This is a genomic window from Calothrix sp. NIES-2098 (genome assembly GCF_963875125.1).
Taxonomy (GTDB): domain Bacteria; phylum Cyanobacteriota; class Cyanobacteriia; order Cyanobacteriales; family Nostocaceae; genus Aulosira.
In genome coordinates this window covers 288358-346028 of sequence record NZ_CAWNKJ010000001.1, presented here as the reverse complement: position 1 = coordinate 346028, position 57671 = coordinate 288358, and the positions used below count along the sequence as shown (strand labels likewise).

Here is a 57671-nt window from a genome sequence, read left to right as displayed (position 1 = left end):
ATTTCTTTTGGCTGTTGTTTGATTCTGTGCAAACTATCTGCCATCTGTAGATTTTTGGCTAAATTACTATCTTTAGTTAACGCCAGTACGCCTTTAGCTACTGCTTCACCGAATTCTTCTGTTATTTGCTCGTAAGTTTTACTTGTATCTTCGATAGTGTCATGCAAAATAGCACATTGTATTGCCAGATTTCCGTCGGCTTCTTTCTCTGCATTTAAGGCAGCAATTACTTCCATACTTACAAAACTTAAGTGCATAATGTAAGGTATTTCTGAACCGGGCATCTTCTGACCTTGATGTGCTTTTGCAGCAAATTCATAGGCTTTAATGTACTTGTCTTGTGACCAATTTTGTTTCATATACGGTAAATTTTAAATTTAATCATCTGGAAATTGCCAAGATGAAATACTTTCTACATTTCTGCTATTGCATTTACTACAAATAGCATCAAATGTTGAATCCATCCACTCATAACCACACGCACGACAATGACAGAAAATATTATTGCGGTTGGCATCTTTGATTCCTTGATACCATTGTTGCATTTGGTTAATATTTTCAAAGGGAAAATGCTTAGACATTTCTCATAACCACAGATTTCCAAAAATAGAGGTGGCTGATATAACCATCGATCGTGAATTATACTTGAGTTCGCTAAAATCTGCGATCGCCCAAAATTTCATAACTATAATGGCAACTTTCAACCCATAGCCAGAGTGTCATTTTCTATTCAGAGCCTAATATTAATATAGGAAATCAAATTGTAGTATGAGTGCTTTTCAAGTTATGGGCTTAAATGCTCAATTAAATGCAGTAAAAGCTCTCTATACCACTAGGAAGTTTGAGAAAATGCAGATTTTTAACCATTTCCATCAATTTAGCAAGAAACAATTTATTAAATTACTTGGACAGACAGTAGGTTTAGGAGTGGGTGCTAGTATTCTATTTTTCAGCCCAAATGCTAATGCTGCCGAGCAAGTTGTTTTGAAGTATGGTAATTTTCAAGGGCCAATCTCTGTACAAGAATTAAACCAGTTTGTGGAAAGTGGCAAGACTACTCCCACGCTGAGGGCTTATTTACAAGCGGCTAAACAAAATCCTGCATTAGCTCGTAAGGCGCTATCAGCCGGGATCAAAGCCGATCGCACCTTTTTAAATAACTTGCTGTCTAGCTGGGCTGGGCCTATTTTAGTTAATCAAATTGGTGAGGTAGTTCATCCTCCTGAGGGAGAACTCAATCAGCAAGCACTGCGAAGTGCTTTGAGTACATCTATTAGCCAAAATGGTGAAGTTACACTGCTGGGAGCGATTCGTAACTATCCCCATCCTACTGTTGAAATTGAAGGCGATCGCTTGGTTCCTGTTTATGAAAGGTTAAGTAACCTGGCGAAAGTCTTTAGCTAAAACAAAAGTATAGTAAATGGCATTCCCAGACGTAGCATAGGCGAAATCTGGGGATAGTTTTTGCATAATTTGCATTTGCAAAACCTAAATTCTATTGCTCACCTTCATAGCAATAGATATCAAGATGAAATTTCTTATCAGACTTATTGGATTGGCTTCCATGCTATTTGGCATCAAGGTTTTGGCAAGTAGTGTAATTTTATCTGGATACTTTATCCCTACCTTGCCTGTGATGGTTTTGACAATATCAGGAATATTGTGCTTGAAGTATGGCGGACAGAATCGTCAATATGCTTGGTTGTTAATTGCTGGTAGTTTAGCTTATGCGATCATGAGTAGTGTAATTTTTATTGCTCCAATTTCGCTTATCTCATTTGCTGTGGCATTGATAGCGGTAAGGATTGGTTACGCTATGCTGACCACTGGTAGACTGAAGTTACAACTACTACCTTAAGCAAGTCTAATGCCTAACAATCGTTGACAGTCAGACTCTGCGTTGATGGGTGGGAAAAGGGTTACTGAGCATGGAACTTGTTGTTTGTCCCAATCCACGGTAAATTGAGCAATATTACATCTTGTGTCTAAAGTTACTTGCCAAATTGCATCAAATGCGTTATCTGTATAATCTCTATCAGTATGTAGCAAAAGGTTGACTGTTGTCAGTAGATACAGATTTGAAAGGATGAGGCTAAATCTCAAAAGCTTTCTCTGCTCTGCAAGCACAACGCAAAATCACCCTACCTTGAGTAACCATATTAGGTCTGCTTGGCTACCAGTATTTCTTGTTAGAAGGTAGTTATGTCATAGGACAAACCGCGATCGATGCTACATCAAATTCAGGGGCTAACTCAATCTAAACTACCAACGAAGTTAAGGATAAACAATTGAAACAACAGCAAGTTATCATGGGAAGCATCACCGCCACAGTATCTGCGATCGCACTGGGATATTTGGGCGTTCAATACTTGAATCAGACTGCAATGTTTACAGTTGCTGGTGCAATGCTGGGACTGGGTGCAACTACACAACTTACGCAACTCAAGTCCAAATCTCACGTACCATCGTCAGAGCAATCGCTACCGCCTTCGGTTCCTGTAATTGCTGTGAGTGAAGAGCCACCACAGCCAGTAAAATCAATTTCTCAGCCAGTTGAACAAAAGATTGAGCGTCAGACTGAGGTTATTGAATCAGATTCTAGCAAGGAATTAAGAGCAGAATCGGATTTTAGCAAGGAATTAAGAGCAGAAATCGATCCGATAATCGAACGCTTTATGACAGTAGGTTTGGAGGATTTTTGAATTCCGTCGTAAGGGCGGGATTTACCCGCCCTTGATGAAAATTCATGAGTCAAAATGTTGAATTAATCATGCCAGCAAAGTAGTTTAATGTAGCTGGATGAGTAGTAATTAATTCTTGCATTTTTAGCTCTTTTTCAGATAAGCGATCGCTTAAATTTATCTTTGCTTCTAAATTTTCTTGCCAAGTTAAATTTTCAATACCAAGTAGTTTAGCTAGCGCATTGGTTGTGGCTGGAGAATTAAACACAAATTCTCGGATTTTTAACTCATTTTCGCTGAGTGTTGGTACAGCCTCGACTTGTTTGACCTGTTCTTTAATTTCAGCTTGCGGTTTTGACCAGGCGGGAACCCAGCTATTAAAGCCAGCTAAATTTTTCGGGAAATTACTTGAGCCTTCTTTGATTAATGCTTGCAAGATTTGAGCATGGGGTCGCAGTTTGAGAATCAGACTGGGTAGCCAAGGTAATAAAATTTTATCGGGAACTGTGGCGAATAATTTACTCAACAGTTCGACGACAAATTTACTAATTCTGGGTGCAAATGTTAAAGATAAAATAAACCCATTTAAGTATTCGGGGAAAGATTTAATTAACATTTCGTTGTTAATTACATCATTGAAGAATTCCCGAATTTCTTCTAATTTTCTTAATGTTAGTAACCATTCGGTTGTCCACAATAAACCTATTTTGGCGGGGTCGTCTAACCCTTGGCTGGATTGTTTGACACCGATTAATAATTGACTGCGGTTACAACCGAGAGATAGCGCCAAACTTTCTAGGGTGAAGATAAAATTTAGCATCCCGGCGATTTGTTCGGGTGTAGTTCCCCTATCTGCAAAGGCTTGGGGTAGTAAGGTAGCGTAATGTCCGTAGCCTGTAGTAACAAAACGCTCTATCCATTGTGGTAAGCCTGTGGGTGTGGCGCGGTAGTAATGGACTAACCTGCGGACTCGTTCAAATACTTGGGGTGCATCGCTGACACCAGTTTCTTGTTTGAGGAGAGAAATCGCGTGTTCTCCGAGTTCTTGCGTTAAGCGGAGGCTGCGTGCGTATAAAATACTATCTTCTGTGGCTTTGAGAACATCGCTGGTTTTGGCTTGGGGAGAGAAAGCTGTTTGTTTGAGACGCTGTTCTAAAACTTGCTCGATGCTGACACCTTCATAACCAAGCATAATGAGATGGCGCTGGTATTTACCGATGCGAATTTCCCAAGATTCTTGAATCGGTTTGGAACCAAGACTGCGATCGCCCATAATGGGTTTGACAATCGTATCACCCAACAAATAATGCAATCGCCACAGCACATCCGAACATGGTAAAAGTTCCGGTTGCTGCTTGAAATCCATTAAGGCGCGTTGGTTGGTTTGTGCAAGTAGGTTGACTCCTAAAGGTTGAAGTCTGTCATACACATCTTGCGCTAGGGGAGGTAAAGAAGCGTAACCAACCGTACCAATGCGATCGCCTCCGAGTAAAATTTGGCAAAGTTGGTAAATATTGCGTTTTTTGGGAGTGCGGTCTTTTTCGAGACAAGTTATGGCTGCATCTTGGAAATCGTAAGGTGTGGGGTGCATTCGGTTCCGCATCCCCGCTAGCAACATTGAGGTTTGATAAATGGCGATAGAGTCAGCGGTACTCGCTAAATAGGCATTTTTACGTGCTAATCCGACAATATCAGCGCACCATTGCAATAATTGTTCGGTATCGGCTTTAGCTAATTCTGGGGGACGAGTTAAGAAGGCTGCGAGAGTGGAATTGGTGGCTGTAACAGGACTTGGTTTAGTTTTAGTTGCTTTCTCTTCTTTATTGAGCGAAAATCCTTTTAAGCCTGTAACCTTGAGATTTTTTTTCCAAGTCGCTTCTGCTAGCGATACCGTACCCGCCGGGTGATGAAATTGGTATTCAATAGCCGCAAAACTGGAAGGAATTAAACCATATAACCATTTAGTTTGGGTGCGTTCCGGGATTTCCCAGAGATTATTATTAGTAACGCTGTATTCTTCTACATCACTAGCAGAGTGCGCTGCACCACATATATAGATAGCTTCCTCAGGTGCAATATTATGTGCCGCCATGTGTTTTTTCATGGAAGTCCACATATAGCGTTCGCGCTGGCGGTCGATTTCGATATCTTTGTTGCGAGTTCCTAAGCGGCGCATTAAGCTACCGATGAGGAACATGACTTGGCGGTAAGTATCGTAGTCTGCGCCGATAATTGCTGTTTCTACATACTCATCCCACCATTCCGAAAAGTGGCGAGTATTGGAGTTGCGGAGTAAAAAGCTTAAAAATTGGTCAAAAGTGGGGACGAGGTTACCTACTTCTACACCTACCGCCGAACCATGCATTTTCGCTTCATCGCTGGCGGGTTCTTCAGATTCTTCAGCCAGTTTTTTATCAGGAGGTTCCCATTGAAAGACAAAATCAACAGCGCGATCGACAAAGACTAATTGAGTGTCGGGGTGTTGGAGTGCAAATGCGATCGCTTGATATTCTGCGGAAGCTTCAGTTATAGGTGCAACCACACTCAAAGGCATGATTTTGGGCGAAAAATGCTCAGATTCGGCAGCGAAGGCTTGTAAAGCGACGGGTAATTTACAATCACGTAAATTTTCCACGGTGTTTTGTAAGTCTTCGCATAGTTCTAAGTAGATGACTTTCGGCGGTTTTTCCCGTAACCGTCGCACCATTTGTAAAGCGGAGGATGGGGAATGGTGACATACGGGGAAAATTTCTAGGGGTTCGCTGCTGGCTTTTTCTACATCTTTGATTAAAGCGGTTAGCATTTCGCTTAATGGTTGTGCATCAGTAGCGAATTTTTCCGCCGCGTTGAGGAGTTGTTCTTGGAGTGCGTTGAATGCAGTGGGTAGGCTCATAGTTTAGGAAGTTTCCAAATATTTGGAGTTCTTCTTTGCGTCTTTGCGCCTTTGCGTGAGAATAAAAGATAGAAACGAACCGCAAAGGCGCGAAGGACACGAAGGAGGAAGAGTTTGAGAGGTTTTTGCGTAATGCTTAAAATAACCCCATCGCTTGTTTCCCACCTTCGAGAAAGTCTTCCCATTCACCTTTGTATTCTTGACTGCGCTTCTCTACAACGGCGTGCCAAAATTGATTCATCACAGAAATATCTTCTGGTTGACGACGTACTAAAGTACCGACTAATGATTTAGCTAATGCACCCGCTTCTAAATTAGTCGCACCAAAATATCGGCTGTGTAAAATTGCATCTTCTAACACACCGATTTGTTCGGCTGTAGAAAGCGCCGATTCTAAACGCTGGTCGTCGGAACTAGCGGCGGCGCTGGTTTCGCGTAAGTCGGCAAAGGTCTGCAATAATACATCTAATAATGTTGGCGGAACATCCACTTCAAAGCCGTGACGATTCATTAATTCCTTGGTGCGGAAGAGGATAATTTCTTTTTCTTGTTTCTTATTCGTCACCACAGGCATATGTACGAAATTAAACCGCCGTTTCAACGCTGAAGAAAGTTCATTGACACCCCTGTCGCGGCTGTTGGCTGTGGCGATGACATTAAACCCGGGTTGTGCGAAAGCTACGTTATCTATCTTTAGTTCGGGAATGGAAATATACTTTTCACTCAGTATGGATATCAGTGCATCTTGCACATCGGAAGTACAGCGTGTCAATTCCTCAAATCTGCCCATTGCACCGCTATGCATGGCTGTCATAATGGGTGAGGGTATCAAAGAATCGCGGGATTGACCAGATGCGATTACCATCGCCACATTCCAAGAATATTTAATTTGGTCTTCTGTTGTTCCCGCAGTTCCCTGAACTACATAGGTGGAATTCCCAGAAATTGCTGCTGCAAGTAATTCTGCTAACCAGCTTTTACCTGTACCGGGGTCGCCAATTAAGAGTAAACCCCGGTCAGAAGCTAAAGTGACAATAGCACGTTCTGCGATCGCACTATCTCCGTACCATTTCTGTTCAATTTGGTGGTCTAATTTTTGCGATGGGGTACTTCCTAATACAAAGGTGCGTACCATTTGCGGCGACAGTCGCCAAGAAAAGGGTTTTGTACCTTTATCAATTGAGGCTAAATATTCTAATTCTTCTGCATATTTTAATTCGGCTGGTTGGCGCAGCATGACAGTATTATCTTTAGTCTCGCTACTTGTAGTATTACTTTTAGCCTTTGCCATTTTTATCTCCTAATAATTAATGTAAAATCTCTCTTAAACTCTCTTCCCTTCGCGTTCTTCGCGTCTTCGTGGTTTATTTTTTTACGAACCGCGAAGGCGCGAAGGTCACAAAGAAGAAGAATGAGAAAGAATTGTGTGTTAAAAAATAAATATTTTTCAAGTTACTATCACCTTTTTTAACTCCTGAATTAACTTCTTCGGACTCCCTGTTAAAATCGGCATCCCCAACTCCTTCAACTTATCCCTAAACCATTGATTCACACTGAAATAGCCAGAACTTGTCACCGCACCCACGGGAATAAAATGCAACCCCGACTCTTTCAACGATTTAATATAATCAAATAAAACTTGGTCGCTACCACCTTCATAAAAATCAGAAATTAACACCATCGCTGTATTATTTGGCTCTAAAATCTTTTGTGCCGCTTCCACTAACGCCGCATAAATATGCGTCCCTCCACCTAATTGAGTTCGTAATAAAACCTCAAAGGGGTCATGTACCCAAGCTGTTAAATCAATGACTCGCGTATCAAACGCTAATAAATGCACATCTACATTGGGAAGTCCGGCGAAAATTGACGCGAGAATTGTACATTGCACCATCGCATCCACCATTGAACCTGATTGGTCAACTACTACAATCATGCGAGTTGGTGTTTTTTTCTTGGCTGTATGGTGGTAATACAATCTATCAACAAATAACCTCTGTTCTTCTGGATTCCAATTAGTTAAATTCTTCCAAATTGTCCGCTTTAAATCTAAGTTGCGAAATATCCTTTTTGGTGGAACTGAATAATCAATTTTGCCGGCGACAGCTTGCGCGACTTGTAATCGCAAAACTTGCGCGAGTTCGTCTACATATTCTTGAATTAACCGTTTGGCATTTTTCAGCGCATTTCCTGATAAATTCGCCTTTTCTCGTAATAGCTGTTCCACCAAAGCCATTGATGGTGTAAGTTGACTGGCTAACCTGTCGTCTTTGAGGACTTCGTGTAAAGCCATACGGTGAATTAATTCGCCTTCTAAAGCTTTCAGGGTAGCGCGCAGTTGTTCTTCGGTAATGGTGAAACCGCCACCAGTACCTAAACCCGCACCCATACCGCCACTTTGACTGCTACCTTGTCCTTGATTTTGCTGTCCAGGATTTTTCCCAATTCCCGGCCCATGTCCGCGTAAACTTCCTGGTTGACATCCCAAAGCTTTTTCTAAAAATCCCACATCTTTTAGCCATTGCGCGTATTGTTGCGCGGTGACAACTCCGGTTTGGGTGTTGGGGCCGAAAGCATTCAGGAGTAATTTAGAGAAAACTAAGCCTCGGCGTAGGGTGGCGGTTTCTGCTTCCGGTGTTGTGTCGTCTTCGGGAATTATGGGATGATTAAAATCTGCCTCTAATTCTGGGTAGCGGTGCAGTAAATTTTCAATACTAATATTAGGGTCGAGGATTAATGGGGGTAAATTTAACTCGCTGACAACTTCCGTCGCCATTTGTTCAAAATTTGCACCCTGTTCGCTGAAGCCAAACATACTCGTTAGTAAGCGCCAGTATACAACTTGACGGCGTTGAGCAATTTGTTCTGTATCCATGATTTTTCCTCAACCCTTACGCAGTAGTCTGCTAGAACGTTCTTGCAAGATTCCGACAACGCTATTTTTAATGGAATCTTTCTTCGCAATGACTGACGCTGCGGTTTGTCCGGTAGATGTGATTTTGTTTTTTACTGCTACTGCTAAAGGTTGGACTGACCATTTACCCGCATCGAAGCGCAATAAACCGAAGATTTGCTGAGATTTGGCGATTATGTCTAAATTTAGTTCTGATAAATTACTGATACGTTCGCTAGCAATGCTGAGTTCACCCGCATCACCCCAACTTAAAAGAAGATTCTCGTCATTTTTGACGACTTGATAATTACTGAGATATATCGGTTCCGCGATTTGGATGGGATGGCGATCGCACGCTGCGACTGTAGAATAAATCAAGTTATTACCTGTATTCTCAGCAAAAAATTCCGCCGCCCGCTTCATCAAGTTATAATTTTGACCAAGTTCGCCTTGACCTTGCCACAATAAATCTCCGGTAGGTAGCAAAGGTACATCTTGAATCTGCAATACCCGGTTTTGTGCAAACGCATCTAATAACACCGCCGCATTGGGAAATAACAGCCAAATTTGCTCATTATTAATTGCATCTACCTTGTAAGCTGACTGGCTAACTCGCACTAGTTGAGTTTGATTGTTTGCATTTAGCAACCCATAGGCGATGAAACTAACTAAATTGGCGTGTTGGCGTAAATCTAAACCTAAAATTTCTAAATTTCCCGATATTGAAGACGATTGCGGTAAAATAGCTGGGCATACAGTGCCTAACATCGCCTGAGTCCACAAATCAACCCAACGATATTTAGGTATTGCTGCACTATCAGCGACGGGAAGATTGCGCATCAATTCATTAAAATAGCCAGTCAGTAAAGCAGCTTGTCTAACTAATAAAGGTTCCGCTTGAATTTGTTCCAGAGTCCCTAAAAACGGAACCAAAGTGGCGATATCTAAACGTGCATAACCGATTAAAGCAATTTCCATTAACCAGTGACGCACACTTGCTAACAGCACTTTGACGTTATTTGGCGCTTCGCTGGCTTCATAGTCTAACTCTATATCAGCTATTTCTTTCCGTCCTAACAAACTCCTCGCCTGAGATAGTAAAGTATCAAATATTGCACCTTGTATAGCTGCTCGTGTACTTGCCAACACAGCAAAATGCTTATCTACAAACTCATTTGTAGTAATTGCCGCAGTCGCATCAGCTAAAGATTGTTGTAGAGGCGTGCCAGTAAATACACGCCCCAAAGCCTGTAAAGTTTGTAAATGTTGCTCATCTAAATTCGCAAAGCCAGTAATAAAACACTCATCTAAACTTGCAATCAACTCGAATATTTCTTGATTGCTTTCACTTAATTGATGCAATGCGCCGGGGAAAGCCATGTTTACAATTCAAAATTCAAAATTAAAGCTAACGATGATTAAACAAACCAACTCATTTCAGGGAGAGGAGAGTTGGAGGTTTGTAATTCTAGGTAGCGGAGATAGTTTAAAAAGCGGCTGAAGACTTCGCTGGCTGGTTCTTTTTTGACTGTACCGCGACGGTTGAGAATATCCTGGGGGGAGGTAATTTGATTGAGGTCGCCAGGAACCTTAAGATAATTAATTACTTGGTCAATACCGTAAGCTGAGATCGCTTCTTTCATCAAAGCTTGTAAATGTTTGCAGGGATAGCCTCCCAAACCACCGCAAGGACGATTGTTATTTGTACTGCAATAAAAATCTAACGTTCCTGCTTCAAAAAAAGAAACGTAAACCCGTTCAATATCAGAACCGCTAGAAACTACTCCCTGGACGCGATGATTAAATAACTCAACAAACGGAACCTGCTTCACATCCCGCTTGGTTGGAGCATTTTTCTGGCTGGAAGCTATAAACGATGAATTAGGCATAACACGATCTATGTCAATTTAACGATAATTGGAAATCTTTAAATAATCATTAAGAAACTGAGCAAAATCTAGGATTTAAAATCGAGAATCCAACATGGTATTAACCTATCACCATGCTCATCTGTAAATTTTACATATAGCAACCATATAATTACGTAAATTTCTGTCTCTTTGCAAAAGTTAGTATTTGCTCATTATCATAGTTAGGCACTCGCGATCGCCTTGTCGCTTGTGTATTTGCGAAATCTTGTTAAGAAAATTTGCTAATAGCGACAACTTGTTGAGTGTATCTAAGCAAATATAAATTGTAAATATTGAGCTTAATCTCAAATTTTTCTTAGTTTATTCAGAGGATAATAAATTAAAAAAAGCGCTAAAGACCAACTAATAATAGTAAAATTTAAGACCATTAATTAAATTTATTAGGATCTAAATCGGGAGGAAATATGAAAACTTCTTTGCCTGATAAATTTATTGTTTTTTGGTAAAGTTCAACTGCTTTTAATAGATAACAGTATTTAATTGGCACCCATTGTTGATTATTGTGGAAGTAGATAACAACTCGTTCTGACGAGTATTTTTCTAGTGGTAAAGGATTTTTCCAAGGAGAATTCATTATTTTGTTAATAAACTTTTTATTATTAAATTCATAGTAATTAAAAAGCGATCAAATTATTAACAATAATAATTAAAACCCTCTTCTGGAGGATTTTATCTATATCAAGAGACGTAAATTCATAGCGATATTAAATAGCTAGGAAGCCTATTCTGCTAGGGAAACGCTAACACCGCTTAAGCGCAGGGCTACTGTTCTGCTTTGTAGTACAGCAAGCAGGGAAACTCATCCAACGCAATAGTTTCCCAAACTTTTTGGTTTTGCCATTCCCTGGTGGAGAAGTAGTGCTAGACTTATTGCGTTAACTCATTACTAATTCATTAAAATTAGCGATCGCTCAATATTAACTTCAGTTTTTCAAGGCTTTCTTAATTACCAATTACTAATGCCATTTGATATCCAACTTTTACCACGTATTAATGCCAAATCTCTGAGAGAAAATGGCAAACAATATTATATGGATGAGCTTGGAAATCGCCTCCCTAGCGTCACCACTATACTAAACGCCACTAAACCCCAAGCCGATCGCGATCGCCTAATAAACTGGAAGGCGCGTGTTGGTACAGAAGAAGCATCTCGCATTACTACTGCTGCTAGTCGTCGGGGAACGAAGACACACAAGCAAATTGAACGCTATCTTCTAGGTGAAAATCCTGTTTGTTCCGAAGCCAGTCGTCCTTATTGGGAAAGTATCAAGCCAGTCTTACAAGAAATTAATACCATTAGACTCGTTGAAGGCTCTGTTTTTCACTATGATTTAAAGTATTCTGGCAAGGTTGATTGTATTGCTAGCTATCAAGGTATACCCTGTGTTTGTGAGTGGAAAACATCTGACAAACCTAAAGGTGCAATTGAGCGTTTGTACGAACATCCCCTGCAACTTGCAGCATACATAGGCGCAGCAAATAAATATTATGGAGATTTTGGTATTCAGATAAATCATGCGTTGTTGGTTGTGGCGATTCCTGAGATGTCGGCAGAGGTTTTTTGGTTAGAAACGGATACGATTAAATATTATTGGGAGCAATGGGAAACAAGAGTTGCTGAGTATTGGCGGCGTAAAAAATATTGGGATTTGTAAGCTGATTATTGCTAACATTACTCCATTACTGCTAACACAGATTTCGGCAATAATTTATCCTTAAACCAAATAATTCGCGCCGGGACATCATTTAATTTCACCCCAGCTTTTTCTAAATTCAATCGTTCAGAAATCGCCAAAATTAAATCGTCGCGTCCAGCACGTCGCACCTGAGAAAATTTCTTTTGTAAATATTCTGGACGCCAATAACCAACAATTTCTAAGAGAAAACTTCTACCATCAGGATGCACTAAGCGAAAATCGGGAATCATCACACTCCCATGAATCGGAATTAAATCAACTTCTCGCTCTAATGCCCATTCACTTTTGAGCGCATCCCATTTATCAGCGAAGGATGCTTCTAACATACTATCGTAGGGTTTACCTGGAGAATAGTGCGAGACTAAACCACATTCGGAATTGAGGGTAAAACGTCCCGTTCTCCAGGTATTGGTGTAGGCGTCGCGAGTTTGCAGAGTCGAAGAAAGACTCCAGCGAGTCACGTGGAGTAAAGCGGGGATAAGTTTAGCGATCGCCAACCCATAACGCGTACTAGGATTAAATAAACTCGTCGGCCCGTCAATGGTAATTGTAAAACCGTGGTCGGCATCACCCTCAATATAAGCCATCAATTGAAATAACTTCAAATAGCGAAATAACAGCTTATATTCTCCCGGAACATTGCGATGCGCATTTAATATTAATTGGCTAGCTTTATAAAATACTCCCTGCACTTGCGATAAATTATATCGATGCAATAAATCTTGCGCTGTGGGTGCATCAAAAACCGTTAAAATTTTGTTTTCAGCTAAATCAGCATACAGTCCATCAATAACCTGTTGCGGTAAAATTTCTCGCTCAAGTTCATGAGTTAATTCATCAGCTATTTTACTCAAAGTAAGTTGTGTTGCTTCTTTACTAGGAGCAGATTTAGCAGATAGCGCAAATACCCTTTCTCTTAACATTGGCGGTTCTAGAGGACTCACCACCTCAAAAGTACAAAAACTGCTTTTAAGAATATAAGCTAAACCCCGTTTGACACGATAATCTGTGGTATCTCCTTCAAAATCTGCCAGTTGGCGTTCAAGCATCCCCTGAGTTTTACCAACAGCTGCTTGAAAATAATTGATTAACTCATTAGCTAAATTTAAATGTTTATCGTCAATCTTTAATCTTTTAGGGATGATTTCTTCGCCATTGTGGCGGTGCATTAGTAGTTCTGTAGGTAACATGGGATTTGGATCGCGCAAAGGCGCAGAGGCGCAGAAAGTTTGAATTGCTAACTATGTTAAATCAGATGAATCTTCACTGCGCTTAGTTGAATAATTGATTTCTAACTGTTCCGCAGCCTTAGCACTTTTTTCCTTCCCAGTTCCATACACAACTTGCAAATGTCCTTTCTTTTCCTTCTTCCCTTGGCGTCCTTCGCGTCTTGGCGGTTCGTTACTCTTTTCCATCCCCCTACGCCGCGCCGAAGTTCTTTCCTCACTCGTATCTTCAGCCACCACTTCGTATAATATCGCCTGCTTCCCTTCCACATTCCCCTTCCGCAACACCCTTCCCAAACGTTGAATATATTCTCTAGTTGAACCAGTCCCAGATAAAATAATTGCAATTGAAGCTGCTGGCACATCAACACCTTCATTTAACACATGAGAAGCAATTAAGGTATTATATTCACCCTCCCGAAACTTAGTTAATATCTCATGCCGTTCTTTTACAGGTGTTTGATGAGTAATAGCCGGAATTAACAACTCCTGAGAAATGCGGTAAACAGTCGCATTATCAGCCGTAAAAATAATAATTCTTTCAGGATAATGCTTCGCCAATAAATTAGCTAAAATGCGCAACTTCCCATCCGTACCCAAGGCAATTTCTTTAGCTTCGCGGTGTGCTAACATTGCCCTACGACCAGATTGCGATCGCGCACTCATCTGCACAAACATTTGCCAACCTTGAATACTTCCCAACGAAATCCGCGATTCTCGTAAAAAATCGTTGCGGAGTTGAATTAACTCGTTGTATTTTTCCCGTTCGTGTTGGGATAATTTCACCTTAATCTGGACAATTTCATGTTCTGCTAACGCCTTCCCCGCTAAATCTTCAGCGCGTTTGCGATATACTTCTCTGCCAATGAGAATATTTAAATCAGCGTGTTTGCCATCGGTGCGTTCTGGGGTAGCTGAGAGTCCTAAACGATAAGGTGCGATCGCATATTCTGCAATTACCCGATTAAAATCAGTTGGTAAATGGTGACATTCATCGAAAATCAACAAACCATATTGATTTCCCAAGGCTTCCGCATGAATAGCTGCACTATCATAAGTGGCAATTAAAATTGGTGTCTTATCTTTGGAACCCCCTCCCAACAAACCCACCTCCGCATCGGGAAACGCCGCTACCAGATGTGCATACCACTGATGCATCAAATCTAAAGTTGGAACAACAATTAGCGTTGTGCGCGGTGTGGCTTGCATCGCCATTTGTGCCAAATAAGTTTTTCCCGCCGCTGTCGGAAGCACTACTACTCCTTGTCTTCCTGCGAGTTTCCACGCTGCTAAAGCCTCACTTTGGTGGGGATAGGGTTCCATTTCCAAAGTTGCAACCAAATCTAAAGGATAAAATTCCTTCGCCTCATCAATAAAGTTAACTTCTTCCGCTTGCAGTGCTTCCACTAAAGAACGATATTGAATTGCAGGCATCCGAAATTTTTCCACTCTATCGTCCCAAGTGGCATAGTCCATCCAGGCTTTACCGCGTGGTGGTGGATGCAGTATCAGTGTACCGCGATCGAAAGTTAATGTAGGGGTGCGAGCCATGTAGAGCTTTCTCCCAACGTTTTCACATTTAATTACTAATAGCGCAAAATGTACGCATATACTCTTTTGATTGTGGGTGAATAGCTGGGCAAATTGATATTCCTATCAGGAATTTTAGGTATGAACCGTAGTCAAAATATATCTTCAGCAATTTATACCAATTCAATACCAGCACAATTCTTCTTAGCTGATTATTAAATTAGCCGGCGAAAACATAGGGTTTGAAAGTTGTGAATTAGTCTATCCTGCTGCCCAACAATTACTAAAACAATTAAAACTTAAGGTATGTATATTATTGTTTCAAAATTATAAATTAGCCTAAATTTAGTGGCTGAGATAGCTAACTTATCTATGTTGTCAAAATTACTTTTTCAATCTAGACACAGAGCAGTCAAACAGAGGTTTTGGTAACTTTGCCCAATCGCAGTAACTACATCGCTGGAAGGATTACCACAATGGATAACACCAAGGTAGAAAATATCAAGAAAATTTCATAAATCATCGAGATATATAACAATATTAATTAAATCTGTGATATTAGTTTTTACTACTTTAGATAGATTTGCAAAAACTGATTATTTACTTAGCTATTTATTCAAGGCAAAATAGGTGTTAAGCAATCACTTTTTTAGCTAATTGTGGCAACATTCCCTTCAGTTAGCTGCATCATCAGGAGACGCCACTTTGAAAGGAACCATCCGCCGACTTATGCCTTATGCTGTAGCGGTATTGGCAGTTGGTAGCGCATTACTACTGACAATACTGTTACAGCCATTGCTCAGTCAAACAATTTTCTTGCTATTTTTTGCTGCTGTAGCGGTGAGTGCTTGGTATGGCGGGATGAAACCAGGTTTATTGGCTACTGTTTTAGCTACTATTGCTGTCGCATATTTTTTTATTCCTTCTACATCTTCGCCTTTAATTTACCCTGTAGATAGCATCTTGCGCTTATGCTTGTTTGTGCTAGTAACAACGCTCATCAGCTGGCTAAACTCGCAGTTACGTAATGCCAAGTACTGTCTAGAGAAAAGTATGCAGAAGCTACAAGCCAGCGAGTCTAGATTTAGAAGGTTGGCAGAGTCTAACATTATTGGGGTAGTAGTAGCCGATATGAATGGGGCGATTATTGAGGCTAACGATGCATTCTTAACAATGGTAGGCTACACGCGGGAGGAACTTGTATCTGGGCGAGTGCGATGGCGCGATATGACACCGCTAGAATATCAAGAAATTAGCGATCGCGCCGTTGCAGAATTAAGAAATCATGGAGTAAATCAGCCTTTTGAGAAAGAATATATCCGCAAAGATGGTAGCCGCGTTCCCATCTTGATTGGTTCTGCCTTATTAACCAACGAATTAGAAGAAGTCATCAGTTTTGTACTAGATTTAACTACTATCAAACAAACAGAAAATGAGTTGCGTGAAAGCCAAAGTAGATTTTCTGCTTTAGCTGATGCCACAGTTGAAGGTGTTGTAATTCACGACAATGGCAAAATTTTAGAAGCCAACCCAGCTTTTGCCAAAATGTTTGGCTATGAAATTGATGAAGTGATGGGTATGCCGCTCACAAAATTTTTAATACCAGAATTACAAAATATTCTTTTAGAAAAGATACATTCTGGATATGAAACAGCTTATGAATTAACTGGATTCAAGAAAGATAAAACTACTATTAGTTTAGAGATATTCGGCAAAGACTCTATTTATCAAGGTCGTAATGTGAGAGTTTCTGCCTGGCGGAACATTACAGAACGCAAGCAAGCAGAAGCAGCGATTAGAAGAAGTGAAAAACGATTTCGCAGGCTGGTAGAATCTAATATTTTTGGTGTTGCTTTTAGTAACTTCAACGGTGGTATCCACTATGCCAATGAATATTTTTTAAATATGGTTGGCTACACTTTAACAGATATGGTTGCTGGCGAAATGCGCTGGGATGTTATGACACCAGCAGAATACCTCTATTTAGATGAGAATGCCGCTGAAGAACTCAGACAAAATGGCGTAGCAACTCCCTTTGAAAAAGAATACATCCGTAAAGATGGTAGTCGCGTTCCAATTTTAATTGGTGGAGCATTATTACAGAATGATGAAGGAGAGCAAGAAGAAATTATCGCGTTTTATTTAGATTTAACTGCTCGCAAACAAGTAGAAGAAACATTACGGCAAAAAGAAGAGCAATTACGATTAATTACAAATGCTGTACCCGTATTTATTTCCTATGTCGATGCCCAGCAACGTTACCGCTTTAATAATCGCAAATATGAAGAATGGTATGGCATCAAAGCCTCAGAAGTTTATGGCAAGCAAGTTAAAGATATTGTGGGCGAGTCAGTTTATCAGGCAATTCGTCCTTATATAGAAACAGTATTATCAGGAGAAATAGTAACTTATGAAACCCCAATGTCTGCCCCAGATGGTGCACAACATTATATGCATGTTTCCTATGTACCCCAATTCGATCGCCAGGGAAAGGTAGAAGGTTTTGTTGCTTTAATCAACGATATTACAGAAAACAAACAAGCCCAAGAAGCGTTGAAACAGAGCGAAGAACGCTTTCGCAAACTCACAGAAAAAGTCCGTGTAATTCCTTGGGAAGTGAATGTTAGTACGGGAAATTTTACTTATGTAGGGCCGCAAGCAGAAGAGATTCTGGGCTATCCATCAACAGACTGGTACAGCAATAATTTTTGGGAAGAACATATCCACCCAGAGGATCGCGAATGGGCAGTTAAGTATTGTATCGAATCTTCGCTGTCACTAGATAATTATGAATTTGAATACAGAATGTTAGCAGCAGATGGCAGAGTAATCTGGATATATGACATTGTAAATGTTGTGCGGAGTGAGGGTAAGCCACAACTACTGCATGGGTTCATGCTTGATATTACAGATCGCAAACTCTCAGAGCAAGAACGCGAAAGACTATTAGCCGAAGCCGAAGCCGCCAACCGCATGAAAGATGAGTTTTTGGGCACTCTTTCCCACGAACTGCGAACCCCTCTCAACGCCATGCTGGGTTGGACACAACTCCTGAGAAACCGCAAGTTTGATGAAGCTACTACAGCGCGCGGCTTAGAAACCATTAACCGTAACACCAAAGCTTTAGCACAACTGATTGAAGATGTATTAGATGTATCGCGGATCGTTCAAGGTAAACTTTCCTTGAATCTCCAGCAAGCAGAACTCATACCAGTTGTCGAAGCAGCAATTGAGACTGTACAGCCAGCCGCCGATGCGAAAGAAATTCAGATTGAGTGCAGATTTGACCCAACAGTAGGAATAGTGATGGGTGATGTCAATCGCTTGCAACAAATCGTTTGGAATTTACTCTCCAATGCTGTCAAGTTCACACCTAAAAGCGGCAGAGTCACCGTGCAACTGCAACGCGTAAATTCTCAAATTCAAATTCAAGTCAGCGATACAGGTGCGGGAATTAGCCCTGACTTCCTACCCCATGTATTTGAGCGCTTTCGCCAAGCCGATAGTTCTAGCACGCGATCGCATGGCGGACTGGGTTTAGGGTTAGCGATCGTCCGTCATCTGGTAGAATTACACGGTGGCACAGTCTCAGCTGAAAGTCCTGGAATTGGGCAAGGGGCAACCTTTATAGTTAACTTGCCGATGCGAGCTGTTTATCTAGAGAATACAACATCAGCACTAAGCGAACCCCCCACTGATAGCGAAATTTCTCCAATTAACCCATCATCACTTGCAGGCGTGCGCATATTAGTTGTTGATGATGAGCAAGACGCCCGCCAATTACTCACCACAGTTTTGTCACAGTATGGTGCCCAAGTTATGACAGCTGCATCTGCTGCTGACGCTTTAGCTGCTGTCCCCCAATTCCACCCCGATGTACTAGTGAGCGATATCGGTATGCCAGAAGCCGATGGCTATACACTCATTCGTCAACTCAGATCCCTGCCTTCAGCGCAAGGAGGACAAATTCCCGCCGTAGCACTCACAGCTTACGCTAGAGCTGAAGACCGCACAAGAGCTTTGTTATCAGGCTTTCAACTTCACGTCCCCAAACCAGTCAATCCCGCAGAATTAGTTACCGTAGTTGCCAATCTCGCTGGCAGGAATTGAATTGAGTAATTGTCATTTTTCATTTTTTCCCACACTCCCTCATCCTCTCTCTTCTACCCAGACTAGAATTAGAATGAAAATGACGTACATTCACCAGTAGCTAAAGTGTCAGACTCTCTGCCATTGCGCGATCGCTACCTTGCTTTAATCGATGAAATTGTGGACACCACCCTCAAGGGCAAGATTAGCTCTGTAGAGCAGGTGTATCAAATGTTGCTCAAAGGTGTGAATCCCGGTACAGGAGAAGTATTTGAGCTGGTTTTGAGCGATCGCTTCGGTGCTATCCAAAGTCAAGTAGATAGTGAAAAGGATGAACTCAAGAAAGCCAAGGCTACCCGCAGTTTAAGGGCAATTAAGACAATTCAGAGTCAATGGCAAAGGTGGCAAGAACACAACAAAGCTACAGAAGCGATCGTTGCTGGTGTGAAAGAAATTACCACAGCCTCATCTGACGAACGCCTGGCAACATTTCTCCGGTTTACCGACCCCAATCAAAAGTATCCTCTAAATTCCCAACAGCTACAGCAATTGTCAAAATCTTTACAGCAATTTGCTCAACCAGATTCTGATTTACAGCAAATCTCAGCAGGAATTAACCGAGGTTTGGCTACTTGGCAGCGATTGCAAGAACACTTAGTTAGTTGGATGTATGAGCAAAATCAAGCACTGGGGTTCGGCGGCGTACCTGGTGAAAGCGGCCCTTGGGCGACTTGGGCAAAGCAAATTAATAGTCAATTACCTCACGCACTACTGCGTACCTTGGCAATGGAGCAATCTGCCATTGAATTTGCAGCCCAGCAGCGCAATATGACCCTGAGTGATTGGGTGGAAATGGCATTTATTCTGCAATACTTGCAAAGAGGTTTAGTCAATTGGTTTGACCAACAACCTTATAATGTGCAAGCAGGTTCCAAGTTATCGATTTCAACTTACTTAACCTTTGCAGTGCTGTGGAGTCAATTAGCAAGTGGGTTTCATAGTATTGCCACAGTTTACAGCGATGGCGCTGCTCAAATCATGCTCCAGATATTACGCAACTTTGCCTTGCGTCCCTATTTTCCGCTTTATGGGGGAATTTTCGCTTCGTTTTCGGGTAACTATTTGCGGGATACTTTGGATTATTTAGATGAACCCTTGCGGCAAGTAGAGGGAACTCAAGAAAAAGCCAGAATTTTGACAATTTTAGGCTATTCCCAGCGTGCTTTAGGTCAATATCAACGCTCAATTAACTTCCACCAACAAGCATTAGAGATAGCCAGAAATGCAGGCGATCGCCCTTGTGAAATTGCCAATCTCAACCACCTCAGCCGTACCTACGTCCAAGAACAAGATTATGTTGAGGCGATTAACTATAGCCAACGCGCCTTAATCCTCAGCCGACAAGTAGGCGATCGCACAGGCGAAGCCAATGCGCTGATTAATTTAGGCTACAGCGAAGTGATGCACGCCCAAGAACTAGAACAACTAGAGCCAGAAACCTATGAAATGGCGATTAATTATCTGCAACAAGGCTTAAAGTTATCAGAACAATTAGGCGATATTCAAAGTAAAGCTTTGTGTTTTAGTAGCCTAGGAATTGCCTATTTAGTAATTGGGCAACAACAGGATGCTATTAAATATTTGGAAGAAGGTTTTAAAACAGCGCAGATTTCCGGTGATTTGTACCTCCAAGGACGCAATTTAGCTTACCTAGCTGAAGCTTATTATCAACTACAAAATTCTGAAAAAGCAATTTACACTGGTAGCTTAGGTATGTATCTTCTGGAGCAAATTGCCTCTCGTGAATGGCGACAACCAGCAGGATTACTAACAATTTTACAAGGTCAAATTGGCACAGAATCTTTCCAAAATTTGTTGCAACAACACCGCGCGAAAATAATTGCAATTATCGGTGTAGATGGATACGATCATATTCCGCAGTTGTTAAACCAATATCAGAGCGATCGGTAATTAGACCAAATTAAATCGAAGTAAATTTTAATTTCATGGTTAGGTTAAAATTTTCCCCTCTCTCTATCTAGAATTCGGCTCCCGATTAAAATCTAAATTATGTAAGAATTTGCTAATTACCAGGTATTATTGGTGAAGCGGAATTTTGATGACAAACTCACATCCTTTGCCTAATTCTGATACCATACTCAATTGACCTCCATGCTTTTCTTCCACAATCTGCCGAGCAATTGATAATCCTAATCCTGTACCTTTACCAGAAGGCTTAGTAGTAAATAACGGCTCAAACAATCGTTGCTTAACTTCCTCACTAATTCCCTCACCATTATCTAAAATCCGAATTATCACCCAGCCATGAAGCATTTCTGTACAAATGCGGATTGTGGGATTGGGTTCTTCTTCCAAAGCATCAATGGCATTGGCTAGCAAATTCATAAATACTTGATTGAGCAGACTTGGATAACACTCAACTTCAGGTATGCTGCCATATTCTTTAATGATTTCAATCGCCGGATAACTACCTACAGCTTTGAGGCGATGTCCTAAAATTAATAGGGTGCTATCAATTCCATCATGTAAATTTGTTAGTACTTTTGTATCAACATCCAAGCGTGAGAAGTTGCGTAATGACACTGAAATATCTTGAATACGCTCCGTACTCAATTTGAGAGTATAGAGCAGTTTAGAAAAGTCTTCAAAGATAAAATCTATGTCAATTTCTTTTAATGCTTTTTCAATTTCCGGTGTCAATGAAGTGCAACATTTTTGATAGAGTCGTAGGATTGTATTGATATCTTTCAGATAGTCTTGGGCGATGGGAATATTACTATAAATACAGCCCATTGGATTATTAATTTCGTGCGCTACTCCCGCCACGAGTTGACCTAGTGTAGCTAGCTTTTCCTGCTGTACTAATTGCACTTGTGCTTTTTGCAGTGCAGCGGTACGTTCTGTTACCCGTTGTTCTAATTGTTCGTTCCATTGCTGGAGGGTTTTACCCAGAAGGCGCATTTGTAAATGAACTCGGACTCTGGCTAAAACTTCTTCCCCTTCAAACGGTTTAGTAATGTAGTCTACAGCCCCTAAAGAAAGTCCTTTGACTTTACTGTGTGTATCTGCCAAAGCAGTCATAAAAATGACTGGAATATCTTGTGTTGTGGGGTTTGCCTTGAGTTGACAGCAGGTTTCAAATCCATCAATTCCTGGCATCTGCACATCAAGGAGAATCAGTTCGGGGCGATCGCTATTTTCTGCAAGTTGCCTCAGCGCGCTTTTGCCATCTGTAGCAATGCGAATAGATAAGCCTGCTGCTTTGAGAGTTTGAGCTAATACTGATAAGTTAGTTGGATTATCATCGACAATTAAAATAAAGCCTGGTTCTAAATTGGAAGTCAGCATAGATCTACAATCAAATAGTTTAAAAATTAAGACAATTTAAGGATTATCCAGATATCCTTCAATAAAATCTCGTAGCGGGTTAAGTTGAAAATTCTCTGCTAAGTGAATTAATTTTTGAGCAAAGGGAATCAAAATACTGTCCTGCTGTTTAATTTGATGAGCTAGATCCAAAATTCCGTAGACATCGCCTTTTTTGGCCAGCTGGTACAGCTCGTTTAATACTTCTAGTGATGGTGGAGCGATCGCTGCTGCTAACATCAAATCGCTTGAGTTTGGGATTGCTAGGTCTGATTTTGCCTCATATACCCACTCCAGTTGTAGATGTTTGCAAAGCAACTCTAACAAAGTTTCCATTTGCACGGGTTTTGGCAAAAATGCATTCGCTCCGACATCAAAACTTTTGTATTGGTCTATTTCAAACACACTAGCAGAAGAAGCAATAACGATCGCGTTTTGGAGTTGGGGCAACTGTCGCAGATGCTTGATAAATTCCAAACCAGACATTACAGGCATCACCAGGTCGGTAATAATTAGGTCTGGCTGCCATTGCATCGCTTGCTCTAATCCTGCTTGAGCGTTACTGGACTCAGCGAGTTCAAAGCCAATCGGTGCTAGCAAATTGACAATGACAGAGCGATTCTCCCATTTGTCATCCACAACGAGGATTTTTTGCTTTCTGCCTTGATATCCAACGATTGTGCCTTGTTGTACTATCCTGGAAGCTTCAGCCCAGTCAGGAACTTCAGCTAACTCCACCTCAAACCAAAAGCTAGTACCTTTACCCAACTCACTTTGTACCTCAATTTGGCTGCCCATCAGGGAAACGATTTTTGAGCTAATTGCCAATCCTAAACCCGTACCTTCAGCTTGTTTTTGAATATCTCCTACTTGCTCAAAAGGCAAGAAAATTTTCTCTAGTTGTTGGTTTGTCATTCCCACCCCGGTATCTTCCACCTCAAAGCGAATTTTGTAAATTGCGGGTTGCTCTGAGGCTTGGTTGACCAATGCTTGAGATGTGATGCGAAAGATGACGCTACCTTTATCGGTAAACTTAATAGCATTGCCAAGTAGATTGATTAAAACTTGCCGCAGGCGCTTTTCATCAGCCCGAATGCCCACAGGTAATAAAGCATCGCCTTGATAAACAAATGAAATGCCTTTCTGTTCGGCACGGATGCGGCAAATTTCACTAACGCCTTCAACAAACGATGGAAAATGAAAATCAATCAGGTGAAGTTCCATTTTCCGGGCTTCGATTTTCGACAGATCCAAGACATCTTCGATCAGAGTTAACAGGTGGGAACCACACTGGGAGATAATATCGATGCCGTGAAGTCCGCGATTGCTTAAGGGTTCCGAACGACGCAAAATTTGGGTGTAGCCCAGGATACCGTTGAGTGGAGTTCTCAACTCATGGCTCATGTTAGCGAGGAATTCGCTTTTAGCTTTATTGGCGCTGTCAGCTGCAACTTTAGCCGCATCGGCAGTTTCTAATGCTTGTCTTAGCTGTTGGGTGCGGTCTTGTACCCGTTGTTCTAACTCGTCGTTTGTCTTTTTCAGTGTTGCTTGGGCTTGACGGTTTTCATTAATGACAGCACAAAGAATAAAGGTAGTAACGGCGATAACGCCGATAAAAGATTGCAATAATATTAGGGACTGATTGACCGACTCTAGTTTGGCAAATGCACCAAAACCACGAGCTGTGGCAAAAACTGCGATCGCGGACACCAAAACTACAAGTAAAGTCGATTCCCGTTGTCCAAACCGAAACGCCGACCAAATTAACAGGGGAACGATCGTGTACTCTACAGGATACCCTAGCCAAAAAACGATCCGACTGATGGCAATTAAAAATAACAGCAGCAGTGCGAACTCAATAATTTTTTCTCGGTTCAGCCGTTCTTGCTTCCCCGATCTCTGGAACCAAGTTAATAATGCAGGTGTAACAACGAGTGCGCCGCCCAAAAGTGCCGTAAACCAACTTCGCCAGGTTTCTCCATAAGCAGTCCAAGGAGTGATGTGACGTAGGCAAAGTGTGGCTACGGCAAAAGTAGTTCCGATGACTGGAGTAGGCACTAACAGGATTAAAAATCTAAAAGTATCCCCAGACCTCTCTAGGATATTGCGGTGTTTGATGAAACGATTGATTAACCAACTGGCTACCAAAGGGTCAATAGTATCCCAAACTGAGATGAGGCTACTTGCTATCAAGTCATTAGGGTATAAGTGTATGTATTCAGCAATGATGTCACCCAACAATAGTACAGGCCAAATCCGATATCCCAGTAGTAGAAAACTAGCTAAAAAAAGACCTGCTGAAGGCCAGATAGCTGCCGATCCATTTTCAAAGGACATCGATACAGATATCTTGCAAAGGTAGAAGTGAATCGCGGGAATAACCAAAGATGCTATAACGATTGTCGGTTCCGGACGCAATTGAACTTTCCACTTCATGAGGCTGAAGCTGCATCAGGGCAGCTGGCGACAAATTTAACACATTTAGTAAACTCATAGTGCCCAAAAATCAGTGCTGTATTTAACTATTAAGTAAATTTAGTTACAAATAACCTTGAATTTGGTTGGGAATAGCGATCGCTCTCTACCCGAAAGAACTTTTACTGGTTATAAGTATTACCCTGTGAATATACACAGCTCAAAAAATCAGCAATATGGCTAAAATCATTGTCACAGGAGCAGCAGGATTTATTGGTTCTCATCTTGCAGAAGCCTTGCTGCAACAAGGCGAACAAGTAATTGGCATTGATGAATTTAACGATTACTACGATCCGACATTCAAACGCAAGAATATTGGACACCTACAAGTGTTTCCTAACTTTTCACTAGTTGAAGGAGATATTCAGTTTTTAGATTGGCAGACGCTACTCCAAGATGTGGAAGTAATTTACCATCAAGCAGCACAAGCAGGGGTAAGAGCAAGTTGGGGAAAAGGTTTCCGCGCCTACACGGAACGCAATATTAATGCCACGCAAGTTTTGTTAGAAGCAGCCAAAGATGCGAAAAACCTCAAAAGACTAGTGTTTGCTTCTACCTCTAGTATTTATGGTGATGCAGAAACCTTACCTACCAACGAGGGTATTGCGCCTCGTCCTGTCTCTCCTTATGGTATTACTAAGCTAGCAGCCGAGCGTTTATGTGGGCTGTATCACAAAAACTTTGGCGTACCTTTTGTATCTCTGCGGTATTTTACCGTTTATGGGCCGAGACAACGCCCTGACATGGCATTTCATAAGTTTTTCAAAGCAGTTTTACAAGATGAAGCGATTCCCGTTTATGGGGATGGTCAACAAACGCGAGATTTTACCTTTGTCAGTGATGCTGTAGCCGCCAATTTAGCCGCCGCCACTATCCCGGAAGCTATTGGGGAAATATTTAATATCGGTGGTGGTAGCAGAGTCGTGTTAGCAGAAGTTCTCGATACGATGGCAGAGATAGTTGGCAAACCCATCAAAAGAAACCATATAGAAAAGGCAATGGGAGATGCGCGTCACACCGCTGCTGACGTATCTAAAGCACGAGAAATTCTCAAATATCACCCTCAAGTGTCTCTGAGGGAAGGTTTGACTCAAGAATGGCAATGGATTAAGGCATTGTATAGCTAATTAATAATTGTGATGTTTGACACGCTCTCCTGAATTCAATTCCAGAGAGTATGTCAAACAGCACAAGCGACCAGCGATTCACCACCAATCCCGGTCTTTCTCAAAAATATGCAGTTTTTAGGGACATTTTGCTATTAGCTCAATCTTTTACCTGCGACTGATGGCCAGAGAATATTTTGGCAGGTCAGATTCTTCGTTGAAATAGTAGTAACTATGGCTTTCATTTTTGGGAATAACTGCGTTCACAACTTGTCCTAGGACGTTCTGACCAGATTTTTCTAAAATATCACAAGCCATAGCGGCGTTCACAGAATCAACTACCCCAGGACGAACGACAAATAAAACGCCATCAGCCATTTGTCCTAATGTCGCTGCATCAGCTGCAACGTTTAATGCGGGAGCATCAATAATCACAAAATCGTAGTTAACAGCAAAATTCTGCATTAAAGAAGCCATGCGTTTTGAATCCAGCAGAGATGCGGGCGAGGGAGGTACAACTCCAGCAGTCAAGACATCTAAATTATCCATGTTATCCATAACTTTGTTGGTGGCTGTCTTGATTTCCGACTCTCCAACAATCACATTGCTGAGACCTTGGCTATTAGTTACATCCCAAATAAGATGCTGAACTGGACGGTGCAAATCTCCATCTACGAGTAAAACTTTACGCTCCAGCTGCGCCATTGCTAAAGCTAAATTAGCTGCTACTGTTGACTTACCTTCTCCTGGTACAGAACTGGTGACAACAATCACCTTTAATTCTTTATCAGCGCTCATGAACTTCAAATTTGCCCGCAGCATTCGATAAGCTTCGCTAATGGGCGATCGCGTAGCATTTCTCAAAAACAGTCTAGAAGTATATGGCTCTAGTTCATTATTGCTAGTAAGAGCTGTTGTTGGTTCGTTAGAGAAAGGAATTACCCCTAACAAAGTTAGTCCCAATAATTGTTTGGCTTCATCAACAGTCTTGATTGATTTATCTCTGGCTTCTAAAATATACATAGTTGCCAAAGCAGCTAAGGTAGCTAGTAAGCCAGCAGTTATATACGATAGCAACGGCGAAGAAATCGGCTTGTCAGGAACTTGAGCTTCAGATACCAAGCTAGCGTTACCGACATTCTGATTTTCTGCTATTTGACTTTCTTGAAGTTTTTGTAGCATCAGTAAATAGGTAGATTGGGATGCTTGCACTTTGCGCTCTAGCTGGCGCTGTTGCTGTTCCAATCTCGGAAGGGCTTGGAGGCGTTGTTTATAATCTGCTTGTAATTGGGACAAGGCTGCAACTTGACTGGCTAAACCCAGACGGGTTGATTGTAATCTCACAAGGTCTGCGGTAAGTTGTTGTTGCAACGCTCCTGCCTGCAAATTACCATCTGCTACTTGTGGTTGACTTGTACCTACAACCTGTTTAATTCGCTGTTGTAGTATCTTCTTTAAGGCATCTAACTTATCTTGTAAACTAACGATTTGTGGATGGCTATCTTGCAAAACAGTTCGCCTAGCTGCCAGTTGAGATTCGAGCTGTTGAATCTCTTTGAGAATATCTTGTACCCCAGGAGATTGGCTAATCGAGGTCATAGCTACTGCTCCTTGAGAATTCATACTCAATTGCCGTCGCAGATCTTCAGACTGGGCGTTGATACTAGCAATTTGAGATTCCGAGTCACCAATTTGTTTTTGTAAGTCTGTAATAATTTCTAGTGCTTTAGTTGCTTCTTCTTGCAAGGAAACTACTTTGTTTCGATCTTTAAACTTTGCAAGTTCAGCTTCAGCTTTTCTCACAACTGATTCAGCATGAGGTAATTCTTTTTGCAGAAACTGGCGAGCAGATGCTGCTTCTTTGCGCCGCGAAGATACGTTGTGTTCTAAATATATATTCATCACTGTATTCACAACTTTTGCAGTTGTTTCAGGCTCGCGGTCTCTGTAAGAAACTGTGATAATGTCGGCTCCATTGACATCTTTGACAAACAGTTTTGACAAAAATTCATTAATTTTTAAAATCTCTCCTTTCTCGTTTCTCAATCCCAGTTCATCTATAGTTCTTTGGATTAGGGGAACGGAACGGATGATTTCTGCCTCTGTATTTAAGGGATTAGTTTTATTATCTTGAGCGACTGCTTCTAACTTGCCTATTTCTGTTCCTACTCCTGTTAGCGAGGAGATAGTATTTGTCCTTTGAAATAAGAGTTTTCCCTGTGCCTCGTAATCAGGTTTTTTTAAAGAGAGAGCCATGACAGTCAGCAGAAAAACTGGGATAAAAACTCCTAAACTAGGGAACCAACGGCGCTTCAGTATGTGCCAATAGTTATTAAAACTAAATAAAGGTGCTTGAGTTTCCATAATCAATTTTTATGTTTTTTTTATTGTATAGAACTCTTCAATTCATTTTGAATTATGAACTGTTGTTAAGGACGATTAAACAACAGTATCGCAATCGTCAAATCTAGCCTCTCAAATGAGTTGTTCTATAGGATGGTGCATTTTGGCGATCGCATTAATTACTCGCTCTAAATCTTCGTCTGTGAGATTCGAGCCTGAAGGCAAGCAAAGACCCTGTGTAAATAATTCTTCTGCTACACTACCACCAATAGCTTCACAGTTAGCAAATACGGGCTGGAGGTGCAAAGGTTTCCAGACAGGACGGGCTTCAATTTGTTGTGCGGCAAGTGCTAGGCGTACTTGTTCTCGATCTGCACCAAAAACCTGGGGATTGATGGTCAGGCAAGTCAGCCAACGGGTAGCACGTCCAAAACTGGCTTCTGGCATGAATTCGATTCCTGGCAACTTTCCTAAAGCTTGTTGGTAAATCTCAAAGTTGCGGCGTCTAGCGGCGACGCGATCGCTTAAAACTTGCAATTGACCCCGACCAATCCCTGCCAAAACATTGCTGAGGCGATAGTTAAAGCCTATTTCTGAATGTTGGTAATGAGGTGCCGGATCGCGGGCTTGAGTGGCGAGAAATCGGGCTTTTTTAACTAAATCTGGGTCATCTGAAACTAACATCCCACCGCCAGATGTAGTGATAATTTTATTGCCGTTGAAGGAATAAATACCAATTTTGCCAAAGGTTCCAGGATGTCGGCCTTTGTAGGTAGCACCTAAGGCTTCTGCTGCATCTTCAATTAAAGGAATTTCATAGCGATCGCAAGCTTTGAGGATCGGATCGATGTCTGCACTTTGCCCGTATAAATGTACTAGCACAACTGCTTTGGGTAATTTGCCAATGCGGGCGCGGTGTTCTAGGGCTGCTTGCAACAAATCGGGATTCATGTTCCAAGAAGTGCGATCGCTATCAATAAATACTGGTTTGGCTCCCTGATAAACTATCGGATTAGCAGTAGCCGCAAAGGTCAGCGTCGAACAAAAAACTTCATCTCCCGATTCCACCCCAATTAATCGCAAAGCTAAATGAATAGCTGCTGTCCCCGAACTGACAGCCGCCGCATAACCCGCACCAGTAACTTGACAAAATTCCTGTTCAAAAGCATCGACATGGGGGCCAACAGGGGCTATCCAGTTAGTTGCAAAGGCTTCTTGGACGAATTCGAGTTCGCGATCGCCCATGTGAGGGGTTGAAAGCAGAATTTGTTTATTCATTTGCATCACCTAATTAATCCGCTTGCTGCTAAGTAAGTTGCATTTGCCGTTGAGGCATTTTCCTGTATTTAAATCAAACTCGTAATGATGACCTAAACAGCGCAAAATTCCTCCAGGTAATACTTCTCCTACCTCCTGCAAGTCAAAACCTGCATGGGGACAATGGCGCTGTACTAAGTAATTATCTCCTTCGCAGTGAATTGTAATCTGCTCTTGGGAATCCATTGCATTTTCGTATTCTTCCACAGCTTGCAAGGATTGGGGACAAGCAAATTTCAGGAGTCCTAAAAGATGGTCATTATAGATATCTGGATTTCGCCATACCTCAAATCGTAAAGATAGAAAAAAGTCTTCCCAAGGTAAGGAACCATCCAATAATGAAGGTAGCCATCTTGATGCGAAACGATATCCATAGCTACATTCACCCATCTCGTCATCCACTCCTTCTTTCCCAGAGCGAAAATCGACTGCCCATTTTCCTCCACCCGGGCCTGTAATCTCAAAGCCAATTCGCATCCCAATTTTACTGTTGAAGTAGGGACTCATTGCTAATAAGTTCTGAAAATAGTCTCGGAATGGCGGGTAAAGAGACTCGGTAGGTTGGGGATAACGAGCTTTCAAGGCGGCAATGTTGGCAGTTCTACGCGCAGCATAGTCTTTGAGGTAAGAAGCACGCTGACTAAAGCAAAAATCACTCCAGATCGGATCGGCTTGTTTTTGCTTGCTAGCGATATCAAAAGCATCACCTGGTAGCAAACTCACAGTATTGTGAATTTCTCTCTCTTTGAGCCAATTTATTACCTGCTCTAGATCGGGAAAAATGCCCTCTTCCATCTCAGCATTTACCCAAGTCAGTTCTGCATCTAGAAAACAAGGAGGCCCGGCAAAAGGAATAATATTGACTGGTTCAACAGCTGCGATCGCTCGTTTGAGATAGTTGAACTTAGCTATGCGCTTGCGCTGGGAAAGTTCTTTTTTGCGGCTTTCTGGGTACTCATAGCAGATAGGATACCAAGAAGCTCCTGCACCTTGCAGTGCTAACACATCAATTACTCCACCCACTTTAGTACGGATGTTGCGTAGTTGAGCTACTGACAAGCGCGCATCATTGAGATTGATGAGTGTCTGTCCCTCACCCACAATTACCACAGCTGAATCGTGGTTCATCGGTGACTCTTCTGAGACAAAGAACACGCTAATTTCTTCAGTTATTTGTATTGATTGCCACTGCGGTACTTCTATAATGTTCTTTAGTCCAGCTGCGGCAATTTTCTGTTTTAATACTGGCGAGGGATAACGGGGAATAATCGTCGGTGTCTCTGGTGGTAGTTGGGCGAGAAACCAAGGATCGACGTGGTCTAAATGCTCGTGAGAAAGAGCGATCGCAGTTGGTTGCAGCGCTAGAGATGCCATCAAATGTTGGTTATCAGGATATTGAAACCACGAACTTAAAAACGCTCCCTCTGGAGAAAGCCACGGATCGACCAGTAATTTAGCACTTTTGAGTTCTAGCTGGAGACCTGCGTGACCTAAAGAAGTAATCTTCATATTGTTAACTTCTTGGTATTTGGTTGCTTTGAGAGCTTAACTGGCAAATCTAATCAAGTATTTTTTAATCCTCATTCTCAATCGCTCAGGCCAACTAATTGCCAGCCTCATGCAGCGCTGTGGTATGAAAACTCACAGCAGGTACACAAATTCTTGCTTCCAACTATTACAACAGGGCTAAGACGAGCGTTCCCCTTAGTGTCAAAGGCTACTTTGACGCATTCTAGTTTGCGATCGCCCATGTAAAGAGTTGAAAGCAGAATTTGTTGAGTCACGATTTTAATTAAATTCAGAAATCACTTATGGGAACACATCGTCAGGCTCCTCAATTTGAGCCTATTGACCTACTACGAAACTTCTCTAATTACTCTGGCAGGCACCCCTGCTACGATGGTTTTTGGCGGCACGTCTTTTCTCGCTATTGCCCCTGCACCCACCGTAGCCCAAGCTCCAACCCGAACACCAGGAAACACAACGCTACCCAGCGCCAGAAATGCACCCTCTTCTGCGGATGCACCACCTGCCAAATGGGACACAGCTATATGTACGTAATCTCCTACATAGCAGTCATGATCGACGCTGGCCTTAGTATTCAGAATCACATGGGAACCAATTTGTGCATAGGGCTGAACTATTGCACCTGCACAAACAACTGTACCTACACCTAATGAAACTTCGGGATGAACCCAAGCGAAGGGATGAACCACAGTAATCCACTCAAGATTGAGCTTTTCTGCCAGACGCTTCCGGACTTCGTTAGAGCCTATACCCAGGATTGCATGAGAACAACTTTGAGACGTCAGCTCGCTAATTGGCCCAACAACGGGGATGTCAAAAATATGACTGCCCCATGTTTGTGGGTCATCGTCATAAAAACCTACCACTTTGTATCCCGCAGCAATCGCCGTACTTGCTACAACTTTGGCATGGCCTCCAGCTCCGATTATCCCGATTCTTTGGTTACTCATGTGCCCCTGTCTTTTCGTAGAAAAACACCATCAACCTAATTGTTTTTATCATATTTTCCCGATTGAAAACTTATTAATTACCCTCCTTTAATCGTTATCGTTGATGGTATATGTATATGATTTGTTACTTCCCAAGGTTGAATTTTTGGCGCTAGAGAGCGTCACTTTTATAGTCTCATTATTTTCTGCTTTATTGTCATTGATTATTGCAATCGGAAAGTACTTGTATATTTCTCCTGGCATGAATGTCAGCGTGCCAGTTACCATCTTGTAGTCTACATCAACGCTAGCCGTGCCACCTGTCACTGAGTAGTTAATTGTTACAGGTTCTGCTGATGGATTACTCAGTTTTACCAATGGATAATCTACATTAATAAATTCACTACCGCTTGCCGAACTCAAGTGGAATTCTGCGCTGGGGATTTGGTTGGTAATTTTATAAGCAGCAGCAGAAACAAAGCTTTCACGGGCATTTAAGCTAAATGCCTTTGCTTTGACGGTGACATTACTAGTTAACTTAATAGGGCTAGTGTAGATCGGAGAATTTTTATTGGGTTCGCTATTATCTAGAGTGTACCTAATAGTTGCACCAGGAGTTGTTGTACTGAGCGTCACAGCAACTGAACCATTAACAGTGCTGGGTCTAACTGGATTAATGGCAGGTTTTGCTACTCGCGCCCCAGGTGTAAAGAGTACATATTTTGCTTCTTTATCTTTGATACTGATGCGCGTTACGAGATTCCCATCGCGATCGAAGTATTGTTTACCAGATGGTAGATTGATAGTCTGAGTTTTTCCTGTCAGATTGAAATAGGCAATTCCACCTTCACAAGCTCTCGAATAGAGGCGATAACCATCACCTTTACCCGGTTCTTTTTCATCTTTTGCTTCAGCAGTAGGCGCACCCAGCGTGTTTTTAATTTCGGCATACTGTTTTGGGTCAATTTCCTCGCTATCGTTCTTATAAGGGCTGAAAAAGCGATTCTCTCCTGCAAAAATTAAGTAGGCGAGGTACATACTGCTAATAGTTTTTTCTGGCTTGTCTAGACGCGGTTGATAAATCTGCACTTTATTGGCTGCAAAATTCTTCATTCGCTGATAAGAACGATAATATTTCAACCTGACATAATCGCCATCTGAGCCATATATCTCGCCGAGGAAATTTTCTAATATTACTCCGTCAGTATTGGCAAAAACTTCATTGTACTGGCTTTCATCGGATACACTACCTTCATTACAAATTGTCTTAATATCCGGTGCTAGTTCCTTTAAACGTTTAAAGAAATACTTTCCTGCCTGCAAAAATTCCCGATCGTTTTGAGGAAATGGCTCATCCCATTTGATGTTATTTACAAACCTGCCTTGAGCGTCGAACACGCCATAAAGTTCGTACTTAAAAGCACAATTGTCCAATCCTAACCACAGATTTTGATAGGTTTGTTTTTGCAGTTTCTGACGTACATATTTATTAATAAAAAAATTAATGTAACGTTCGTCAGTAAAGTTTACTGCCTGCGCTTTTTCTTTTGATAACCACTCAAAAATTACAGGTCGCTTTTGACCGTTATAGGTAGCAGTAATCCAGAGGGGAGGGCGACCACGAGCTAACTCATCAGTTTCGTATTTCTTTAACTCGTTGTAGGGAAAATAGGCATATCTGTTGACATCATCAGCATGAAAGTGTTGAAACCGTCCGTGAATTCCGGCTATAGCTTCGCGATTCATGGCTGCGAAAGTATTATAATGAGCGAGGCCTATATAAGCCCCTACTTTTGACCAGTCGCCATCATAGGGAGATACATAGTAAAATCCTCTTTCATTATCTATGACTGTTCTTTTTGCTAAAGCTGACACATTTTTTTGTGATACACCGCTTTGACATACAACTACAGTCATGAGTGCGAGAATTGCTAAAAATATTTTGGATAGTTTCATGTACATACCTCAATCTCTTTGGCAATTCCGGGTATGGTGGGAGATCGGAACAAGCTAATCAAGGGTAAGTTGACATTAAACGCGGAGCGAATTTCCGACATTAATGTGACTGCAACTAAGGAATTTCCCCCCAGATCGAAGAAGTTGTCTTTGATTCCCACTTGCGAGACTTGCAGCACTTTCTGCCAGATTTCAGTCAGGGTTTGCTCAATTTCGGTTTGAGGCATTGTGGTTCTGACAGGCTCGCTATCCTGTAGCACCGCGATCGGAGCAGGTAATGCCTTGCGGTCAACTTTATTGTTTGGTGTCAGAGGAAATGCTTCCAGCACGACGAAATTAGAGGGCACCATGTACTCTGGCAATTGGGAGAGTAGATATTCTCGCAGAGTGGCATGGGCGGGTTGATTTCCCGGTTGTGGCAATATATAGGCGACAAGGCGCTTGTCCCCAGGCACATCTTCACGAACCACAATTACGGCTTCTCGCACTGCCTCATGTCGGCTTAAAATCGTCTCAATTTCTCCCAGTTCAATCCGGTAGCCCCGGACTTTTACCTGAAAGTCTATGCGTCCTAAAAACTCTAGATTGCCATCCATGCGGTAACGCACCAAGTCTCCGGTACGGTAAAGGCGATCCTCTGGATTGTTGTTGAAGGGATTGGGAATAAACCTTTCTTGGGTTAACTCTGGCCTGTTGAGATAGCCGCGAGTCACTCCTTTACCACCGATGAGTAGTTCGCCCGCCATGCCTACTGGCACGGGTTGCCGATGCTTATCTAGAATGTACAACTCAGTGTTGGCGATCGCTCTGCCAATGGGCACCACTCCATTCACCTCTGTCAGCGTATGAGTTGTAGACCAGATGGTGGTTTCTGTGGGGCCGTACATATTGTGAATCTGCCCCGGAATAATTTGTTTGAGTTGCTCGGCTAAGGCTTCGGTAAAGGCTTCACCGCCAACCATCATCGTCTTTATCTGTCTTATAGCTTCGCGAGCCGTGCTATCGGCAATCAGCATACTAGCCATTGATGGCGTGCATTGCAGATGGGTGGCTTGATGCTGCTTGATGAGGTCAGCTATAGAGTAATCTTGTGTCTGCTCTGGATTTCCTGCCTGGCCATTGGCTTGTGCTTTCACCTGATTCAGCAGTGGCAATTGGGCTAATACTTTTTCTGTCTCGACACCATAATCAATAAGGCAGGAAATTTCATCGACATCAATACCTTTGATGCGATCGACCATCTGCAAACAGGTTTCTATTGTGCCAAACAAACCGCTAGTTTCAAAGTAACGCTCAAAGGAGAAGTCCAACACTTCATCCTTATCTCGGTCAGATAGATGAGATACCGAGAATTGACCGTTGTCGTTAGTAGTTTTCTGCTTAAACGTCGGGAATGACCAAGCGGCTTTTTTAATCAAATCGAGAGAACTAGCCAGGTAATGCCGCATCGGCTGACGGACAATTTCTTTGACTGCATCATCATTTTCCCCGACGAAAGTGTGCAGCATCAGGGTGACAGTGCCTTTACCGGGATGACCATTTTCTGCCCAGGCTTGACGATAAATGGCAATTTTCGCTGCTAACTCTTCCAGGCTTTGCCCTAGCAGATGGGTCAAGATATGATAGCCTTTGGCTCCTGCCATCTGGAATGTTTCCGGATTGCTTGCTGCTGTAATCCAGATTGGGAGTTCGGGCTGAATCGGACGCGGAAGTGTCTGCACTGCCACCATTTCTCCCTTACCGTTGGGATAGTTGACAGTTTCCCCGCGCCAGAGTGCCCGTACCTCCTCAATTTGCTGGAACATGATGTCTTTACGGTTCTCAAAGGTTTCGGGACGCAGCACAAAGTCATTGGGTTGCCAGCCAGCGGCGAAGGAGATGCCTACTCGACCGCGGGAGAAGTTATCGACTACAGACCAATCTTCGGCAATACGCACTGGGCTATGTAATGGAGACACACAACTACCAGCGCGTATTTGAATCTGGTTGGTAACTGTGGCGATCGCGGCACTGGTGAGGGCGGGGTTGGGGAATAAGCCACCAAAGGCGTGGAAGTGGCGTTCGGGAGTCCAGATAGCAGTAAACCCGTTGCGATCGGCAAATTTGCTACCTTCAAATAATAGCCGATACTTGGCAGCGGCATCTTCGCCTTGTTCGTGGCTGGAGAAGTAAAACAGACTAAAATCGATGGTTTTCGATTCATGTTGTAGCTTTAACTTCTGGGAAGTAGAACGGGCGCGTTCTGCCTTGGGATTATAGATGACGACCTTAAAGCCCCGCGCCAGAGTCCAGAATAGTTCCAATACGGAAATATCGAAGGATAAACTGGTGACTGCCAACCAGACTCCTAGTGGATCGCGATCAATTACATCATCCATACCAGTAAAGAAGTTGACTACATTGCGATGCTCTACCATCACGCCCTTGGGCTTACCTGTGGAACCGGAAGTGTAGATGATGTAGCTTAAATTCTCCGGTTTAACTCCACTATGGGGATTGCTGGTAGGTTGTTGGGCAATTTCGCTCCACATCGTATCTATGGGAACAATGCGAACATCGCGTTCCACCTGCAAATTGGAAATCAACTTCTGCTGCGTCACGATAACTGGCGTTTGAGAATCTTGCAACATGAAAGCCAGCCGATCGTGGGGAAAGTCGGGGTCAAGGGGCAGATATGCGCCACCGGCTTTGTGGATTCCCTGTAACGCAATTATCATTTCCAGCGATCGCTCCACGTGCAAACCTACCAAAACATCGGGGCCAACTCCACAAAGCCGCAGATAGTGGGCTAGTTGATTGGCTTTTTCATTTAATTCTCGGTAGGTGAGCTGTTGCGCGCCAAAAACAACAGCGATCGCATCCGGAGTTTTGGCTGCTTGCTGCTCAAATAGCTCGTGGATGCACAGATAGCTGGGAAAGGGTTGTGCTGTCTGGTTCCACTCCACCAAAATTTGCTGCTGTTCGGCTGCGGAAAGTAGTGGTAGTTGCGCCAGAGGTTGTTGGGGATGCTCAATGCACGCAGCGATTAAACTCTGAAGTTGTTGGGCGATCGCCTGACTGTAAAAGTCATTAATTGCGCCTGTATGTACCACTTCTGGTAAGCTACCATCTTCGTAAGCCACCAAGGCAATAGTTGCATTGAGATGCTGCCAATCGAGTCGATCGGGGCTGGGAACTAGAGCGATCGCTACCGGGAGAAAATGATTTTGAGAATTTGCTTGCAGTTCTGGATAACGTCTTAACAAGCTATTTCTAAAACTACCCAGCCGCGATGTCCGATCTAGATCCACTGTCAGCCGTTCTTGGAATCGATCGAACGACTCTTCAGGCTGCACTTGAATGCGGATCGGCACCCGTTGGGCAAATATCTCTGGTGCAATGCTGCGCTGTGCGTTGGTTTGCAGCCCTAAGTCAAATTCTGCCTCGGTTGTCAGCCGCGCACAGTAGGCGGCAAACATTGTTAACAGGGATTTCGGCTCTAGCTGTGGAGTTGGTAGCGAGATGGAATAACGGTGCAGGGGACTATCTCCTGTTTGGCTAGATAGTTCCACTGGTAAATAAGGATGCTGAAACGGCGCTAATGTCTTTAACCGTTCTGCCCATGTCGTTTCATAACGACAGATAGCAGCATTACGCTGGCTAATTGCATCTTTGGTAGCGGCATCAATTACAGGTAAAACATTACCGACTACCACACCATAATCTTCACTCAAGTTGTCTACAGAGAGTTCTTTGCCATTTAAAGTAGCGAACTTACTCAATTGCACCGCGCCATCCACGGTAGCAACGTGCAACCCATCGGCATCTAGATTCAGCACCTGTCCGGGAATGCCTTGGGAAGTTTTGGTTAAACGGGCAGATCCTACAGCAACTACTCCTCCTGGCAACCAAAGTTTAGCCACACCTAGTTGGTTGGCAACTGGCCCAAACTCTAGCGCTCTGACCAGGTTACAAATATCTTTACTACTGTCATCAAATGATATTATCCCCGCTGAGGGTGGGCGATCGCTGAGGCCAAAATAACTCCGTTGAGATAGATCCTGGGGATAAGGCTGCACTTTATCTGTTGCTAATTCCGTTACCAGTTCGTCAAAAGATTTGACTGCGGCATCGAAGCAGCGAGTATTCAGCATAAATACGGTATCATCTGCCAAAATTGGCACTTCTTGCTGTTTTAATATCCGTCCGGCATCAATTTCACAGGTAACTTCGTGCCAGGTGACAGCATGATTGGTTTCACCATTCAGCAAAGCCCAAGAAGTCGCATACAAGCCAGCATACTTTGGCAATGGTGAGTCGTGGTAGTTAATGGTTGCTTTGCGTGCCTGGGCAATTACATCAGCGGGAATAATCCACTTGACATTATTAATGCTGAAAAGATAATCGTACTGGTTGCTCAAAAGTTGTGCGTTAAAATCGGTTCGAGAAGCAGCGTGGTTGATGCCATGTTCTTGCGCCCACTTTTGCAAGGAATTATCCATTGAATAAATTCCCAGCACTTGCCAACCTTTCTGTAACAGAATTTCCAAGCAACTTAATGGCAGAACACCATCACCGACTACGAAACAAGACAAACTCGATATAGGTAGTTCTTTTTGCAGATTCATCATTAATTTATCCTCGTAAATCTAAAATTCTTTTAGGTAAACATTGAATATTTAGGATTAAGTTAAAAATCGGGTTTTAAAGTTTGTATCTGTTAGTTGATTTGGGCAAAATTGGGATTATGCCAATATATATTGGCGAATTTTATCGGCAATTTTTTGACTGTCACTGTCAGCAGTCACTAGTTCAATTTGTTCTGCTGTAGACACCCCTACCCCCAATTCAATCGCTCTGCGGATCTGTTCTAACTGCCAAATAGATCCTCGTGCTACGTGATTTGTTGTGCCTAAAGAGCGCAACATTCCTAAAGCAACAACATCCATAGCGATCCGATCTGTACTTGCCAAAATTACGTTTGCTGGCACCTTCTTACCGAAATCCGGCCCCCCGTTGACAAAAGCTTCGACACCATCCATCAACACAAAAGTAGGCTGATAGACAGCATTAATTTCGGCGATCATCGGTTGCATATGGGGTGAAGTATGCAGATCGCGCATATAGTTAAATGGATCTCCGGGAACATACTTCGCTACCATGCCTACGGTATTTTTTAGGCACAGGGTATAATGCGCTTGCTGATGAGTTTTTAGACAACAGGTAGTGACAACTGCTTCTGCTTCTAGAACGGGACGGGCAAAGGCGAAACCTGCTTGCCAGTGAGTTCCTTGTGAAGAAAAGTATTGCCACTGCGCAGTAGGCAACTCATCCAACACGATCGCCTCTAGCCCATAGCGATCTGCCAGTTTAAAAACTCCTTTCATTTCCATCGCCTGACGGGTGTCTGCCATACCAGAGCGATCGCCGATAGTAATTTTTCCTGCGCCAGCATTTTGTAGCTCTTGCACCAAAGCTTCTAATAATTTGGTATCTGTAGCTGCTGGAGCCGGATCGGCAGTATTGTAGTTAGGCTTGAGGAAAATGCTTTTTCCCTGAACACCGTTGGGTTGCAACAAATCGAGAGCGCGGCGCGTTCCCGATACCCGATCTTCGTCGTAGACTATGACAACTTTGCTCACACCATTCGGCGGTGGTAATGGCACCACTTTCTTGGCATTAGCATTCTTGGCATGAGTAGCATTCAAAATCGATCCAGATGTTTTCAGGGTGTGCAGAACGGAGTTAGGGGAAAAACCAGATGTTTTCAGAGTAGAAAAAATATAGGGAGAAATTGCTGCTCCCGCTGCTAGTCCAGCCAAGCGAAGGAAATTACGCCTTTTGTGTTTGAGATGGAGGGAATGAATACGCATAACACTGCTTGTCAAAGAAATGCTTTCTGTCTAGCTATATGAGGAATTTGATTTAGAACAGACTTGCGCATACAGGTTTTAGGCAATTTTTATGATTTATATTTAGCTTTGCAATCAAATACTATGCCTATAGCCGGATTTAATTAAGGAGGTTGAGATTTTAAATATTAAATAACTATCGAAAATCAAGATTTAAAATCTCAACTTGCAGCCAAAATTGTTAAATGCGAATGAAATTACTTGGCACATCAAACTTGGGAGTTTCACCAGGAGAATAAACAGCTTGGTCTTCTGTATTGCTGAGAATGATTGCTCCCGCACCAATAATATTTTCTTTGCCGATATGAATATAATTGCGGACGGTAGCATTCAAACCGAGAAAAGTGTATTCTTCGATAATTGCGCCACCACCAAGTACAACATTAGAAGTTAAGAAGCAATGATCTTTAATGACGCAGTGGTGACTGACATGATTTGCACCAAACAGCAGACAGTTGTTACCAATGGCAGAAAAAGGTTGGATGACGCTATGTTCAAAGATGAAGGAGTTTTCCCCCACTGGTGTACCGTGATAAGATGCTTGAGAACTGATATAAGTAATAAAACTATAGCCGCGCTTTTTGGCATCTAAATATTTTTCTGCCCGCAATTTGTTGACATTTTTATAACTAATGGCAACGAACAATTTATATTCAGAAGGTGGATAATACTTTTCCAGTTTTTCATAGGGAACCAGTGGTAGACCATGAAAACTATCTGCCTGAAGATAAGCTTCATCAACAGTAAATGCTACTACTTCATGTTCAGAATCATGGGTGAGATAGAAGTGAACTATTTCTGCAATCTCACTAGTACCAAAAATCACAACTTGCGCCATAACACAACTCCCTTCTACTGTTGATGAACGATTAAGCGATCGCACTTTGAACTGATAACATTAGCTGCAAGCATCAGCCAACTTGGGTCTGGTTCTACACCATTGGCCCAAGCTATTAATGTTGCTGGTAGATTTGCGCCAGCACAATGTGAAAATGGGTAGCCTCCACCAAAGCGGGGGTTTAATTCTAAGACGTAGCAACCTTGAGAATTCACAATTACATCACAGTCAAGATTGCCAATATGACTGAGATTCTGCGCTAGTTGCTGACCGATAGTTTGTAGTTTTTCATTTGCAACTGTGACTGCGCGATCGGTCTCTCCTGCGCGCATACCCAACTTACGTTTCACAAAAGTTGTGATATAGTTACCATCTAAATCATTAATGATATCTAGACCGTATTCTTCACCTAATACTCGCTCTTGAATTAGAATACAATTTTCAATATCAGTTGCACTAATATCTGCAAGAACTGTGCGATGTAATTTTTTTGCTACATAGCGATAAGCTAATTCTAATTCTTCACGATCCTCTGGATATTCAATGCCAATTGATGCACTCCCCCAGCGAGGTTTGACTACTAAAGGAAAGGTTATTTCTCCTCTTTGAATGGCTGCTTGGGCTGCGCTGAGAGAAACATAAGTTTTTGGCGAAGAAATATCGTTATTCTCTAAAAATCGAAAAGTAGCAAACTTATCAAAACAAATTTCTATAACCTCTGGAGAAGAAACAACTGGAATAGTGCCTATTTTCAGAAATAGCTCGCGTTGTTTTGCTAAGTAGGGTAATTCTAAATCGTTCAGCGGCACTAACAAACGTATCTGTTTTTGCTGACAGATATCTAATAACCTCTCAAAGTAATCGCTGTGATAAATAGGCGGTAACAAAATACCTTCATCTGCTTCTTGTAAAGCTGGCGCTTCTAGACTAGAATCAACAGCAAATACTTGTCCGCGATTTCCTAGTGCTTCTTGAAAGGATTTCAACAGATAGTTGCGTCGTCCTGCACAAGTTAATATGACATTCATAGCAAGTTTTTACCTCTTATAGGATATAGGTAGAAAACACATCCTGAGAAGTTTCGCGCCGTCTAATTAGTGAATAATCGTCGAGAATAGAGTCATAGCTAATAATAGGAGGATTGGGTCTAATAAATGGTGGTTTAAAAACTACAGTATAGGCACCAATGTTCTCAAAAACCACGTAATCTCCTATAGCTATTTCTCCAGAATATTCCTTGTATAAACAATCATGTTCCATACAAGTATATCCAACTATGTCCACTGTCCCTACAAGTTTTTTATTGTTATTTTCATCGTTTTGATAAATTTTGAAAGACAGAGTTTTATCGGTTCCGGTTGGCTTGACGTTGTGGATGCTACCAACTACTAGGGCGATTTGGCGCGATCGCACTGTTTTTAAGCCTACGACTTTAGCTGCAAATTTCAACACATCGGAAACAATCGCTACTCCTGGCTCAATAATTAGTTCGGGGCCAGAGTTACCGGGATATCTGCTTTTTAATTGAGGTGCAACAGCTGCGGCGTATTCCTGATAATTGGGAATATAAAAATCAAATTGACTTCTTAAATCTTCAGTCATTTTGCCAAAGAAACCACCACCGATATCAATAAATCTTGGTTGTTTATCCTGAAAATAATAGTCAGTTAATTCCAAAATTTTCTGAGTACGACGCGCATAGGATTCTGTGCTTCTTGATGATGTAGAAATGTGGCAATGTAGCCCATCAACAGTACAATTCTGGAATTCTGTGAGTCGTTTAAAAGCACGATCGAGTTCGCCTGCTGCAACATCAAACCCAAATCGAGATATCCGATGCTCACCGATATCAAAATTACATCTCAAGCCTACAGCTATCTGCTTTTCTGGTAATCTTTGTGCTAAAGCTGTAACTATTTCAACTTCTTCTAAACAGTCCAAGTTGACTGTAGAACCAGCTAAGATAGCGTTTTCAATATCTTGTTGCTGCTTCAACGGCCCGTTAAAAATAATTCTGCTTGCTGGTACGCCGATAGCGATCGCTAAATCATACTCCATTTGGGAAACAACTTCGGCATACCCTCCCATAGAATGCACCGTTTGGCATAATTTGGGAATGTAGTTAGTTTTATAAGAATATCCTATGTTGGTATTTGGATAAATTGCGCGGAAACTCTCAAGAAAGTCTTTATAGTTATTTTCAAATTGTCTGAGATCCAGAATAAAAAAAGAGTCTCCGTATTCTTGCTCTAAATTTTGTAATGTTTGCCAAGTAAGTGTCATTTTAAAATTATTTTTTGAAACTATATGTAACATTGCCTGCAAACGCTTGAGCAAAAGTTTGTTGAGAAATGCCTCTATTTTCTTTTGCCTTCATTCCAGAATTTTCTTGAATAAAGAAGTATGAAGTGGAAAAGATAAATTAATACCTCATACTTCAGGTTTCCGTGGAGACTAATTAATTATTCCCCATAAATTCTTCCATCGTGGTGTCATGATTAGCGTGGCTAATTCCTTCTTTTTTAAGTACTTTCCATACCGTCAAAAACAGTATTTTTAAATCAAGCCACCAACTCCAATTATCGATATACCAAATATCTAGTTTGAATCGCTCTTGCCAAGAAATAGAATTGCGACCGTTAACTTGTGCCCAACCGGTAATCCCAGGCTTGACTTCATGACGGCGGGCTTGTTCGGGTGTGTAGCGGTCAAGATACTTGACCATTAAAGGACGCGGGCCAACGAAACTCATGTCACCCTTGAGAACATTCAACAGTTGGGGAAGTTCATCTAAACTGGTTTTTCGCAGAAATTTACCGAAAGATGTGAGGCGTTTTGCATCGGGTAAAAGATTACCGTTAGCATCGCGCTCATTGGTCATAGTGCGAAACTTGTAGAATTTAAAAATACGTCCGTTTTGACCGGGACGAGGTTGGGCAAAAATCACAGGACTACCCATGCGGTAGTAAATAGCGATCGCCACAATTACAATTACAGGTAGGCACAGAATGAGCGCGATCGCCGCTACAACTTTATCTAATACAAATTTGATTAATCTACTATAGTCAGTAGAATCAACACCTTGAAAATTCTCAGTAATCATAGATACATCCTTTTTGTCAGCAAAAATAAAAGTAGTTAATCGTTAAGTCCTATTCCAATCAAGCGAGCAGTAGCAATCACTTAACAGCCAAAGATGCTTTTGTTACTACAGGCTCTGTGAATGTCGCCTTTGCATACAAAGCTTCGTGCAGCTTAATAACCTGGCGGAGATCGTAGTTAGCCATACGTTTTCGTCCGCGCTGGCCCATCAGGCGAGCCTCTTGTGAATGCTCTAATACCCAAGCGATCGCTTTTGTAAATCCGGCGATATCTCCGACTTTTACCAGCAGCCCACAGTCTTCTGCCAACAAGTCTTCAATTCCCCGAATAGATGCCCCAATGACTGGAACTTCCAGACACATAGACTCCATGACACTTCTTGGCAGTCCCTCTTGTTCGGAAGCCAGCACAGTAGCTGTCGCCGCCCGCATTAACGTGGGAATATCTTTGCGGAATCCTAAAAAGCGAACTTGATTTTGTACCCCTAGTTGAGTTGCTAACTCTTGCACTTCTGCCATTAGCGGCCCATCTCCGGCAAAAGCCAAGCAGACATCAGACCGACCGAGGCGAGCAAATGCTCTTAAAACATCTTGAGGATGTTTGCGGGGTATGAACTCAGCCACTGACAGCAACAGTTGAGTCTCTGGTGCTAAACCTAATTCCCGGCGCACTCTTTCTACTTCCGCCTGTGAAATAGCCTCAGGATTGTAATACTGCAAATCTACCCCCACACCTGGCATATAGTGGATGCGATCGCTGGAGATCAGTTGGTAGCGCTTGGCGGCTTCCTCGTCTTCACGATTCATCACTACTAAACGGTCTGTCCAATTTGCTGCCAGCTTCTCCAATGCCAAGAACGCGGCATTTCTTAAGGGTTTGCCATCACGATAGAAGTGAAAGCCGTGAGCAGTATAGACTACTTGAGCTGAAAGCTGCTTTCTTAAATTCCTCAGAGCATAGCGAGTCACAAAAGCTGCTACAGGCGTGTGGACGTGAACTATGTCATATTGCTGCTGCTGCATCACCTCTTGGATGATTTGGGGCGCAACGAGTAGATTCCGCGGATCTAGCGGGTTGCGCGACCACTGCACATCCCAGACGCGATCGAAAGCCTCTACACACTCAGCACTGGCAGAAATTCCACAAGCCATTGCATCTACCAACCAGCCTTGGGCACGGAAGTGCTGAGAAAAAGGCAGGAGGAAAGCGCATAAGGTATCTGGAATTGTTGTCACCATTAACAGTTTGTTCATTGATTTGCTTCCACCTCCTTGGGGGTTGCCGTTTTTTGATTCATTGTCATCATCTAAGTTGTCCTTGATTCCTAACGTTTCTGGGTCAATAACCAAGCTTCTGTTTTCTCGCGCACGTAGCTATAAAACTTAATTCGCCGCGCTCGGAGAACTTCATCTATGTATTCTTGAGCTTTTTCCAGGTTGCGAGCTGACATCCGCGCCATGCGCTCTGGGTCAGTCACTACGGCGCGAATTTTCTCGGCTAAAGCAGCCACGTCGCCAGGTGGCACCATATTCTCCGGCTCTAGGAGTTCGGGTATGCCACCTACTGTCGAGCCAATGCAAGGTAGCCCACGAGCCATTGCTTCAATAAACGCTTTTGGTAAGCCTTCTTGATGAGAGGGTAATACGAACAGATCTGCTCGATCCAACTGCTGAATGACGGCATCTCTACTAGGTAACTGACCGCAAAAATGAACTCGCTGACCCAAACCTTTAGCTTCAGCTAGTGCCTGCATTTCTTTGCGATAATTGCCGTCTCCCACCCAAATCAACCGGAGGTCTAGTCCCGCTTCTACGCAGATATCAATGGCATTAATTAATACATCTGGTGCTTTATACAGTTGAGCCAGCGTACCCACGCTAACTAAAGTAAATTGTTTGGCATTTGGCTGCGGCGATCGCGGCGCAGTCACAAAAGCCGACTTCGGCAAATCAATACTCGAAAAGTGAGTAGAAAATGCCTCTTTTGCGGGAGGATATCGACGTTGCAAAGAATGCTCTGTGACATATGCCGCAGCCGTAGCCTGGGCACAATGACGTTGCAATGTCCGCATAAACCATCTGCGGAAAATTGGTCTGAGGGGATGCCGATAAGCACCAGGTGCAAAGACATCATAGGGATCGCCCACAACCTCAACCCCGTATGGTCTTTGAGGTTCTAAACAGCGCCAAACCAATCCACCAATGTCACAGGGTAAACGCATATGTATAGCTTGAGCGTTGACCAGTGCTGCCCGAACAGCTTTTTTGACGCGGGTATAGTTCTGGGCAAATCCCAACGCACCTTGATAATCGGGTATTGGCAATGGCTTAATTCCTGGCCCTGAAGCTTTGTTCCATCCAGGCGGCGGTGATTCGTGTGGTTTGGCACGCACTAACAGATGAACTTCATCGTAGACATCTAAATATCGAGACCAGAATTGATAGTTTAAAGACTGATTGGGCGTCCAGAGGATACCATCACTTGTAATCGCAAATCGGGCGGTAGCTGTTACTAATACATTCATATACATTCATATATTGTTAATAAAAGTTGATACTGTTTTGTTAAAGCATTTGGTTTTTGGAACTAGACAAAAGATTTGTAAATCTCTGTTAGTCCTTTGGCACTATTCTCAATTGAAAAGTTATTGATTATCCGAGTTCGCCCCGCATGAGCAAGTTGCTCGGCATACTGGCGATCGCGGAGAATTTCAATGGTAGATTTAGCCATGCCATCAATATCTTCTACATCGTGCAATATCGCCGTTTCGCGATCGCGAACTGCTTCTATCAAACCGGGTATTTTTGAGCCGACAATTGGCAGTCCAGCAGCACTAGCTTCCAGAGAGACTACTGGCAACCCTTCATGAAAAGAGGGTAGTAAAAAAACATTAGACTTGCTCATCAATGAGGGTACATCGTCACGCAGCCCTAGTAATCGAACTGCATTTTCCAGCCCACGTTTAGCTATAGTTTCCTCAATTAAACTTTGAAGAGGCCCTTCTCCTACTAACAGCAATTTTGCGTTAGGAATCTGTTCTAAAACTCGCTCAAATATAGACAAAAGTCCTAGGTGATTTTTCTGCTCTATCAAACGCCCTACATGCAGCAGAAGCGGCGTATCTCCAGGCCAACCAAAGGAACGGCGTAACTCAGCACATTCTTCAGGAGTTGATAGCTCCGGAATATTCACACCATAATACAAAATGCGATAAGGAATTTGAATATTTTTCTCAAACGTAGCCAGACTGTTAATTACTCCCTGAGAACAACCTGTCACCAGATGAGAATGGTGAAGTGCATAGCGAACGCTAACCATCGCGTAAACTGACCGCAATTCCCGAATCAAGAAAGTGCGAGTTAACGGCGTTTGGGGAGTAAAAAAATTCGTGTTGTGAAAAGAAGTAATGACGGGAATTCCTAATTGACGACCTAGCCAAACAGCAAGACCGCTGTAAGCTTCTAAATGGTTGTGCAGGATCTGGTAATTTCCCTCAGTTAAAATACGTTTGAGTTTCTGAATGAAACCAACATGAGCAAAACTTAATTGACAGTGCAACACCTGTGCACCTAATTGTTCGGCAATTCCTGCTAGTGGGCCTACATCTTGCCCCTTGCAGCAAAAATCCATTTCCCACTCCTTGCGGGGAATTTGACGCAACATAGAAAGTAGCCAAATCTCAATTCCGCCCCTGTTTAAACTATGAATTAGATGAAGAACTTTTGGCATATTGCTAACCCACCTTTTTATTTATTTAGTTTCTACCGCTACCTCATACTTATAGAGAAGTTTCAAAACACTAGAACAAAGTAACTATAAAGAAGACAGCCTATAAATTTTTGCTATTTATTATTAAACTTACTAACAGTAGACATAGAAATTTATCTACTACCTTTCAATTTTATTACTCGATCGAAGCTCAGATAATTACTGTCTAAATTTCCCATTAATTGCTTTTTAGAACTGACAAAAAGTACTAAGGAAGGAACACCTCCTACTGTTACTAAAAAATATATAAGATTATCTAGATCGCCGATCAAAATTGTAAAACTAAAATTGATGAGCATTGGCATCAAAAGTAAGCGAGTATCGAATCGCGAAAAACTCATCATCGAACGTTGAATAGCTCCCACAATTAAGCCAAGCGCTATATATCCAAAGGGAACAGCATAGGGGCCAAAGTTGAGCATTGTTTCGCCTGCAATTCCGTAAACCCTAGAAGATACCCATACTTTAGGAATAAAGGAACCCTTTCCATAAAGCAGTTCTGTTCCTTCCTTAGATTTATTAGGTGGCTTTTCTGGAAAAGGCCAAAGTTGCCCTGGAATGAGAATAGTAAAGGCAGCAAAATAAGTTCTACCCCATGCATATTCGTAATCGCTATCATGGCGCATTATCCGGTAAAGCATATAAGCATGAATATCAGTTCTTCCTAAATCTCCAAATACTAAAGTTTCCCAATCTCTGCCTTTTTCTGCGACATATTCTTGACGAGCTTCTTGTCCTTGTAAAGCTGTTTGAACTCCTTCAATTCCTCCTGATTTTAAGAAACCATAAAAGTACATAAATAATATTAAAAATACTAAACTAATTAAGATTTGTTTTTTACTAATTTTCTTGAGCCAGAAATGAATCATTCCTGCCGCCCAAAATAATGCCCATACTGTATTACTGCGGCTGCCACGAAGTCCGCCAAATAGTAATTTGACGAAAAAGAAGACGATTAAAACAGTTATCAATACAGGCCACGATTGCAATCTTTTTTTATCGCGGGCATAGACCGTAAATGCCATCATGGCTAAATTGGGAAAGCTTTCGCAAATCATCAATAGCCAGCCTTGACCTACACCAGCTTCAGTTTCTTTATCTGCAAAAGCATTGATATAGCCAATTAACCCTCCATACTGGATGTAAACCACTACCTGTAAAACACAACAAATAATTAGGGCAGCACCAACAACAAAAGGAAAACGTTGTCGATCGATCGTCCAAATTGTCTTACTTGATTGATGCTTGGCAGGGTTTGAATTCCCATTCCGAGAAATGCGATAGAGTAAAATACCTAATAAATTCAGAGTAGCCATGCCACCAACCCAAGGCCGCCAGTCTGGAGGTGGCGTTAGATCGCCACCTAGCCAATAGTCATAACTGACGTGAAGTAGAGGCGCTAAGAAGAAGAAATGCAGACCTAATAAACCCATAACGCCCACGGGGGAGAAGATATCTAACCGCCCCCGGAACCATTCAACAGCGTCAATACAAATTAAAATTCCACATAATGTCACGGGAATGAGAAACCAATGGAGAAATTGGTTGGTAGTTTGCAAGAAGCCCACTAATGTCAGCAGACAGAGAAAAATCGAAATAATTACACTGTCTGGATAGGCTGTTTTTGGGTGGAGGTGTGCGCGATTCATACCACAACCTCCTGAGATATTTGAGCTTGATAAATCTTCTCTAAGTCCTTAACACAGGTTTCGATGCTGAACTTACTATTTGCCATTATTGCTAAAGCATCAGATTGACTAATGGCAGGTGCTGTATTTCGCCAAGCTAAAATTACTTCCGCCCATTTAGCAGCTGGTTCATTTAGAGATAGTCGCTGCACTAGAGGTTGGATGACATCGCCTTCTTCTGGAACCACATTGGAAATCACACTGCGTAACCCAGCCGCTTGTGCTTCTAAGCGCACATTTCCCAGACCCTCAAACAGTGATGGAAACAGAAAAATATCCATAGCACCTAACATAAGTCGGGGAATATCAGACCGGACACCAGCAAAAATGACGCGATCGCTTAAACCCAACTGCTGGGCTTTTTGTTCCATTTCTGGGCGCAGCGAACCATCTCCCACTAATAACAGGCGCATTTTTGGTTCTCTCTGAGCTAATTCTGCGGCAACGTCAAGGATAAATGTATGATTTTTAACTTCTACAAATCTGCCAATGTGACCAACAACAAAAACATCGGCAGGAATACCAAGTTCAGCGCGCACAGTTAGTTTATCCACTTCATCCCGAAATGGAGTCGGGTCAATGCAATAACCAATAACTCCCCAACGCGGATCGGTTTCGTTGGTTGAACCAAACAAAGCTGCTACTGCTTTGGGGTTAATTCCCAGACCTAGCGTGGCATAACGGTTAATCCAAGATTTCATCCAAGAGTAATATAAGCGGCGATTAAGCCCTCCCTTGGTTTCAATTGCAGAGGTATCTGTGTGACAGTGAGCAATGCGAATGGGTACACCTGCTTGCCAAGCTAAACGCATGACATAGCCACTGAACAGATGCACATGGCTATGGACAATATCGTAAGGACCGTAGTCGCGGAGAATGCGCTGAAAATTCAAGGCATAAGTCCACGGTCGAGATGTATGCGGACAGGGAATAATTTGGCTGTTAAGGGCGCGAATTTCGTCATCGTAAGCACAAGGCTGTGCTGTATGAACTAAAAAATCCATCTGGAAGCGATCGCGATCTATGTGGTGTAAAACTTGCATTAGCCAAGTTTCAATTCCACCCCGATTCATGCCACCCACAACGTGTAGTATGCGTTTTTTCATGACCTAATTAATTTCCTCCCAGTTGTGATGAACAGTACATAAATAGTTGCGATACTGGCCTGTTTCATCTGGGACAATCCGATCCATCGGTACAGGTCCTTCTGCGCGTACGTGAAAAAAGTGATAACCAAATTTGCTCAGAATACTCTCAACATTTAGGAATGGATCGTCAGGATTACATTCAATAATTAAGGTAGGCTTTGATTCGCTTAATACCCTTTCCATTCCCTGCAAGACTTTATCTTCTAATCCCTCAACATCAATTTTGATCAAGTCTACTTTTTTATTGCTGGTGCAAACAGCATCGATAGTTGTTACTGGCACATCTACCAGAGCGCCTTCCATACCTCTAAATCCTTGAATATTTAGGCTAGCTGACTTAGGTACATCTTCACTAGGAATATGTAATTTTGTTGAGCCAAGAGTATTAGAAACTGCTTCGTTTCGCTCTTGAACTCGCTCAGTCCAGCCATTAATCTTCACATTAGAAACTAAAAGTTTATACACATTGGGAACTGGTTCAAATGAAATAACTTGGGAGTTTTCATTTGCAGCCAAAGCCACTAAGGTAAAGAGTCCTGTGTTTGCACCAACATCTAAAAATAGATGAGCTTTTTGCACTAATCTGTAGAATAATTTAATCGTTTCCGGCTCATAAGATTTAATGCCGCGCCAAAACAGATGCCTACCAATACCATCATTAGCAATGCTTGAATATTTAAAAGATTTTCCCTCAAACAGTGAAACAGAAAAAGTTTCCTGAACTGGTAAGCGTTGCCAGATTGATTGAGGTAATAAACCAGTACGAGCAACAGATAATAAAAGTGGTTTAGTTAAAGGATTTTGAGCGAGATTGCTGAGGAGCGATTTTATAGTTTTTTTAAAATTAGTCATGACCCACCCTGATTTTTGTATTACTAATTGGTTGAAGATTTGCACTTGTTAAAGAGTTACTTCTTCCTGCTGTCTGTTAAGCCTGCGTAGTATTTGAAAGAGAACTCCTACACTGAGTACAGCTTGGACAATTCCCGAAATCATCAGTGCGAATGCTGCTCCTGGTAGTCCATAAATTGGCAGCAACCAGAGACAAGCTATAGCTGATGAAGTTGTTACTAAAGCAAACAAAGGTACTTGGATACGGAAGTATCTGGCCGCAGCAATTCCATAACCGAGAAAAGAAGATACATAACCAATGCCAGCTGCAACCATTAACCATACAAACAAATTTTGATGCTGGGCATACTCAGGTTGGTAAAGAACGGTTAAAATCTCTTTACCTGCGACAAGCGCCAGCAAGACGGCTATTCCGCCAAGTAGAGTAGCGATCCCTACCATTTTGATCAGCAGTGTTCGGAAAGCGATGCCATTTCCGTCTGCATAGTATTTAGCCAGCCTAGGAGTAGCGGATTGTCCTAGAGCAGTCACTACCATGCTGCCTGCTACCATTAAGTAAGCGATCGCTGCAAAAACTCCCAGTTCCCGCTGCCCTAAATTTTGCTCAATAAAATAGCGCGGTATGTTGCTATTCAGAGAAATGAGCGCCATTGTAAAACCGATGGGCAGAGCTAGCCATACTAGTTTTGTCAATGTTCTCTTTTGCCACTGAGGCCGCAGTGCAAACGCCTGTTCGCCTTTTCTCCCTCTTTCATCCTGTGGCATTGCTCGCAGATGATTGAGAAGCAATCTGCCATTACGCAGGTCGTAGCCAAGCAAAACCACAGCCCAAGCCATAGCCAAGCCAACTACTCCCCACACAACGCGACCCGACATGTAAACGCCTATACCTAGCAGTAACAGCGACAGCGGGCCTCTAATCATCAACGAAAAGGCAATGCGATCCATTCGTTCGTTCTGCTGAAACAGCCCGTAGAAAACGTCGCTAATAGACTCGAATGCCTTTGCCAAACCAACCAGGAAAATGGCTAGCGATGTCTCCCAGTTGTATCCAGCTTTGAAAGTAATTCCTACAATCACCACAAGTGCCAGCAATGTTGAGACGATCCGCAAACCAAGGTAGTCGCTGAAGAGATACTGGGATTTAGCGTCTGTCGCCTGGACATGGCGCAAATCGAGATTTGTAAACATAAATACGGGTGCAGTAATTGCCAGCCCTAATGTGAACTGCCCTACCATCTCCGGACTACCGAGTTTCGCAAGCACCATCAACATTCCCCATTGGCAAGCTGCATAGACAGCATTACCAACAAAAGTCCAGGAGAAGTTACGGCGTAGTGTGAGTGATTTGTACTGTTGCATCCTTTCGGTTTCTATCTCAAATTCTGTGGATTCATCATGAGGAGCGATCGCAGGTTTATTTAACAGTTGGCGTCTATGAACCTGATTTGCTAAATTGAATTTCAGCTTGTCTAGGCTCGCTAAAGTTAAGAGCTTTTTTGAAATAATCTAAGTCCAGCCCAAAAACTACAACGATGCGATATCCATCTACACAGGCTATCCATTTACCATCCTCCATTTGATGGGGATCGATAGTATGCATTCCCGTTTTATTCCAACCAAAGCCGCTACCTTTGAGAATTGGGTTTTCTTTGACTGGTTTTTCTGCATAATTTGTTGTTGTTAAATTAGTGATTTCAAAGGCACGCACCTGATTACCATAAAATCCCTCACCATCCTGGGTATATCTGAAAATTTGGCCATTTGATACGAGAACTCTACCCCCTGGTCTGGCTATATTGACATTTTCTTCAATCACAGGGCTTTGAGGATGTTCAATCCAATTTCCCATCAAGTCATCAGCATAGAACAGACGCAGAATATTGCTTTTAAATGATGTGGTAAACAGCCACCACCGATCGTTGAAATTAAAAATCGAAGAGTCTACATAATCGCTACCATCTAATAAAGTTTTGACTAATGTCCATTGAGTTGGAAAATTAACAGCTTTGTACAATCTAATCGAATTAGCTTCATAGCTTTCAGGAATCATGTAGTATTCATTTTGAAATTTGAATACATAAGGATAAGACAAGTGAAAAGCTTCAGTCAGTACTATTTGTTGATACTTCCAGCTATATCCATCGTTGCTAGTTGCTAGGGCGATTTCTCCTTTTTTTCGGCGATTGTTTAGCACCTCAAAGAACAGGTACCAACTGCCATCCTCACGCACCATGAAGGGGTCAGCGACAAACTTGGCTGGTACATCGGTTACATCCTTAGCCGTCAAGACTGGATTTCTGAAATTTTTTGGCGAACCTAACTTTACAGGAGATTCCCCTGTATAAATTCCAATGACCCAATCAGTTTTTCGTCTGACAAATGTTTTGGCAAGATTTGCGAGCAAAGAAAAGGATCGCGATGTGATAGACGACATGCTATTTAATATCTGGAAGATTATATTGATATGCTGATGGTTCTTGATGTTGATTGCCGCTAATAGATATTTTTGGGAATAATCCTCAGGAATTAAAAACTTTATTTCCTGTTTTTAAGCCCCTTGTGGTTTCATTTTTCCTACTTTAGCTATCTGATTAGCGGAATTTCTTGGCTCGGTTGTTGTGAGATGGATTGGAGCTTCTGATTGCCAAGATTTTGGACTATATCCCGTGACTAATTGCCCAATTAAATATTTAATTAAAGCCCCATCGTTTTTATCTGCTGCTTTACACAAATTTTCTACGATCGCATTCAGATTTGCGGGAATAATTCGACTAGCATTTTTCACTACAAACAGTTTTTCGTGGGGAGTTGGTTCGTATTCTTCTCCTTCAATAAATAGTTCCTCAAATAACTTTTCACCCGGTCGTAAACCTGTAAATACAATGTCAATGTCTTTGTTGACTTCATATCCCGAAAGGTGAATTAGTTCTTTGGCTAGATCGACTATTTTCACTGGTTCGCCCATATTCAACATTAATACTTCCCCACTGCGACCCAGTACTACAGCCTGCAAAACTAGTTGAACTGCCTCTGGTATTGTCATGAAATAACGGCAGATATCGGGATGGGTAACGGTTACTGGCCCGCCTGCGGCAATTTGTTTTTTGAAGGTAGGAACAACACTGCCACGACTGCCTAACACATTGCCAAAACGCACGGCTACATAAGGCTTTCCAGTCTCTCTGGCAGTTTGCAGAACTAACATTTCGGCGACTCGCTTACTCGCACCCATGACATTGGTAGGGTTAACTGCCTTGTCTGTAGAGATCATCACGAAATGTTGGACATCATACTGCTTTGCCAGTTCCAGCAGATTTTTGGTGCCGAGGACGTTATTGGTGATTGCTTCTGCTGGATTTAATTCCATCAGCGGAACGTGCTTATGGGCTGCGGCATGAAAAATCACATCCGGCTGGAATTGCTCAAAGGCTTGTTCTAAGCGATAGCGAAAGCGAATATCAGCAATGAATGCAGAAATGCGTGGGGTATTCGGTTTTACTTGGCTATCTTGTTTGATGACTTGAACCAGTTGTTCTAATTCCTGTTGGATATTGAAGACAGAGTTTTCTCCATGTCCAATCAGGATCATTTCCGCAGGACGACAGTTAAATATTTGACGGCAAAGTTCGCTACCAATAGAACCACCTGCACCAGTAATGAAGACTTTCTTGCCAGCAATAAATTGGGCAACTCTTTCAATATCTGTCTGCACAGATTCGCGTCTGAGCAAGTCTTCAATTCTGACATCGCGAATGCTGTCTACTCGGACACGACCGTTGAGGATTTCATGTATGCCAGGTAATGTGCAAGTTTGAACTCCACTTGCTTTGCAAATATCGACAATTTCCCGGATCACTTTGCCTGCAACTGTTGGCATTGCAATGATCGCTTTTTGGATCTGGAGAGATTGTACAACCTCAGGAATTTGGAAGCGATCGCCTATAACTGGAATCCCACGGATGTGTACGTTTAATTTTTGTGGATCGTCATCAATGTAAGCTACAGGATAAAAACCCAATTGGGGACTTCTTTGCATTTCTTGGACGAGGGATACCCCTGCACTTCCAGCACCAACTACTAACACCCTTTCGTGTTGGTTCAAAAATACTTGTTTTTGGCTAGTTCTTTCTACGGCTCGTACACTGAAACGTAAGCCCCCAATAAAGGTAAAGGAAAGTAATCCGTCAATAAATGGTAGCGATTGTGGCAGTTTTTCTCTGCTTAAATAAGGTATATATTGAAGCACATCAAATAAAAGACTTTGAATGACTACCGCAGCCAACACCAACATGGCTATGTATGTCAATTCTTCAACACTAGCATAGCGCCAGTAACGTCTATAAAAACCTAAATTCCAAAATAAAGTTAGTTTGACTGCTATAAAAAGTATGGTGGCAGTGCCTAACTCTTTGATGTATGCGTTTAAGGAAAAATCACCGTCTAAACGAATAATTAGCGCTAATAATGGGGTAACTGCAAACAAAACTATATCAAACACTAACAAGTGTTTGTTTCTTAGTTGCAGCAATCCGCACAGGAAAGTATTAGCGACTTTTTGAACTGCCGCGTAAAATTTAACGAGTAAGTAGTTCATGCTCTTAAAGCTCTTAAACCCTGGTTGCTTGCCTATCTTTGTTGCTAAAGCTTTAAAGCTTTATTTGTATAAACACTTGGAAAAAATTGTAATTATCTTTTGCTGCAAGCCTTGCCCTGTAAGCTTTTGATCGCAAACACATTACAATTTTATTGATTAATTAATTATTAAATTATGACTTTCGCCTAATGACGGAATTCAAAATATTGAGGAATCTAATGACAGCAAATGCATCATAGCCATCCTCTCCACAATAATTGGATTCCCAATTATTTTAGTAGGAACTAATATTTATATTATTTTTCCTACTTTCTTGTATGCTTATACAACAAATAAAAGCTAAGTTTTTTGAACTAGCTTAGAAATAGTTGAGCTTGATGCATACATGATTTTAGCAGAGTATGGATGTGGATTTTGAACTTAGTTTCCGGTGCATCCTAATTTGGAAAAATATTATGACGAAACTATTTCGTCGCTAAAATCAAATAAAAAATTGAGTACGTCCACTGTAAACTTAAAATTTAGCCTAGCTGATTCAGGCTATTATCCGGAAAACCTTTCTGCGTCATTTTTGCAAAAGTGAATTCCCTTGCCAAAGCGATTTTCCCAAATGAGACACACCTTATTTATCGCAAAATAAATCCAAACTTTAAGTTGCTTACACAATTGTGATAGGTATATCAACTTTTTAACTTTCTTGAGTTTTAGCAGCGATAAATAATGAATGGCTAATTTGTTCTTAACTTAATTTGTGCTGTCAAATATTGGCGGAAACTTTGATTGTTAGATTTTGAGATTAGTAACTATCCTCCTACTGCTAATAACTTGAGAACGCTGAAAATTATTTTTATTTCTCTGCAACTATTATCACTTTATTTGGCTGAATATATTTATCAGTTTATAAAATGCAATGTCTGAGATTTGACGTTTGTATCTGATTTTTTACCATCTTTTGCTGAGTTAATTTATATAGTTTTTATGAAATCACCTGCTTGGGATCGGTATATATATATAGATTTGATAAAGTTCTATATTTAGGGGGATAACCCTGAGTTATTAACTCTATCTAACTAGCACTTAGCTTGATATTAGCTATCTAATAAACTGTCTTGAGGATCATACTTTTTTTTAATATTCAGAGGAAAATATTGCTAATGATTGATATTAACCTTATAAAAATATCTATCTACTAGTGGTTGACAATTTGTACATTTTGCCATTAAAGAAAAGACAAATACGAAAGCAGAAAATATTGCTCAACTTGCTATATCTCTTGTGATATGTGTTGTGGCATCTTACCACAGGCAGATAAATAAGCAAGCGTAGAAAATTGACAACACTTTTGGAGTAGAACTCCTGTTATTAAGTCCGCCAAATGACTGACGATGAAAAATTTTTCGCGTCCCCTGCATCTTTCCATCTCCGCATCATTATTTTTGTAAGTATTTAGGCGAACCTGAAATGATTTTGTAACAGGGGATAAAACCCGACTTGTAGGCTAACAGTTCTCAATTGAGTTTGAATAACAAGTTGATTAATTATGGAGTTATTTAGTTATTGAATACCCTTTCGTACCAAATCTGGAATTTGCGAAGGACGTTCAGCGACTGGAACTTGTGCTTCTTGGAAAGCAGCTAATTTATGTTGTGCTGTACCAAAGTGAGGATCGCGTCCGATAATTGTTGCTAAAGTGCCGGTTTGACGCCAATGTTTTGCTGGTGGCGCTTGTCTACCTGCAATGTAGGCAATAACTGGTTTATCAATTGCTTCAGCAATGTAGCGCGCTGCTGCTTCTTCACTACCGCCA

General features: G+C 42.0%; 40 protein-coding genes (2 of these 40 only partly in view). 7 read left to right on the top strand and 33 right to left on the bottom strand.

What is annotated here, in order from left to right; translation table 11 throughout:
* Both AACU33_RS01315 and AACU33_RS01310 read right to left on the bottom strand, forming a co-directional pair.
* Positions 1-359, bottom strand: partial view of an HD domain-containing protein gene (locus AACU33_RS01315; RefSeq protein ID WP_096586691.1) — the 5' portion only. Its footprint begins 193 nt before the window's first position; only the first 359 of its 552 coding nucleotides appear in the window; the start codon lies at positions 357-359; the stop codon falls past the left edge of the window.
* Positions 360-377: 18 nt separating this feature from the next.
* On the bottom strand, positions 378-581 hold the full coding sequence (locus AACU33_RS01310; RefSeq protein ID WP_096586690.1) for a hypothetical protein: 204 nt from the start codon (positions 579-581) through the stop codon (positions 378-380).
* A gap of 187 nt (positions 582-768) precedes the next feature.
* Here AACU33_RS01310 and AACU33_RS01305 point away from each other — a divergent pair, with 187 nt between their 5' ends.
* The 3 genes from AACU33_RS01305 (at position 769) to AACU33_RS01295 (ending at position 2702) form a co-directional block, all read left to right on the top strand.
* Positions 769-1404 carry an alpha/beta hydrolase gene (locus AACU33_RS01305; RefSeq protein WP_339375690.1) on the top strand — a complete coding sequence of 212 codons (636 nt, stop codon included), beginning with the start codon at positions 769-771 and terminating at the stop codon, positions 1402-1404.
* Between the two features lie 124 nt (positions 1405-1528).
* Positions 1529-1858 carry a hypothetical protein gene (locus tag AACU33_RS01300; protein ID WP_096586689.1) on the top strand — a complete coding sequence of 110 codons (330 nt, stop codon included), beginning with the start codon at positions 1529-1531 and terminating at the stop codon, positions 1856-1858.
* Between the two features lie 430 nt (positions 1859-2288).
* A complete protein-coding gene (locus tag AACU33_RS01295) occupies positions 2289-2702 on the top strand; it encodes a hypothetical protein (RefSeq protein WP_339375689.1) in 414 nt (137 codons plus the stop codon).
* A 49-nt stretch (positions 2703-2751) separates the two neighbouring features.
* Here the strand turns inward: AACU33_RS01295 and AACU33_RS01290 are convergent, their stop codons facing one another.
* The 6 genes from AACU33_RS01290 to AACU33_RS01265 all read right to left on the bottom strand — a co-directional run bounded on the left by AACU33_RS01290 (position 2752) and on the right by AACU33_RS01265 (position 10972).
* A complete protein-coding gene (locus tag AACU33_RS01290) occupies positions 2752-5574 on the bottom strand; it encodes a DUF5682 family protein (protein ID WP_096586686.1) in 2823 nt (940 codons plus the stop codon).
* 136 nt (positions 5575-5710) lie between these two features.
* Positions 5711-6865: an ATP-binding protein gene (locus tag AACU33_RS01285; protein ID WP_339375688.1), complete on the bottom strand. Its 1155-nt coding sequence runs from the start codon at positions 6863-6865 to the stop codon at positions 5711-5713.
* A gap of 156 nt (positions 6866-7021) precedes the next feature.
* Positions 7022-8449, bottom strand: a complete 1428-nt coding sequence (locus tag AACU33_RS01280) for a VWA domain-containing protein (protein WP_096586685.1) — start codon at positions 8447-8449, stop codon at positions 7022-7024.
* A 9-nt stretch (positions 8450-8458) separates the two neighbouring features.
* Entirely contained in the window at positions 8459-9847 is a 1389-nt protein-coding gene (locus AACU33_RS01275) for a hypothetical protein (RefSeq protein WP_096586684.1), read from the bottom strand.
* A gap of 38 nt (positions 9848-9885) precedes the next feature.
* Entirely contained in the window at positions 9886-10356 is a 471-nt protein-coding gene (locus AACU33_RS01270) for a hypothetical protein (protein WP_096586683.1), read from the bottom strand.
* A 409-nt stretch (positions 10357-10765) separates the two neighbouring features.
* Positions 10766-10972 carry a hypothetical protein gene (locus AACU33_RS01265; RefSeq protein WP_096586682.1) on the bottom strand — a complete coding sequence of 69 codons (207 nt, stop codon included), beginning with the start codon at positions 10970-10972 and terminating at the stop codon, positions 10766-10768.
* Between the two features lie 385 nt (positions 10973-11357).
* Here AACU33_RS01265 and AACU33_RS01260 point away from each other — a divergent pair, with 385 nt between their 5' ends.
* On the top strand, positions 11358-12053 hold the full coding sequence (locus tag AACU33_RS01260) for a PD-(D/E)XK nuclease family protein (protein ID WP_096586681.1): 696 nt from the start codon (positions 11358-11360) through the stop codon (positions 12051-12053).
* Between the two features lie 17 nt (positions 12054-12070).
* On the opposite strand, the gene AACU33_RS01255 is transcribed toward AACU33_RS01260, so the two are convergent.
* Both AACU33_RS01255 and AACU33_RS01250 read right to left on the bottom strand, forming a co-directional pair.
* Positions 12071-13285 (bottom strand): DUF790 family protein, encoded by a 1215-nt coding sequence (locus tag AACU33_RS01255; protein ID WP_096586680.1) that lies wholly within the window; start codon positions 13283-13285, stop codon positions 12071-12073.
* 51 nt (positions 13286-13336) lie between these two features.
* Positions 13337-14872: a DEAD/DEAH box helicase family protein gene (locus AACU33_RS01250; protein ID WP_096586679.1), complete on the bottom strand. Its 1536-nt coding sequence runs from the start codon at positions 14870-14872 to the stop codon at positions 13337-13339.
* Between the two features lie 684 nt (positions 14873-15556).
* Between AACU33_RS01250 and AACU33_RS01245 the strand changes: the two genes are divergently transcribed.
* Entirely contained in the window at positions 15557-18961 is a 3405-nt protein-coding gene (locus AACU33_RS01245) for a PAS domain S-box protein (protein ID WP_339375687.1), read from the top strand.
* Positions 18962-19066: 105 nt separating this feature from the next.
* Entirely contained in the window at positions 19067-20911 is a 1845-nt protein-coding gene (locus tag AACU33_RS01240; protein WP_096586677.1) for a tetratricopeptide repeat protein, read from the top strand.
* 126 nt (positions 20912-21037) lie between these two features.
* On the opposite strand, the gene AACU33_RS01235 is transcribed toward AACU33_RS01240, so the two are convergent.
* Together AACU33_RS01235 and AACU33_RS01230 are read right to left on the bottom strand one after the other, a co-directional pair.
* Complete coding sequence (locus AACU33_RS01235; RefSeq protein ID WP_445291779.1) at positions 21038-22306, bottom strand: hybrid sensor histidine kinase/response regulator; 1269 nt, start codon at positions 22304-22306, stop codon at positions 21038-21040.
* Between the two features lie 39 nt (positions 22307-22345).
* The gene (locus tag AACU33_RS01230) at positions 22346-24763 is read right to left on the bottom strand and encodes an MASE1 domain-containing protein (RefSeq protein WP_096586675.1); all 2418 of its coding nucleotides are present in this window, start codon (positions 24761-24763) and stop codon (positions 22346-22348) included.
* A 215-nt stretch (positions 24764-24978) separates the two neighbouring features.
* On the opposite strand from AACU33_RS01230, the gene AACU33_RS01225 reads away from it, so the two are divergent.
* Entirely contained in the window at positions 24979-25929 is a 951-nt protein-coding gene (locus tag AACU33_RS01225; RefSeq protein ID WP_096586674.1) for an NAD-dependent epimerase/dehydratase family protein, read from the top strand.
* 147 nt (positions 25930-26076) lie between these two features.
* Here the strand turns inward: AACU33_RS01225 and AACU33_RS01220 are convergent, their stop codons facing one another.
* The 21 genes from AACU33_RS01220 to AACU33_RS01120 form a co-directional block, all read right to left on the bottom strand.
* Entirely contained in the window at positions 26077-28272 is a 2196-nt protein-coding gene (locus tag AACU33_RS01220) for a GumC family protein (protein WP_096586673.1), read from the bottom strand.
* Positions 28273-28383: 111 nt separating this feature from the next.
* Positions 28384-29529: a DegT/DnrJ/EryC1/StrS family aminotransferase gene (locus tag AACU33_RS01215; RefSeq protein ID WP_096595079.1), complete on the bottom strand. Its 1146-nt coding sequence runs from the start codon at positions 29527-29529 to the stop codon at positions 28384-28386.
* A gap of 9 nt (positions 29530-29538) precedes the next feature.
* On the bottom strand, positions 29539-31077 hold the full coding sequence (locus AACU33_RS01210) for a Rieske 2Fe-2S domain-containing protein (RefSeq protein ID WP_096586672.1): 1539 nt from the start codon (positions 31075-31077) through the stop codon (positions 29539-29541).
* A gap of 347 nt (positions 31078-31424) precedes the next feature.
* Positions 31425-32045: an acetyltransferase gene (locus AACU33_RS01205; protein WP_096586671.1), complete on the bottom strand. Its 621-nt coding sequence runs from the start codon at positions 32043-32045 to the stop codon at positions 31425-31427.
* Positions 32046-32132: 87 nt separating this feature from the next.
* Positions 32133-33980 (bottom strand): chitobiase/beta-hexosaminidase C-terminal domain-containing protein, encoded by a 1848-nt coding sequence (locus AACU33_RS01200; RefSeq protein WP_339375686.1) that lies wholly within the window; start codon positions 33978-33980, stop codon positions 32133-32135.
* Positions 33977-38590 (bottom strand): MupA/Atu3671 family FMN-dependent luciferase-like monooxygenase, encoded by a 4614-nt coding sequence (locus AACU33_RS01195; RefSeq protein WP_096586669.1) that lies wholly within the window; start codon positions 38588-38590, stop codon positions 33977-33979. The genes AACU33_RS01200 and AACU33_RS01195 overlap by 4 nt, the downstream gene beginning before the upstream one ends.
* A gap of 114 nt (positions 38591-38704) precedes the next feature.
* On the bottom strand, positions 38705-39832 hold the full coding sequence (locus AACU33_RS01190; protein ID WP_096586668.1) for a DUF362 domain-containing protein: 1128 nt from the start codon (positions 39830-39832) through the stop codon (positions 38705-38707).
* A 220-nt stretch (positions 39833-40052) separates the two neighbouring features.
* The gene (locus AACU33_RS01185; protein WP_096586667.1) at positions 40053-40709 is read right to left on the bottom strand and encodes an acetyltransferase; all 657 of its coding nucleotides are present in this window, start codon (positions 40707-40709) and stop codon (positions 40053-40055) included.
* Between the two features lie 14 nt (positions 40710-40723).
* Positions 40724-41737: an ATP-grasp domain-containing protein gene (locus AACU33_RS01180; protein WP_096586666.1), complete on the bottom strand. Its 1014-nt coding sequence runs from the start codon at positions 41735-41737 to the stop codon at positions 40724-40726.
* 16 nt (positions 41738-41753) lie between these two features.
* Positions 41754-42992 carry a hypothetical protein gene (locus AACU33_RS01175; protein WP_339375685.1) on the bottom strand — a complete coding sequence of 413 codons (1239 nt, stop codon included), beginning with the start codon at positions 42990-42992 and terminating at the stop codon, positions 41754-41756.
* Between the two features lie 175 nt (positions 42993-43167).
* On the bottom strand, positions 43168-43812 hold the full coding sequence (locus tag AACU33_RS01170; protein WP_096586664.1) for a sugar transferase: 645 nt from the start codon (positions 43810-43812) through the stop codon (positions 43168-43170).
* Between the two features lie 76 nt (positions 43813-43888).
* On the bottom strand, positions 43889-45160 hold the full coding sequence (locus AACU33_RS01165; RefSeq protein ID WP_339375684.1) for a glycosyltransferase: 1272 nt from the start codon (positions 45158-45160) through the stop codon (positions 43889-43891).
* Positions 45136-46335 carry a glycosyltransferase family 4 protein gene (locus AACU33_RS01160; RefSeq protein WP_096586663.1) on the bottom strand — a complete coding sequence of 400 codons (1200 nt, stop codon included), beginning with the start codon at positions 46333-46335 and terminating at the stop codon, positions 45136-45138. Before AACU33_RS01160 ends, AACU33_RS01165 begins: the two co-directional genes overlap by 25 nt.
* A gap of 62 nt (positions 46336-46397) precedes the next feature.
* On the bottom strand, positions 46398-47540 hold the full coding sequence (locus AACU33_RS01155) for a glycosyltransferase (protein WP_096586662.1): 1143 nt from the start codon (positions 47538-47540) through the stop codon (positions 46398-46400).
* Positions 47541-47692: 152 nt separating this feature from the next.
* Positions 47693-49228, bottom strand: a complete 1536-nt coding sequence (locus AACU33_RS01150) for a hypothetical protein (RefSeq protein ID WP_096586661.1) — start codon at positions 49226-49228, stop codon at positions 47693-47695.
* Positions 49225-50373: a glycosyltransferase family 1 protein gene (locus AACU33_RS01145; RefSeq protein WP_096586660.1), complete on the bottom strand. Its 1149-nt coding sequence runs from the start codon at positions 50371-50373 to the stop codon at positions 49225-49227. The genes AACU33_RS01150 and AACU33_RS01145 overlap by 4 nt, the downstream gene beginning before the upstream one ends.
* 3 nt (positions 50374-50376) lie before the next feature.
* A complete protein-coding gene (locus tag AACU33_RS01140; RefSeq protein WP_096586659.1) occupies positions 50377-51267 on the bottom strand; it encodes an FkbM family methyltransferase in 891 nt (296 codons plus the stop codon).
* 48 nt (positions 51268-51315) lie between these two features.
* Entirely contained in the window at positions 51316-52629 is a 1314-nt protein-coding gene (locus tag AACU33_RS01135; RefSeq protein ID WP_096586658.1) for an oligosaccharide flippase family protein, read from the bottom strand.
* Between the two features lie 73 nt (positions 52630-52702).
* Positions 52703-53704 (bottom strand): glucosamine inositolphosphorylceramide transferase family protein, encoded by a 1002-nt coding sequence (locus AACU33_RS01130; protein WP_339375683.1) that lies wholly within the window; start codon positions 53702-53704, stop codon positions 52703-52705.
* Between the two features lie 114 nt (positions 53705-53818).
* Positions 53819-55864, bottom strand: coding sequence for a polysaccharide biosynthesis protein (locus AACU33_RS01125; RefSeq protein ID WP_096586657.1), 2046 nt, complete (start codon positions 55862-55864; stop codon positions 53819-53821).
* Between the two features lie 1554 nt (positions 55865-57418).
* Positions 57419-57671, bottom strand: partial view of a succinate--CoA ligase subunit alpha gene (locus tag AACU33_RS01120; protein WP_096586656.1) — the end only. It continues 629 nt past the right edge of the window; only the last 253 of its 882 coding nucleotides appear in the window; its start codon lies off the right edge, out of view; it ends in the stop codon at positions 57419-57421.

Bases quoted from the DNA above. Each gene is read 5' to 3' on its own strand.
- AACU33_RS01310 (WP_096586690.1), bottom strand. From the start codon at position 581: ATGTCTAAGCATTTTCCCTTTGAAAATATTAACCAAATGCAACAATGG.
- AACU33_RS01305 (WP_339375690.1), top strand. From the start codon at position 769: ATGAGTGCTTTTCAAGTTATGGGCTTAAATGCTCAATTAAATGCAGTA.
- AACU33_RS01300 (WP_096586689.1), top strand. From the start codon at position 1,529: ATGAAATTTCTTATCAGACTTATTGGATTGGCTTCCATGCTATTTGGC.
- AACU33_RS01290 (WP_096586686.1), bottom strand. From the start codon at position 5,574: ATGAGCCTACCCACTGCATTCAACGCACTCCAAGAACAACTCCTCAAC.
- AACU33_RS01285 (WP_339375688.1), bottom strand. From the start codon at position 6,865: ATGGCAAAGGCTAAAAGTAATACTACAAGTAGCGAGACTAAAGATAAT.
- AACU33_RS01280 (WP_096586685.1), bottom strand. From the start codon at position 8,449: ATGGATACAGAACAAATTGCTCAACGCCGTCAAGTTGTATACTGGCGC.
- AACU33_RS01275 (WP_096586684.1), bottom strand. From the start codon at position 9,847: ATGGCTTTCCCCGGCGCATTGCATCAATTAAGTGAAAGCAATCAAGAA.
- AACU33_RS01270 (WP_096586683.1), bottom strand. From the start codon at position 10,356: ATGCCTAATTCATCGTTTATAGCTTCCAGCCAGAAAAATGCTCCAACC.
- AACU33_RS01265 (WP_096586682.1), bottom strand. From the start codon at position 10,972: ATGAATTCTCCTTGGAAAAATCCTTTACCACTAGAAAAATACTCGTCA.
- AACU33_RS01260 (WP_096586681.1), top strand. From the start codon at position 11,358: ATGCCATTTGATATCCAACTTTTACCACGTATTAATGCCAAATCTCTG.
- AACU33_RS01255 (WP_096586680.1), bottom strand. From the start codon at position 13,285: ATGTTACCTACAGAACTACTAATGCACCGCCACAATGGCGAAGAAATC.
- AACU33_RS01250 (WP_096586679.1), bottom strand. From the start codon at position 14,872: ATGGCTCGCACCCCTACATTAACTTTCGATCGCGGTACACTGATACTG.
- AACU33_RS01230 (WP_096586675.1), bottom strand. From the start codon at position 24,763: ATGAAGTGGAAAGTTCAATTGCGTCCGGAACCGACAATCGTTATAGCA.
- AACU33_RS01225 (WP_096586674.1), top strand. From the start codon at position 24,979: ATGGCTAAAATCATTGTCACAGGAGCAGCAGGATTTATTGGTTCTCAT.
- AACU33_RS01220 (WP_096586673.1), bottom strand. From the start codon at position 28,272: ATGGAAACTCAAGCACCTTTATTTAGTTTTAATAACTATTGGCACATA.
- AACU33_RS01215 (WP_096595079.1), bottom strand. From the start codon at position 29,529: ATGAATAAACAAATTCTGCTTTCAACCCCTCACATGGGCGATCGCGAA.
- AACU33_RS01210 (WP_096586672.1), bottom strand. From the start codon at position 31,077: ATGAAGATTACTTCTTTAGGTCACGCAGGTCTCCAGCTAGAACTCAAA.
- AACU33_RS01205 (WP_096586671.1), bottom strand. From the start codon at position 32,045: ATGAGTAACCAAAGAATCGGGATAATCGGAGCTGGAGGCCATGCCAAA.
- AACU33_RS01200 (WP_339375686.1), bottom strand. From the start codon at position 33,980: ATGAAACTATCCAAAATATTTTTAGCAATTCTCGCACTCATGACTGTA.
- AACU33_RS01195 (WP_096586669.1), bottom strand. From the start codon at position 38,590: ATGATGAATCTGCAAAAAGAACTACCTATATCGAGTTTGTCTTGTTTC.
- AACU33_RS01190 (WP_096586668.1), bottom strand. From the start codon at position 39,832: ATGCGTATTCATTCCCTCCATCTCAAACACAAAAGGCGTAATTTCCTT.
- AACU33_RS01185 (WP_096586667.1), bottom strand. From the start codon at position 40,709: ATGGCGCAAGTTGTGATTTTTGGTACTAGTGAGATTGCAGAAATAGTT.
- AACU33_RS01180 (WP_096586666.1), bottom strand. From the start codon at position 41,737: ATGAATGTCATATTAACTTGTGCAGGACGACGCAACTATCTGTTGAAA.
- AACU33_RS01175 (WP_339375685.1), bottom strand. From the start codon at position 42,992: ATGACACTTACTTGGCAAACATTACAAAATTTAGAGCAAGAATACGGA.
- AACU33_RS01170 (WP_096586664.1), bottom strand. From the start codon at position 43,812: ATGATTACTGAGAATTTTCAAGGTGTTGATTCTACTGACTATAGTAGA.
- AACU33_RS01160 (WP_096586663.1), bottom strand. From the start codon at position 46,335: ATGAATGTATTAGTAACAGCTACCGCCCGATTTGCGATTACAAGTGAT.
- AACU33_RS01155 (WP_096586662.1), bottom strand. From the start codon at position 47,540: ATGCCAAAAGTTCTTCATCTAATTCATAGTTTAAACAGGGGCGGAATT.
- AACU33_RS01150 (WP_096586661.1), bottom strand. From the start codon at position 49,228: ATGAATCGCGCACACCTCCACCCAAAAACAGCCTATCCAGACAGTGTA.
- AACU33_RS01145 (WP_096586660.1), bottom strand. From the start codon at position 50,373: ATGAAAAAACGCATACTACACGTTGTGGGTGGCATGAATCGGGGTGGA.
- AACU33_RS01140 (WP_096586659.1), bottom strand. From the start codon at position 51,267: ATGACTAATTTTAAAAAAACTATAAAATCGCTCCTCAGCAATCTCGCT.
- AACU33_RS01135 (WP_096586658.1), bottom strand. From the start codon at position 52,629: ATGCAACAGTACAAATCACTCACACTACGCCGTAACTTCTCCTGGACT.
- AACU33_RS01130 (WP_339375683.1), bottom strand. From the start codon at position 53,704: ATGTCGTCTATCACATCGCGATCCTTTTCTTTGCTCGCAAATCTTGCC.
- AACU33_RS01125 (WP_096586657.1), bottom strand. From the start codon at position 55,864: ATGAACTACTTACTCGTTAAATTTTACGCGGCAGTTCAAAAAGTCGCT.